We start from the raw sequence: 55,917 nt of genomic DNA, 5'->3' as shown, positions 1-55,917 counted from the left end.
GTTTTTGCGATCGCTTGTTTTTTCTCCGACTTCACAAAATCGCGTTGCTCCCAGTGCGATCGGTAGATTAAAAAATATATCATTCCACCAAGAAAGAGGAGAAAGCATATAGCCAATCCCAACGAGTAATCCTCCTCGCAATTTCTTAAACACTCACACACTCCTGCTAATTAAACTAAAACACATCTATTTTGCACCCATCAGATTTACTGAATATCTTGTGGGATGGGCATACTTCTCTACGAGATGCTACGCGAACGACAAGCTCAGTACAAGTCTTGCCCGTCCTCATGATGCAAGTTAAATGAAAAAAGAAATTTCCTCAAATTCAATATTCTGTTCTTACCCAATTTTCTAAATTAATACCTTGAACTCTTAACAAATCAGAATCATTAGAGACTAGAATTAAACCGCGTGTAATTGCAGTTGCTGCAATCAATATATCTTGCTCCTGAATAGTAAAACCTCGGCGTTGTAAGTCCAAATGAATTTCGCAGGCTCTTTCAATAATCTCTAAATCATCTATTAATAACACTTGATAAATTTGACAAAAGTTTTGGAATTCAGCTAACTGTCTGGTTGCGTTGATCGCTAAAAGGCCTCGTTTGACTTCATAGTAAGTTATACAACTAATAAATACATCTTGTCTCAGTCGGCGAACTTCCCTAAATCTCTGATCTACAGTTGCATTTTTCTTCAAAATGTAAGAGACAATATTTGAATCTAGTAAATAACTCACTTTATCGGTCTTCCTTCTACCACTGCATCAAAAATTTCTATCTGCTCAGGTGTTAAATCATTCAAAGTCCCAGAAACTGACTCTAACATTAAAAGACTATCAATTCTCTCTGTCAAATCATCCTCCTTAATTTCCCTCATCTCCTCTGGTGAAAACTGCCCAAATAACTCCACCAACATTTCGATCATTTCACGTTTGTTTAACTTAACCTGATATAAACTATTACCCTGAATTAGCTTCTCCACAATGGGCGATATCCGGTTGTGTAGCTCCTGACTGTAATTTAAAACTTCCTGCATAATTACCCCTCATATATAGATTCATTACCCTAATTATAATTAATTCCTCTCCGCGTTACCTCTGCGTTAACCTCAGCGCCCCTCTGCGTTAAAAAAAGGGCAGACCTTTCAGCCCACCCTGCAAAAACTTAAGAGAATATTCCGTTGCTAATTAACCCAACAAAGCCTTAGCCTTAGCCAAAACATTATCAACACTAAAGCCAAACTTCTCCATACAAACATTACCTGGAGCCGAAGCACCAAAAGTGTCGATACTAACAGTATCACCTTCGCTACCAACATACTTGTGCCAGCCGAAACTAGCAGCAGCTTCTACAGACAAACGCTTGGTAACAGCTTTAGGTAGAACAGACTCCTTATAAGCTGCATCTTGTGCGTCAAACAAATCACTGGAAGGCATAGAGACAACACGAACCTTCTTACCTTCGGCTGTCAATTTCTCCCCTGCTGTGACACAAAGGCTTAACTCTGAACCAGTACCAATCAAGATGATATCGGGAGTACCTTGGCAATCTACGACAGTATAAGCACCCTGAGCCACCTTCTCAATCGAAGTACCTGCTAAGTTGGGGACATTTTGACGAGTGAAAGCTAACAGAGAAGGAGCGTTTTCCTTGGCCTTGGTAATTGCGACTTTGTACGCACCAGAGCATTCGTTACCGTCTGCGGGACGAAATACAGTCAGGTTAGGAATAGCACGTAAAGATGCTAGAGTTTCTATTGGTTGGTGGGTAGGACCATCTTCACCTTGTCCGATGGAGTCGTGAGTCATCACCCAAATTGCGCCGACTTGAGACAAAGCAGATAAGCGGATAGCAGCCCGCATATAATCTGTGAAAATCAAGAAGGTCGCACCGTAGGGAATTAATCCCGAACCATGCAGCGCCATACCATTACAGATTGCGCCCATACCGTGTTCCCGGACACCAAAGTGAATGTTGGGATTTTGGTACGCTCCTTTCTGGAAGTCGCCCTTGCCCTTCAATTCAGTTAAGTTGGAGTGAGTCAAGTCAGCAGAACCACCGATTAACTCTGGTAAAACTGCTGCTAATTTATTCAGACAGTTTTCTGAGTGTTTACGGGTAGGTAATCCTTTGTCTTCGGGGGTGTAGCTAGGTAGTACCTTATCCCAACCGTCGGGCAGTTTAGCACTGACGTAACGTTCAAATTCCGCCGCTTCTTGGGGATATTTGGTTTTGTAGTCGGCAAATGTCTTGTTCCATTCAGCTTCGTAGCTTGCTCCACGTTCGACTGCTTTGCGTGTGTGGTCAAGAGCATCTTGAGGAACTACGAAAGGCTCGTGTTCCCAGTTGAGTTGTTTACGAGTTAAGGCAATTTCGTCTGCACCCAAAGCCGCACCGTGAATACCAGCAGTGTTTTGCTTATTGGGTGAACCATAACCGATGGTGGTAGTCACCTTAATCATGGTGGGCTTGTCGGTGACAGCTTTGGCTGCTTCAATTGCTTTGGCAATGGAATTTAAATCGGTGTTACCATTTGCAACGTGCAGGACGTGCCAGCCGTAAGCTTCAAAGCGCTTAGAAACATCTTCGGTGAATGCTACATCTGTAGAACCATCGATGGAGATGTGGTTGTCGTCGTACAGAGCAATGAGTTTGCCTAATCCCAAGTGACCTGCGAAGGAAGCCGCTTCACCAGAAATACCTTCCATGTTACAACCATCACCTAGAATTACATAGGTGTAATGGTCAACAATTTTGGCATCTGGTTTGTTATATTTGGCAGCTAGATGGGCTTCTGCCATTGCTAAACCAACTCCATTAGCAATACCTTGTCCCAAGGGGCCAGTTGTAACTTCTACACCAGGGGTTTCAAAGTTTTCTGGGTGTCCTGGGGTCTTAGACCCCCATTGACGGAATTGCTTGATATCTTCTATGGTGACGCTATCGTAACCTGTCAAATAAAGCAGGGCATACAGCAACATTGAGCCATGACCGGCAGACAAGACAAAGCGATCGCGGTTGAACCACTTGGGATTTTTGGGATTAAACCGCATAAAGCGATCCCAGAGGACAAAAGCCATAGGAGCTGCGCCCATTGGCAATCCTGGGTGTCCTGATTTAGCTTTTTCTACGGCATCAACTGCCAAAAAACGAATCGAGTTAATACAAAGTTCTTCGAGGGATTGGGTTGCAACAGCCATAATCTCTTATTCTTAACGACAGGTTAACACTCTTGGAGCTTTTTTTCTAACTGGGGTTGTTCTGCACAGTTAGCAGTTAACAGTTAAAGGTTATCAGTTTTCTTCACTCAACTTGGTAACTGAATCACTGATTGAATTTTCCCCATAGTATCTTTATCATCCCATTGCCCATTGTTGATGGACAAGCGGGATCTCCTGAGATTCTAGTGATCAATCAATCTGATTATTAGGTCAAGCGTTCAGCATGACCTAGTAATGAAAGGTATTTGTGATACTTTTGACAAAATAATCTCAGGAGAGCCGAAAACGGCAGAGTAGAGAATTTTAAGCGTACTTCTTAAAGGCTAGTGTGACATTGTGACCACCAAAGCCAAAGGAGTTGGATAAGGCGATCGCCACTTCTTGAGCGCGGCTGGTATGAGCTACGTAATCTAGATCACACTCTGGCTCAGGATTTTCTAAATTGATCGTGGGGGGTATTTGATCATGAGCGATCGCTAAAACTGTGGCGACTGCTTCAATACCTCCCGAACCACCCAACAGATGACCTGTCATCGATTTGGTGGAACTGACAGCGATTTTATAGGCGTGATCGCCCAAAGCTGTTTTCATCGCCGCCGTTTCCGTGGAATCATTGGCTGGGGTGCTAGTACCATGAGCATTAATGTAGCTCACCATTTCTGGAGTGATACCGCCATCTTTGAGTGCCAGTTGAATTGCTCTAGCAGCACCTGTACCACCTGGGACTGGGGAAGTCATGTGGTAAGCGTCACAGGTCATACCATAGCCAACCATTTCCGCATAAATGCGAGCGCCACGACTGAGGGCGTGTTCTAGCTCTTCTAGTACGAGAATGCCCCCACCTTCACCCATGACAAACCCATCGCGATCGCGGTCGAAAGGACGACAAGCATGAGCCGGATCATCATTGCGAGTGGAAAGCGCTCGTGCTGCGGCAAAACCAGCTAAACCCAGAGGTGTAATTGCTGCCTCACAGCCCCCGCAAATCATCGCCTGAGCATAACCATTTTGAATGATGCGAAAAGCATCCCCAATGGCGTTAGAACCTGCGGCGCAGGCTGTCACAGCACAGGAATTAGGCCCTTTAGCACCGATGTGAATTGCTGTTAATCCAGCCGCCATGTTAGCGATCATCATCGGAATCATGAACGGACTACAGCGATCAGGGCCACGGTTAAGATAAATGGTTTGTTGGTCTTCCATCACCTTCAGTCCACCCACGCCGGAGCCAATCATCACTCCCACCTGTTCGGCATTTAGTTCATTAATGACTAATTTTGCATCAGAAACAGCTTGTTTAGCAGCTGATACGCCAAATTGGGCAAACCGATCCATGCGCTTGGCTTCTTTGCGATCCATGTAAGCGAGGGGATCGAAGTTTTTGACTTCCCCAGCAATGCGACAATCATGGCTAGAGGCATCAAAATGTGTAATGTTGCCAATGCCATTGCGTCCGGTTAACAATCCTTCCCAATATTCATCTGGTGTATTACCAATTGGTGTAATCGCGCCAACACCAGTTACAACAACGCGTTTACGTTTATAGTCTGTCATCTCTTAGTTAAAATGGGCGAGAAAGCTGCAAATAAAGGGACTGGGGACTGGGAAACAGGTATGGTCAGAAACCCGATAATAGTTAATTAAGAAGATTTTTATCTATATTCAATTATTACCAGTACTTAATACCCAGTACCCAACTCCCATTGCCCCTTATCCCCATAGGAGTCCCGAGTTCCCTCATCCCTGTTTAGGCGGATGCGGCAACTTTGTCGTTGATGTAATCCACCGCTTCTTGAACCGTCGTAATTTTTTCGGCGGCTTCATCGGGAATTTCGATATCAAATTCTTCTTCTAATGCCATAACTAATTCCACGGTATCTAGGGAATCAGCCCCCAGATCATTGGCGAAATTAGCTTGTGGTGTAATTTTGTCAGTCTCAACACTGAGTTGATCGACAACAATTTTCTTGACTTTTTCAAAAATGTCTGCTTGACTCATACGATAAATATCCTTGACCAGTTGCTATTATGCGCTCTTGATGGGCGATGTGTTTTTGAGCATATACATCTTATCGGAAAGAGCGATCGCCCGTATACTACCAAGGGCTTTTCCTGAAGAAATATTTACTCTAAAGGACACACTTAGGCTCTGTTCTTAAGATAACAGTTTAACTACTCAAAAAGACTTCGGATACCAGGACACACCAGGCGATCGCATCAACCTGTAAGTGCTGATATTTAGCAGTTCTTAGCAATTTTTTGCAGATTGTCCAAAATTAACTCTGTACAGTGTTCCTGTCCAGGAATGCTAAAACGGTTATTATCAGGGCAACTGCCTTTAACCAAATATACTTTTATGCTAACTCAGACCCTAAAATACGCCTATTACCCTGGCTGTGTGGCTCAAGGAGCTTGTCGAGAACTGTATTTATCAACTCAAGCCCTAACTCAAGTATTGGGCATTGAACTGATTGAACTGAAAAAAGCTGCTTGCTGCGGTTCAGGTACATTTAAAGAAGATTCCCAATTATTAGAAGATACTGTCAACGCCCGCAATATTGCCTTAGCAGAAGAATTAAATTTACCCTTACTGACCCATTGCAGCACTTGTCAGGGTGTAATTGGTCATGTGAACGAAAACCTGAAACAATGCCAAACAGACAATCCTGGCTACGTTGAACAAGTAAATGGTTTGCTGCAAAAAGAAGGGTGTTCACCTTATCGTGGTAGTAGCGAAGTTAAACATATTCTCTATGCCCTGCTCACAGATTATGGTTTAGAGGAAATTACTAAACGTGTAACTCGTAAGTTAACGGGATTAAAATGTGCAGCTTTTTATGGCTGCTATCTCCTCCGCGCTCAAAAGTATATGCCCTATGATGACCCTTTCCACCCCGAAGGCATGGAAAATATGTTTCGGGCGGTAGGCGCAACCCCAATTTATTATCGTGGTCGAACTCAGTGTTGCGGCTGGCCTCTTTCTAGTTACGCTACTAACCAGTCTTTCCAGATGGCTGGGATGCACATTCAAGATGCTTTAGATAACGGTGCTGACTGTATAGTTACTCCTTGTCCTCTGTGCCATCTGAATTTAGATTCTCGTCAGCCAGAAGTAGAAAAGGTGATTGAGAAACGTTTGGGTTTACCAATTTTGCATTTACCGCAGTTGATTGCTTTGGCTTTAGGAGTTAGCCCCAAGGAACTCGGTTTAGATCGTCACATCGTTTCTACCCAGCCAGTTTTAGAAAAATTAGGGATTAGTTATTAGTCATTGGTCATTAGTCATTAGTTATTGGTGATTGATGCTTGGTGATTGGGAAAAGATTTCCTCTGAGTCCCCAATACGGGCGGGTTCATAGATATCATTAAATACCAATGAGGATATTACTCAACCCGCCCCTACAACCTTCCCAATACCCACTTACTTTTTCCCTAACTGGCGTTGTAATTGCCTGAAGGATTGATACATTTCTGGCAAACGATGATATATAGCAGATGCTTTAAGATATAGTTTGTGAGGCACTGCTGGCATCCCGGAGACAATTTCTCCTGGTGCGACATCATGATGAATTCCGGCTTGAGCAGAGGCGATCGCACCATCACCAATTTTTACTTGATTGGAAACTCCTGACTGTCCCGCCAAAATAACACGCTTCCCCACTTTCACGCCTCCAGCTAGTCCAGCTTGTCCAGCGATCGCACAACCTGCACCAATTTGGCAACCATGTCCTATTTGCACTAAGTTATCAATTATTGTATGACTACCTACGCGTGTTTCGCCCACGGCTGGGCGGTCAATGGCACTATTAGAACCAACTTCTACATGATCCTCTAAGACTGTATAGCCAGATTGTTCCATTTTTAGCCAACCAGTACGTGTAGGCACAAAACCAAAGCCTTCTGCACCGATTACAGTCCCACTGTGAATTACGCAATCGGTACCGATGCGGGTACGTTCATGGATAGTGCAGTTAGCGTGTAAGGTGGTGCGATCGCCTATCTTAGCATCGGGATAAATAACTACATTGGGATGAATAATTGCACCATTGCCAATTTCTACACCCTGCTGGACTACAACATGAGCGCCAATGTAAACATCTTGACCTAGTTTGGCTGTGGGATGAATCACCGCACTAGGATGAATTTCTGGGCTGGGGCGATATGGTTGGTAAAAAAGTGCGATCGCCTGTGCAAACAACAATCGCGGATCTGACGTGGCGATCCAAGCTATACCCCGTTCTTGTGCTTGTAACTGTAACGTTTTATCTGGGGGCAGAATTAAAGCACTAGCCTTCGTCTGGCTAACCAGAGACGCAAACTTTGCCCCTTCAACGTAACTAAGATGACCAGGTGCAGCTTCATCTAAGGCCGCTAAACCTGTAATTTCTGGGTCTCGGTTATTGCTGAGACTATTATCTGTCGCAGCTTCGGCAAGTTTACTGACAATTTCGTTAAATTTCATGGTGGTGTATTCAAGTCTAAAAAGATTGAAGCACAGAGAAGAACATTTCTGTGCAAGCATACATAAAAAATCTAGGATACGGGAAACTCAGTCACGTAGCCAAATTTTTTGACCTTGTGGTGTTTTTCAGTCGCCAGTTCCCATCGCGTTACCAGCTAAATATGAGGTCGTCCAAGCACTTTGGAAGTTAAAACCACCGGTAATACCATCAATATCTAAAATTTCTCCGGCAAAGTAAAGACCAGGAATTAACTTGCTTTCCATTGTCTTAAAGTTAACTTCTGTGAGATTGACACCGCCACAGGTGACAAATTCTTCTTTAAAAACTCCCTTGCCTTGAATTAAGTATTCTCCCTGAGTCAGTTCTTGGACTAGCTGATTTAATTTTTGTTTGGTTAATTCTGCCCAACGGTCTTCTGTGCTAATACCTGCACGGTCTACAATATATTGCCAGAGGCGATGGGGTAGATCAACTCCACGATGTAAGGCGATCGCCTTTTGTCCCCATTCTGCTTTCACTGCTAAGATTTTTTCACGTACTTGTTCTTGCTTGAAATCAGGCAACCAATTGACTAATAATGTAGCTCGATAGCGGTTTTCGTGCAGAAATCTTGCACCCCAAGCCGAAAGCTTGAGGACAGCCGGTCCACTCATCCCCCAGTGGGTAATTAATAATGGACCAGTTTGTTCTAGTAGGGGTTTTCCTGTTCCAGCTAACCGTAACTGCACAGGATTCATACTCACTCCAGCCAATGCTCTCAGCTTGGGATCGGGAATATTAAAGGTAAATAAAGAAGGTACAGGAGGTTCAATGTGATGACCAAACTCTCTGGCAATTTTATAACCCACAGGGTTGCTTCCTGTTGCCAATAGTAAGCGATCGCACTTTTTGGTTTCTCCCGATTTCAACAGAATTTCAAATCCTGCTTCTGGGTTAACTTTTTTCACAGCAACTACTGCTGATCCCAAGCGTAATTCTACCCCAAATTTGGCTGTAGCTTTAATCAGACATTCCACAATGGTTTCGGAATTATCTGTAATGGGAAACATTCGGCCATCGGCTTCGGTTTTCAGACGTACACCTTGTTCTGTAAACCAATCGACTGTATCTTGAGCTTGAAAGCGAGTGAAAGCACCCCTGAGCGCTTTTCCACCTCTGGGGTAACTTTGGACTAATCTGGCTGGTTCAAAGCAAGCATGAGTGACGTTACAACGTCCTCCACCGGATATCAGGACTTTCGCCAGTGGTTGACGACTAGCTTCGATTAAAGTGACATGGGCGTGAGGATTAACTTTAGCACAAGCGATCGCGCCGAAAAATCCGGCCGCCCCACCCCCAATAACTACAATGTTTAACGGCAGCAGTTGATTATTCAAGGACAAAAACGTTTATTATATAGCACCTACTACTAGGCTAGCGGTTATTTTCACGGTTCTAGCGGTTCAAATAAATCTTTGGTCGCGCCGCAAACTGGACACACCCAATCCTCTGGGATATCTTCAAAGGGTGTTCCTGGGGCTATCCCACTATCAGGATCGCCAATTTCGGGGTCATATTCGTAGCCGCAAACAGTACATAAATACTTTTCCATCGTTTTTTCCCTCTTTCAGATTATATTGAGACTACAACCGCCACCAAGTTCTCTGTACATAGCTAATAATCCCCACAGCGATCGCCCCTAGTAACAATAGCCCAATCACTCCACCTGGAATAAACGTCAAAATACCAAAACCTCTCAGTACCCAAACGGCTAGTCCAATGCCGAGAAGAACGCCAAAAATTTGGGTTAATGTCCGATTTAAAGAAGATTGATTCACTTCAGTTACCTTTTCTTTATATTTGCGTAAACCATGCAATTTACTGGAAAAACCATGTATTTGTGCTATTGTAGCGGTTGAAAATTCGATTTTTATCCATAAATAGTGCTGTTTTGATGGTCACTAAATTATAGTTTTGATGAAAAGTGACAAGAAATACGGTTTTTACAGTATTATTGCGGAATAATGTCCTGAAAATGATTTGTTTGGTAAGTATAGCACTGGAACTAGGATTTAGTGGCTGGGAGTTGATCCTATCTAATGGTTCACAGTTTCAGGGCTAACACAGGTGGAGAAGTGGAGGAGTGAATATGTCTGCGTTTCATATCTCAGACTCGATGATTAGAGGTTTGAATATGCCTTGGAGTCAGGAAAAGCAATCGTCGCTGATGCAGGGCGAAATTTTGCTGCAAACGCAATCCCATACAGCCTGCGGTGGATCTGTTACCGCCTGTATGTATTTACCAATATTGCGATCGCAGGTATGGCAGCAATTAACTGATTACCCTCGTTGGGTACAATATTTTCCAGACCTCACTCAAAGTGAAGTTTTGTCTAAAGGCGAAGTTAAGCGACTGTATCAAGTTGCACAAAAGACGTTTTTGTTTTTTACGGCTCAAGTTGAAATCTATCTTGATGTTGTAGAATTGTTAGGGCAACAAATTCAATTCCGGATGCATAAAGGGAATTTTGTTGACTTTACAGCCATTTTAGATTTAAAAGATTTTGGCAATGGCACTTTGTTGGCATATCAAGTCAAAGCTACGCCTAATATTCCCATCCCTGCAATTTTCATTCAACAAGCTATGAACTTTGAATTGCCTGCAAATATGCGTAAGATGCGACAAGTTTTATGTAAGGTTCAATAAAGGCAATGTTACAGGCAAAAACAATTTTGGAATTTTGGTTTGGTCATCCAGATGCACCAGATTACGGCAAACCCAAAGCTTATTGGTTTGGCGAGAAAGCCGAATTTGATCAGGAAATTCAAAATCAATTTCTCTCAGCTTACCAAAAAGCAGCAGACGGATATCTAGACGACTGGATTGATTCAGCCGAAACCTGTTTAGCACTGATTCTATTATTGGATCAGTTTCCCCGAAATATGTTTCGTGGTACGCCGGAAGCCTTTGCAACTGACTGGGAAGCACTTTCAGCCGCCCAATACGCAGTTGTACAAGGATATGACTGCCAACTTTTGCCTGTACAACGCTGGTTTATTTATTTACCTTTTGAACACAGTGAAAACCTCACTCATCAGCGTCAGTGTGTCAAGCTGTTTCAGCAACTGAGTCATGATCCTGATAGTGCGAAAGCAATTGAACACTCATTAAGTCATCAAGAAATAATTGCGCGTTTTGGGCGTTTTCCTCATCGCAATAGTATTTTAGGACGGACTTCAACTGCATCGGAAAAGGAATTTTTGCAGCAGCCAAGTTCATGGTTTTAGGCTAGTAACGCCATCTAGGGCGTGTTTTCAAACTTTAGAAGTAGGTTGGGTTAAGCGCAGCGCAACCCAACGAAGCAAACCAAATATTGGGTAAAGTTGGGTTTCCCAAAACCTCAACCCAACCTACATTTACGTCTAATTTTGGGTTTGAAAACAGTCCCTAGCACCTAGTTCACGTAGTCAAGACCTCCACAGGTAAGCGACTGAAGGAAAGGCGCTCATTCTGCACATCAACAAAAATGGTGTCGCCGTCGTTGAAGTCACCACGCAAGATAGATTTGGCAATTTGAGTTTCTAATTCTCTCTGAATGGCTCGTTTGAGTGGACGCGCTCCATATACAGGGTCATACCCTACTTCGGCTAAAAAGTCAAGGGCAGAATCTGAGAGTTTCAAGGACATCTTGCGTTGGCAAAGCCCACCGGAGGTATCGCTTAATCTTCCTCTTAACCTCTCTACTTGTAACAGCACAATTTGTCGTAGTTCTTTTTTATCCAAACCGTGGAAGATGATAATTTCATCAATGCGGTTGAGGAACTCTGGACGGAAGCTATTTCGCATTGCTTCCATAACTCGGCGGCGCATTTCATCGTAATGTTCGGCTTCACCGGCGACATCGAGAATATATTGAGAACCGATGTTACTTGTCATGATAATAATCGCGTTTTTGAAGTCCACTGTCCGACCTTGGGAATCAGTCACACGACCATCATCGAGAATTTGCAGTAAAATATTGAACACGTCAGCGTGTGCTTTTTCGATTTCGTCGAAGAGAATCACCGCATAAGGACGGCGACGAATTACTTCGGTTAATTGACCGCCTTCTTCATAACCGACATATCCTGGAGGCGCACCAATTAATCGGGAAACTGCGTGTTTCTCCATATATTCAGACATATCAATCCGCACTAAAGATTCTTCAGTGTCGAACATATATGCCGCTAAGGCTTTGGCTAGTTCGGTTTTACCTACACCTGTGGGACCGAGGAAAATAAAACTCGCAATGGGACGATTTGGATCAGCCAATCCCGCACGCGATCGCTGAATCGCATCGGCTACAGCTGTGACAGCTTCGGCTTGTCCAATGACTCGGTTATGCAGTTCATCTTCTAAATGCAGCAGTTTTTCCTTCTCCGATTCCACTAACTTGCTGATCGGGATTCTCGTCCACTTAGAAATAATTTCCGCAATGTCAGCTTCTGTAACTTCCTCACGCAATAGAGATTTGCCAGTTCTTTGAACATTGGCTAATTCACCTTCTGCTGTTTCTAATTGGCGGTGTAAATTAGTTAACTTGCCATATTTCAACTCAGCGGCGCGATTCAGGTCATAATTTCGTTCTGATTGCTGCACCTCTAAGTTAACTCGGTCAATTTCTTCTTTAATTGACTGAATTTTATTGATAATATCCTTTTCCGACTGCCATTGAGCTGTGAGAGTTCTTTGTTCTTCTTTGAGATCCGCCAGTTCCTTTTCAATTCTTTCTAAACGTTCTCGCGAAGCTGCATCAGTTTCTTTTTGCAAAGACAGCTTTTCCATTTCCAATTGCAAAATCTTCCGGTCGATTTCGTCTAATTCCTCTGGTTTAGAAGTAATTTCCATTTTCAAGCGGGCGGCGGCTTCGTCTACCAAGTCAATGGCTTTATCTGGGAGGAAGCGATCGCTAATATACCGACTGGACAATGTAGCGGCTGCAACTAAAGCACTATCGGAAATTCTCACCCCGTGGTGGACTTCATAGCGTTCTTTCAAACCGCGCAAAATCGAAATGGTATCTGTGACGCTGGGTTGGTCTACATAAACCTGCTGGAACCGTCTTTCTAGAGCCGCATCTTTTTCGATATACTTGCGATATTCATCTAAAGTGGTCGCCCCAATACACCGCAATTCACCCCGCGCCAACATCGGTTTTAACAAGTTACCGGCATCCATCGCCCCTTGAGTCGCACCCGCGCCGACCACAGTATGAATTTCATCAATAAATAGAACTATATTCCCACCAGATTCCGTAACTTCTTTTAATACTGCTTTCAGGCGTTCTTCAAATTCGCCCCGGAATTTAGCCCCGGCGATTAAAGCCCCCATATCTAAAGAGATCAACTTGCGGTCTTTGAGGGACTGGGGGACATCACCAGCAATAATGCGTTGGGCTAGACCTTCCGCGATCGCAGTTTTACCAACACCCGGTTCACCAATTAACACAGGGTTATTCTTAGTCCGCCGGGAGAGAATCTGCACAGTGCGGCGAATTTCATCATCCCGCCCAATGACTGGATCAAGTTGACCTTTCCGTGCTGCTTCTGTGAGGTCACGTCCATATTTTTCCAGTGCTTCATATTTGCCTTCTGGATTTTGGTCGGTCACTTTTTGACTCCCACGAATTTGTTTAATGATTTTCTTGAGCTTGCTTTCGTCTAAACCGAATTCTTGAAATAAACTTTTACCAAAGCGGTCATCTTTGGCATAAGCGAGCAATAAATGCTCAATTGAGATATATTCGTCCTTGAAATCCTGACGATAGACATCGGCTCTATCTAATAGTGTATCTAAACTTCGTCCCAAAAATACGGAGGTGCTGCTACCAGATACCTTTGGTTGACGTTGGAGGAATTGCTCGGTGCGGTCGCGGATTTTTTGCAAATCAACACCCGCCTTCGTTAAAATGCTGCTGGCTAGACCATCTTGTTCTAGCAGCGCTTTCATCAGGTGTTCACTTTCGATTTGCTGTTGCTGATATTGTTTAGCAATATCTGGGGTATGAGCGATCGCTTCCCAGGCTTTTTCGGTAAATTGATTAGGATTAGTGGGTTGCATAGGCTTTTCGATAAACCACTCCAAATATGAGGCGCACAGAGAACAAGAGCCTGTTTTGTTTATATATGGTCATTGTAGGGACACAGACAGAAATACCAGGATCGGTCTTCACGTCTTCATAGAGTAGTATTATCGCCCGTTTTTGTTGAGAGTAAGACAGCAGAGCTTTAGTTCCCCACCATCTAACAATATTTGTAGCTTTGTCGGAGAGGTAGGCTCACCAACCCACCTCCCCAAACCATTATTTCTTGGCAATTATCCACACTGCGTGAATGATTCCGGGGATATAACCCAAACACGTCAACAGGATATTAAGCCAAAAATCTAGACCAAAACCTACCTGTAAAAATACTCCCAGAGGCGGCAAGAAAACAGCACACAAAAGCCGAACTATATCCATAATGACCTCCTGTTCATATTCAAATCACTGTTCTGCCACTTCCTGAGCAGATTTGACCCCTTAACGATAACATTGGACTGCTGACTCAATAGTTCGTAGAGATGTGGGAACCCACACCCATCAACCACCACTAATTTTGGCTTTGTAACCTAACTTGGTCAAAATATCCAGAATTTTCTGTTTATGTTCGCCCTGAATTTCAATTTCATTATCCTTGACAGTCCCACCACTACCGCATTGACTTTTCAACTGTTTAACTAAATCAGTCAAAACTTCAGGTTTAGTCTGGAAACCGCTAATCACAGTCACAGTTTTACCCTTGCGTCCTTTGCGCGAAGCCTCCACCTTCAGGTTTTGTTGCTGCGGAGGTAATTCAGGAACCCCTCTTTGGGTAGCGGCCGAATTGTCGTTACCAAATTCACGGTAGGCAAAGCGTTTGTTAGAAGATTTATCAGAAGACATAAAACGTTTGATTAAGAAAAAATCGCAGGTACTTGGTGTCTTATTTTCTTTATACCTTTGCGCCTTTGCGCCTTTGCGCCTTTGCGTGAAATAAATTCATATTTGAAATCAGCAACGCCAAGAAGATCATCAGGATCTTGCAATCCCACAATGCTTTTATAATAATTAAATCCGACCTGTCATCAAAAACTTTCCGTGACTACTACACCCCTATCTCCCAGTTCCCTCTCAAACACTCAAGTTCCCGACATCCTTGGACGCTTTGGACGCTTTGGCGGTAAGTACGTCCCGGAAACACTGATGCCGGCTTTAGCTGAATTAGAAACAGCTTATCAGCAATACCGCCACGACCCAAGTTTTCAAGCAGAACTACAAGATTTACTGCGAGATTATGTCGGACGCGCCACACCTTTGTATTTTGCCGAACGCCTCACGGCTCATTATGCCCGCCCAGATGGGACAGGAGCGCAAATTTACTTAAAGCGTGAAGATTTAAATCATACAGGAGCGCATAAAATTAATAATGCCTTGGGTCAGGTGTTGTTGGCGCGGCGCATGGGTAAGAAAAGAGTAATTGCCGAAACAGGCGCAGGACAGCATGGCGTAGCAACGGCGACGGTTTGCGCTCGGTTTGGGCTGGAATGTGTGATTTACATGGGCGTTCACGATATGGAACGTCAAGCGTTGAATGTGTTCAGAATGCGCTTAATGGGTGCTGAAGTTCGTCCAGTGGAAGCGGGAACCGGAACCCTCAAGGATGCGACTTCTGAGGCTATCCGGGATTGGGTGACGAATGTGGAAACAACTCACTACATTTTGGGTTCAGTCGCTGGCCCCCATCCTTACCCAATGATGGTACGCGATTTTCATGCTGTAATTGGTGTAGAAACTCGCGTTCAAGCAATGGAAAAGTGGGGCGGTTTACCTGATATTCTCATTGCTTGTGTGGGTGGTGGTTCCAACGCGATGGGATTATTTCACGAGTTTGTGAATGAGTCTTCTATCCGATTAATTGGGGTGGAAGCAGCCGGCGAAGGTGTGAATACAGAAAAACACGCTGCTACCTTGACAAAAGGACAGATTGGTGTACTGCATGGAGCAATGAGCTATTTGTTGCAAGATGAAGAAGGGCAAATCATTGAGGCGCACTCCATTAGTGCAGGTTTAGATTATCCTGGGGTAGGGCCAGAACATAGCTATCTTAAGGATATGGGAAGGGCTGAATATTATAGTGTGACTGATGCAGAGGCTTTAGCAGCGTTCCAGCAACTATCTCGCCTAGAGGGAATTATACCAGCTTTGGAAACTGCTCATGCGATCGCTTATCTAGAAACCCTATGTCCTCAACTTAGCGGTAGTCCGCGCATTGTTCTCAATTGTTCTGGACGGGGTGATAAGGATGTACAAACGGTAGCCAAGTTTTTAATCCCAGAATAACTCTGATATAGCAAACTGCTGAGTAGGTAGGGACGGGTTTATTAAAATTATTATTAGTAATTGAGCATATCTGTAAACCCGCCCCTACATCAAAGCTTTGAGCTATTAACACTGTTCTCACATATCTGTTAACGGGAACCCTTGAAAGGTTTCTCCCAATGACAGCAAGCCCTAATTCTTGTTAGAAATCATTTCAGGAGTCGCCTTATTCAAGGTGGGATAAAATATCCCATGTTTAGCAAAGGCTTGTTTAGCTCGTCGCATTAAATCGGTTTGATAAATAAACTCATCCCTAGCATCCATTGGGTAAGACCTAAGTTTGAAATGAGTACACCAAGGTAATTCTGCCATGACTACAACAACAGACAATTTTAACTGGGTATATCGACTACTGTAAGCAGCTTGGTATAAAAGTCGGATTACCTTGTCACAATCAACATCATGATGTAAATAGAATTCTGTAACTACTTGGGCTTCTAATTCGCCACTATTAGCATTAGAGATAGCATCTGTCCAAGTTTTACTATGAGGAATAGTCACAGTATTATCATCAGGGGTTTGCATTCTGAGTCCACGTAAACCGTAACCGATCACCTCGCCGTAATGTTCGCCAATGCGAATGCGATCGCCGACTCGATAAGGTGCTTCAAATAAAGTCACAACCCCAGCAATAATAGAACTTACATAGTCTTTAAATGCAAATCCTAATCCTACCGCAATCGTACCAGTGAGTGCAAGGAGATTTCTTTGAGACAGATTCAGAAATAGGTTTAGTAGGTAAACTACGGTGACGATCAAAATCAGTCCTTTCCAAAAAGGTACTGATTGTTTAATTGTGAGTCGGAACCGACGCGCTACTCGCTCAGATAGCCAATTGACGAAAGATTGAATTGATACAGAAATTCCGTAGGCGACAAAAATGCTAATTAGAGCTTTGAGAATCTTGTTGACCGTAATCTCAGTTAGGAGTCTGTCAGCTATTCCATTATCATCTAACAATTGAGCAAATAAGGTAGTAGATATAGACAGAAGCATCATGATTCCTCTCCCAGCAAAAAGTTGTTATTAATTAACTCTGTTTTGAGTGAAGGATAGTAAGCAGGATAAATATTTAATTGGTCTTGCTGTTGGACTATTACACCTGCACGTTGCAGCATTTGCACACGCGATCGCACAAGTTGTTCACTTTCGCCTAAACTCAAAGCTAGATCAGTCCGAGTCATCTGGCCATGCAACAATAAAGAATGCAGCAGGTAGCGATCGGTAGCAGTCAAATCAGGTAAACTCGGCAAAATCGGCTTTGTTTGTTGGAGGTTTACAGGAATTTCTAAAGTTACACCTTGAGGCGTAAGTGCAGGCTTGGACTCAGAAACAGCATCAGGGATGTCCGCCGCCCGAATCCGTAAGGCTTGCAACCATAATTGAGCAGCCACGCTACTCACCCCAGAAGCCAGACTAGCAAGAGATTTACAATAAGCTAAATTTGTATCCGCGTCGCTGTCTTCAGCAGCTAATTCTTGGGTGACAGGTGCTAACCATTTTTGCAGTGCATCCCCTTTTAATTTAGGTAGGGGTTGAACCTGTTCTAAGTAAGCACTCACCTGACAAACCTGATCGAGAAATGTCCAAGCCGAATAATTGCAACCAATTAGCCAAAACCGAGATTTATCCTTGACAACCGCATTTTGCAGAAATTCGATACTTTCCCAGCCCTCAATACATCGCAGAAAGCACTGCGCCAGACAGGGAATCACAACTAAAGTTTGCCTTTGAGTCAGTTCTGCATTAGGATCACCACCATAATCTGCTGACTGAGACTGTGTTTCAGAAGAGAAAGCCTCACTGATTGCTGTTTTCAGAGATGAACAATCAGGTGAACGTTTACACAGCGCTAGAGGATGGATAATTTGCAAACTTTTGGATAACTCATCTGCTAAACTTTCCTGGATAATTTGAGCAATTGGTTCCACCGAACGACCGAGAATCACCAAACTATTGGCAGATGTAAGATTGCTTTGCCAATCTGCCAAAGCTGAAGTCAGTGTTTCTTGGATAGTAGTACGATATTCCAGTGGAGGGGATAGTTGATCTAGTTTCTGAGAAAACTCCTGAATAATCTCTTCAGGTGGTTTATTGAGAAGATTATCGGGATTAGTTGTTTTAGCCTGGGATAGCCAAGACTGAAACCAATGGATAGAAGATTGGATTTTTGCGTCTAACATTACTCATCCGTCAAAGTTTCAATTAACAGATTCGCCTGTTGCTGTCGCTGCTGCAAAAAACTTTCACACTGACGCAAAGACTCAACAGCAGTAGAAAACTGCTCAAAAACTTGCTCCAAATCCAACTCACCCGCCTCAATGCGAGCAATAATATTTTCTATCTCAACTACCTTCCCCTCATAATTCCAACCCGCCATCGAATCAGAACTCGAAGCATCCTTACGCTTAACCATTCAACTCTCCGTGTCCTCTGCGCCTCTGTGGTATTCGCTACGCGAACGTTAATCTTTTACTTCCATCACCTTAACTTTAACCTCCCCCTGCCCCAACTGAATCAACAAATCCTCACCCACAGCCAACTCAGCAGCCGAACGAGCTATTTCCCCATTTTCTCGCCTGACCACAGCATAACCACGCTGTAACACGGCTTTGGGGTCAAGACTAGCCAACTTTTCCCGTAACAATTCTAACCGTTGTTGGGCTTTATGCGATCGCCCCATTGTCACCTGTATCAATTGTTGTCTTTTCCAACTTAGTTGCTGCATCTCCTGCTGCACCTGTTTATCTAATCCTAAACGCCGCAAGCGATCGCGTAAACCTTGCAATTTATCCTCAGCCGTTTCCGCAAATTCCCCTACCGCCTCACGCAGCGCCACTATCCTTTGTCGATGCTGAAAATACAATTCTGCCAGAGATGGGACAACAGATTCCGCCGCCGCCGTCGGTGTATGTACACAAGCATCAGCAACTAAATCTACCAAAGATTCATCCCGTTGATGACCAATACCAGTAATTACCGGGATAGAACAAGTAGCAACAGCCCTCACCACCCGTTCATCATTAAAGCAAGCCAATTCCTCAACCGCACCACCACCCCGTGATAAAATTAGCACCTGGGCGCGACCATCACGATTGACGCGATTAATCGCCTTAACTATAGAATCAGGTGCTTGCTCACCCTGTACCGTAGCGGGAGAAAATAACACCTGTAAACCTGGATATCTTTGCTTGAGAGTTTTTTGAATATCACCCCAAGCCGCCGCAGTGGGTGAAGTGACAACTGCGATCGTTTGAGGATGCAGAGGTAAAGCACGTTTGCGTTCTGGATCAAATAAACCCTCAGCCAGCAATCGGTTTTTTAATTGTTGATAGCGTAGCGCTTGTAAACCAGCACCAGCAGGTATAGCTTGCCAAACCGATAATTGATACTCTCCCCGTTGCGGGTAAACTCTGATACTACCAAGGATAATTAACTGCTCACCTGCAATTGGCATTTGAGCCAATTTAGGAATTTGGCCTTTCCACACCACACACTTAATCCCGGCTGTCCCCTCTGGGTCTTGTAGGGTAAAAAATAAGCCACTGCGATGGTTGTTAGCACTGGAAACTTCCCCAGTTACCCAAACTTGGCGTAATTGATCATCTTGCTCTAACAGCAAGCGGATATAGTCAGTTAATCCAGCTACTGAAAGCGCTGTATCGGGAATCAGAGAGTTAAAAGTCATCTCGGTGTGTGAGCATTGGTGCTGGAGCGATTTTAGCATTCTTCATGAATACCCAAGTTTATCCCAACAAGCGCTTTAATCTTTTGTAGACATCATCATCATTACGCTTACCAACTAAAATCACTTCTACTAAATTTTGCTCAGGAAAATATATATATATAATTCGATATTCCCCACTATCAACTCGATAGAAACCTTCATAACCCGATAGCTTTTCACTATCAGCTGGTAAAGGCTCAATATTTAAAGCTAAAACCTTTTTTGCAATTTGCGCTGCTATTTTAGGTTGCAAACCATTCAAAAAATCAAGAACAGTTGCTAGACCATCAAGCCTAGCCATTAGCTAAATGCTCCAATGCAGACGTGAAAGCCTCTGTCCCCACCATTTGGGAATTATGCAAAGCAGCTTCAGCCGCCTGACCAAAAACCATATCCTCTAATTCTTGCAGCCGATGAATTAATTTTTGGTAACTCTGGGCTGAGATAATCACATGGCTGGGACGTGATTGTTTAGTTAGTAAAACTGGTTCGGTAGTAGCCTTGTCAAAAACCTCACCGTGTTTGTTCCGAGCATCTGTGAGAGTGTAGGTCTGCATGATGGTTTTGACTATTTTAGACATTTTGACTATATTTTAGCAGATTATTCTCATAGAAGAGACTGCAAATACCCAAATGCCTGAATAAACGTGAGGAACACGCAGCTAGAACTCAAAAAAATAGGTATCCAGTATAGAAAATAGGACTTACGCATTGATAATAAATACTAAATATGTATAAAACTAAAACGCACATATTTCGTAGGGGTTTAGCACTGCTAAACCCCTACCACACGGGTATATTTACGATCAATATAATCATTGTTTGAGCCGGAAGTTAGCTAGTTTGGTATCAGCATACCATGATTAATTTGTACAGTGCGTAAGTCCTAGAAAATATCTTCACTTTGATTCTAAGGAAAAAACACTAATAACGCATTCCAGGTTGCGTTACACTATAAACTAATCTATTGATTAATGTAGACGGGTAAAACCATTATGGAAAAAATAGAACTTGAAGTAGATAGACTTACCTTTGAACGAGCAAAAACTCTGGCGATCGTCAATCAATCAAGCCTATCAGAATTGATTACTCACGTAATTGAACGTTTAGCAGAAATTCAGGAGAAAAAAGATCCATTAATGGGATTATATGCTGATGTTCCTGAGATTGTAGATGAAATTGTTGCCGAAGCGATGGAAAAAAGAGGACATAGTTTATCGGATGAATAAAGTAGAAAAGTCCCTACTTGATACGGATATTCTTTCAGAAATTATTAAACGAGCAAATCCTGTTATTATTGCTAAGGCTAATATTTACTTAAATGAATTTGATAATTATACAATTTCTGTAATCACAGTTATGGAAATCGTAGAAGGTTGGCAAAAACGCAAGCAGGAAAAACGTCTTCAGCAGTTCTTAACTATCCTAAATTCACAGGAGATATTATCTTTTGAATTGAGAGAAGCTGTATTAGCCGGGAAAATCTATGCAGATTTAGAAGCAGTAGGAAAAAGAATTGGATATCCTGATTGTATGATTGCTGCTATTGCTATCCATCATAATCTGACTTTAGTTACTGGTAATTTATCTCATTATCAAAGAATTCAAAACTTAGGTTATTCACTCAGACTAGACAATTGGCGTTTATAGTATCGCTCGTGATACCTTATACTGTGATCTAAACTGGACAATCTAAGGTTTTGGGTAGGTAGTCAAATTCAAGCGATCGCCTAAATCTTGCAATTTATAACAACAATGAGTGAGGACTAAAGTCCTAACTACGGGCTAGGGTATTATACTTGCGTAAGTCCTGAAATAATCTCCTCCGATCACATATAATTTTTTTTACCAATAAAGAAAGACTGCCATTTAGTGTAGTTTTCTAACCACAGGGACTCTAAAACTGGATAGATGTCAGAGGCTGATGCTGTGTTTAAAGGTACAGATAACTGTGTCCATAAACAGCGATCATCTCGCAGCACATTTTGACCAAAAAGCCAAGGTAAAATGCGATCGCGACTGAAGTCATATTTATAGCGATTTTGCATAAATTGAGCAAAATCAATCGTCCCACTTCCACGGGGATTAATACACGATGTCAGGTAAGCTTTATTGCCATCATCATATAAGGTAAAATAACCCACTACAGGTGAGTAAATTTTCTGTAATTTATTCGAGTCTAATTTTTGATTTGTAGGTTCTAAGAATGGCTTGTCATCATAAGCTTTACCGTTGAGGATATAGCGTATTTGTAGTTCTATTTGTTGAGTTGTATTGATATAATTAAAAGTCTTAAAATTCTTGTCTGATTCAGAATCTCGCACAGAGGTGACTTGGGTTTGTTGCCACTGCTTTAACGGCAGTTGATCTGGCAAATTTATAGAGTTATGGATGCTGATATTACTCTGAGTAGTAATTAAATAGATGGCTGTGATGATAATTCCTAGCCAAGTAAATACTAAAAATAAGCGCCGTTTTGGGTGAATTTTTGGGTGGATTATTTGGGAAGCATCAGGTTGATTTTGAGATAAATATTCTAAGGGTAATAGCCAATTACATAAGAGGGCGTAAATAATAGTAGCAAAGGCTGTAAAAATACCGCCACCTGTAGCTCCGTGCCAATAATCAAATAACTCTTTGTTATGGACGACAACGGCTAATAAGGCTACACGAATACAGCCTGTTAAAAAGCCCACAACAATAGCAGATATTACTAAAGCCCATCTATGCCACCAAGTTAAGGCCAGAACAACTGATAACAGTGTTAGCCTGAGTAGCGAGATGATTACTGGACCTCCTGTGCATGGGTATGCAACACTGACTTGCCCTGTGGGTAGCTTGACAAAGATGCCGTAGTGAGTAGCTTGAAAGCCGATGTAATGAAGTAAAAAAGCAGAAACAGTGGCTGTTAATTCACTCAAGTGCAGCAGAGGTTCAAGGATTGTAGCTATTCGTCCGAAGGGAAACACCATTAAGCATAATAATAAAAATAACTGCCAATGTTGACGAAATCCTGAAAAGCCAAAGGAAAGTAAACCTAAGCCTAAACCTGCTAAAATCGGCGCAATCCGAAAAAGTATCAAGTCTAAATGCCACAGATGCAAAGGTCGGATTATTACAAAGAATAGTAAGAGCAACCCTAACCAGCTAGAAAACCAACTGGGGGTATTTTCTTGGGGACGCGGTGTTTGTTTGATGCCGTACCACAGTAAATATAAAATTCCTCCCCAAGAAACGGTATAGAGGGCGATTTCTCCACTTACCATTTCAGATGGATGAGTTCTAATAATATCTAAATGGCAAACTGCTAAAGTCGTAAAAATACCCAATAAGTAAAACCATTGATATTGCAGTAATGGCTGGATTTTTGGGAAAATTCCGGTTTTAGTAGCAAGAATTTTGGCTTTTTTGATTATTGTGTTACTCATATTTAAGTTTTTATGATGCTCTGTTTATCCTGCGTTAAGTCTAATGGCTTGATATTTAATATACCCATATACTGTGGGTATTGACTCAATTTGGCACAAAGCCCCCCGTATTTCCTTGGTTGACAATTCCAGGTTGGGGCTAAGGCTGGCTAATCGATTTTGTCCCAGTCTCTCTCCTGCTCCCTACGGTGTATACACAAGTCTTATCAAGTTGCCTCATCACGTTTTGATCCCCCCTAGCCCCCCTTGAGAAGGGGGGAAAATTTCTTAAAGTCCCCCTTAAAAATGGGGATTTAGGGGGATCAGATCACTTGTGCGTACTAGGCTGTAAACTGGAGCAAGTTGCAGATAAATAGCCAAGAAATCACTGTGCTGTGGCCTAAACTCAAAAATCTAAGCTTTTGGGGAGGTAGTCAAATTCAAGCGATCGCCTGATAATAGCATCAAGCCCTGTTTTATCTGCGTAGCTCTGTAGTTAAAAAATTGTCCTATAATTATGTAGTATTGCTAGCTTAATTTGCTAGCGATCGCGTTACGATTTGGTCACGTTTATTTTTTAAAGTCCTATTTGAGAATTTTCTGGTTAAAATAGTATATCTGTTCTACTCAGATTCCCAGCCCAAATTCCTTACTCCATATAATTCCTATATTTAGAGGTCCATAATGGCTATCAATACAGATACCTCCGGCAAAGAAAAAGCATTAAATATTGTACTCAACCAAATTGAGCGCAGCTTCGGTAAAGGAGCAATCATGCGCCTGGGTGATGCTACCCGGATGCGAGTAGAGACAATTTCCACAGGTGCGCTCACCTTAGATTTAGCATTGGGCGGAGGACTACCCAAAGGACGGGTAATTGAAATTTATGGACCAGAAAGTTCTGGTAAAACCACCGTAGCCCTACACGCCCTTGCAGAAGTCCAAAAAAATGGTGGTGTTGCAGCCTTCGTTGATGCTGAACACGCCCTAGATCCCACCTACGCTGCGGCTTTGGGTGTAGATATTGAAAATTTGCTAGTTTCCCAACCCGATACAGGCGAGTCTGCATTAGAAATTGTTGATCAGCTCGTTCGCTCCGCCGCAGTTGATATTGTCGTCATTGACTCAGTAGCAGCACTAGTACCTCGTGCGGAAATTGAAGGCGATATGGGTGACATCCACGTTGGTCTTCAAGCCCGGTTAATGAGCCAAGCTCTCCGTAAAATTACTGGGAATATAGGTAAATCTGGCTGTACAGTTATTTTCATCAACCAGTTGCGGCAAAAAATCGGTATTACTTACGGTAGCCCAGAAACTACAACTGGCGGTAACGCCTTGAAGTTTTACGCCTCAGTCCGCCTGGATATTCGCCGAATTCAAACCTTGAAAAAAGGTACAGAAGAATTTGGGAACCGTGTGAAAGTCAAAGTCGCTAAAAATAAAGTTGCACCACCCTTTAGAGTCGCCGAATTTGACATCATATTTGGTAAAGGAGTTTCAACCTTGGGTTGTCTGGTTGACTTAGCAGAAGAAACAGGCATAATTGTTCGTAAAGGAGCTTGGTACAGTTACAGCGGTGATAACATCTCCCAAGGTCGAGATAATGCTATCAAGTACCTAGAAGAAAAGCCAGATTTTGCTGCCGAAATTAAGGAATTAGTGCGACAAAAGCTAGATATGGGGGCTGTAGTTTCTGCTAACTCTGTGGCCAAAGCTAATCAAGAAGAAGATGTTGAAGAATTAGAAGAAGAAGAATAGCACTTATAGGCGTTCGGTATTACTGAGTGCTGAGTGGTCAGTATAAAGCCTGACTTTTCACGTTATGTGGAAAAGCTAACGCGGAACCTAACCCCCTAACCCCCTTCCCTACCAGGGAAGGGGGAAATTTTAAAGCCTCTCTCCTTGCAGGGGAGAGGAATGGAAGCGGGGTTTTCCAGATCCCGTGAAAAGTCAGGCCTACGCGGGTTACATCAGTTTTCATGTAAATACTCCCCACTCAGCACTCAGCACTCAGCACTCAGCACTCACAATAAGCCTCGTTTACCATTGGGGCGAATTGTCATCCAATTGGTTTTTGCTAACGCTAGCTGCTCATCAGAAACCTTAGCACCAGTGAGATTAGCACCACATAGATTAGCTCCTCGAAGATTGGCATTGCTGAGATATGCTTCGCTGAGGTCTGCGCCTCGTAGGTCTGCTCCTTCTAAATCAGCATGATTAAAGTAGGCTTTGCTCACATTAGCGTCTCTGAGATTTGCTCTAGTGAGGCTAGCTCTGCCAAAGTCGCTGTTGTGGAGATTAGCACCTTGGAGATTAGTACCTTGAAATTGAGCAGAATGAAAATTTGTTTCCGATAAGTCAGCTCCTGGCAATTTGAGAAAACTGAAATTGTGTAGAGCAAAATCGCGTCTTCCCTTGAGATAAGCTGTCAGCAAACTTTCGGGATTTAATTTACGTCCTTGAGAATTTTTCCGTTGGGAATTAATACTTGTGTTATTGGCAACAGTCGTTGATTTGCCAGATGAAGACCCCTGACGTATTCCCCTCGCTTCCGCATTTTTGGCTCGTCTAGCTCGAATTGCTGCCGCCATTTGTGCTTTACTGCCTCCTACACCAGTAAAATCACTTGAAGAATTGTTGTATAAAATAGCAGAATTTTCTACTCTGTTATGTGTTGGCTCTTTAACATTCGGATCAGATTTAACCAGCAAACCTTGGGCTAAACTTTCCAAGTAGGGTTCTATATCTAAGGCTCTAAGCACCTCTTCTGCTGACTGGTAGCGATTGCGTACTGACACATCTAACATTTTTCGCAAAACATTGGTGAGATGATCACTCACTTGCACTAGATCCTCCCACATCATCTCACCTGTTTTGGGATTGTAATCTAAATCTTTAGGAGTTTTACCACTCAGTAGATAAATAGAAGTTACACCCAGCGCGTAGATATCACTGGCGTAGACTGGACGCATAGCCATTTGCTCTGGAGGTGCGAAACCAGGAGTCCCAATGGCATAAGCCGTTAATGCGGTCTGTCCCGATTGATTTAGTGCAGCTTGGCTAACTTGATTTTTGACAGCACCAAAGTCAATTAGCACCATTCTGGCATCTTGAGTCCGGCGAATTAAATTGGCTGGCTTGATGTCACGGTGAATTACCTTTTGTTCGTGGATGTATTGCAATAACGGCAAAGTCTCGCTCAAAAACTGTTTGACTCCGGCTTCGCTGAAGCTCCCATTCAGTTTGACCTCTTGTTGTAGTGTCGAACCACTAATATATTCTTGGATTAAATAAAATTGTTCTTGCTCTTCAAAATAGTCAAGTAGCCTTGGTACTTGAGGATGATTGCCAATCCTACCCAGGGTTTTGGCTTCTCGCTCAAATAACTCTCGCGCCATTTGCAAGATGTGTGGCGCTGTTCCTGAAGGGCGTAATTGTTTAATTACACAACTCGGTTCTCCTGGTAAGGCTTGATCATGAGCTAAGAATGTTGCTCCAAAACCACCTTGGCCTAATGGTTTGACCACCCGATAGCGATCGCGCAATAATAGTCGCGAGCCACACGACCGGCATATCTGGCTATATGCCACATTTTCTGGATTGGGACAGATAGGATTTAAGCAATAGCTCATGCACTGTCAACTCGCTGCACGAATAATGACTGGAAGCGTTACACTCTTTTTTAATTATTAAAACTTATCATTAAATCTTGCTAGGTGATTTTTGCGGGAAATTGTTTGAAGAGTTTCTAAAGTTAACTCAGGATTACGTAAAAAAATTATCAAAACAAGATTATTCATTATACTTACAGCGTCAAATAGTGTCTAGGCTATTTTTTGTAAAAAATCTAATATCTCATCTTCAAATTCTCAATTTTATGCAGGTCTGTTAATAATTATACTTTATATCAGGAAATTAAATTACCTTTTTTCCCTTGATTTGTGTATTCAAAAATTTAAGTACCTACTCATATTTGAATATATGTTCAGATATTGTAAGATAAGAATAATTCAAAAAGTTCTGGAGAAAAATATGCCTACTGTAACCCAAATGAAATGCGCTTGTCCCAATTGCCTATGTATTATTTCACTTGAAGATGCCATCAATAAAGATGGTAAATACTACTGTTGTGAAGGCTGTGCTGAAGGTCATAAAACAATCAAAGGCTGTAATCATAATGGTTGTGAGTGCTGAGTGCTGAGTGCTGAGTGCTGAGTGCTGAGTGCTGAGTGGGTAGGGGTGGGTTTAAGCAGTCAGCTTGTGATTCATCAAAATCTTTAGTAAACCCGCCCGTACAGGAGAGTGCTGAGTGGGTAGGGGCGGGTTTAAGCAGTCAGCTTGTGGTTTGTCAAAATCCTTAGTAAACCCGCCCGTACAGGAGAGTGCTGAGTGCTGAGTAAAAATAGTACCTGCGGGGATAATGAGTTGAATGAATCTGAATTATCTCTCTACCCAGCACTCCGCACTTTATAGACTAGCTAAAACTTCTCTAGCCACGGCTAAAGTTTTTTCAATATCGGCTTCAGTGTGAGCCAAAGAGGTAAAACCAGCCTCAAACTGAGAAGGTGCTAAATAAACACCGCGCTCTAACATCCCGCGATGGAAGCGACCAAATTTAGCCATATCTGACTTTTTGGCATCTTCGTAGTTATGCACTGGCCCAGAGGTGAAGAATAAGCCAAACATAGCGCTAATATGACCACCACAAACTGAATGACCAGTTTCTTGGGCAATCTTTACTAAGCCATCTGCTAACTTCTGAGTAATTTGATCTAGATACTCATAAGTACCAGGTCTTTGTAACAATTCCAGGGTTTTAATCCCAGCCGTCATTGCTAAGGGATTACCCGAAAGAGTTCCCGCTTGATACACAGGGCCTGCGGGAGCAATCATTGACATAATATCCCGACGACCACCATAAGCTCCTACTGGCAAGCCACCACCAATTACCTTACCCAAGGTTGTTAGGTCTGGTGTCACCCCAAATTTTTCCTGAGCGCCACCATAAGCAATCCGAAAACCTGTCATTACTTCGTCAAAGACTAGCAAAGCCCCATGTTCATGGGTAAGTTCTCGTAAACCTTCGAGAAAACCAGCGTCGGGAGTAATAAATCCAGCATTGCCAACTACTGGCTCCAGAATCACCCCGGCTATTTCGTCGCGGTTTTGTTCCAACAAGACTTTAACTGCTTCCAAGTCATTGTAGGGAGCTGTGAGGGTAGTAATGGTTGATGATTTGGGAACGCCTGGCGAATCGGGTAAACCCAGTGTGGCTACACCAGAACCAGCCTTGACGAGGAATGTATCAGCGTGGCCGTGGTAGCAACCTTCAAACTTGATGATTTTTTCTCTGTTTGTGAAAGCCCGCATTAACCGCAGGACTGCCATACAAGCTTCAGTGCCGGAATTCACAAATCTGACCATTTCGATGCTAGGAACCGCATCAATTACCATTTCTGCCAGAACATTTTCTAGGAATGAAGGAGCGCCGAAGCTAGTGCCTTTTTCTAAGGCTTCATGGAGCGCTGCGATCACTTCTGGATGGGCATGACCACAAATAGCAGGCCCCCAAGTGCCAACGTAATCAATATATTGATTGCCATCTACATCCCAAATGTATGCGTCTTTGACTCGATCAAAAACGATGGGTTGCCCACCAACTGATTTGAAGGCGCGAACAGGAGAATTAACTCCTCCAGGCATGAGATTTTGGGCTGCGGCAAAGATTTCTTGTGATTTTGTGGTTTTAATTGTGGTATTTACCAAGGCTCTCTCCTAAATAGTGGAAAATAAAAAGCTCTGTCTTAGGATAGGGTTAAAAACTGTTTAGAAATTCTACCTTATAGAGTTATCCGAACCAGGAAAATAACAATCAGTTATACAAGTCCAATGAAGACTTGCTTTTACAGATTCGCACTCAATGATCACCAGGATTTTTACAGGTCTGCTTTTAGCTCGGTAATCCATTGGTGTGGTGAAGCTTCTAAAGTCCACCCAGTAGCCTTAAGCGCCGTAAAGATGCAGTCTGCTACAGCTAGGAATGCTTTTGTTGATCTGAATGAACAAGTCCAATTTTAAATAAGCATACCAGATGCTCTATTCAGAATGGTATCGTGAATCCATCAATAATGTTTAATGAGAACAAATTAGCTGGTATGTTTTCTACTGATCCGCATTCACTACCACAGTCGATTCCTGTTGATAAGATTTGCTACGATGAACGGGGTTTAGTGCCGGCAATTATCCAAGATTATTTGGATGGCACTGTCTTAATGATGGCGTGGATGAGTCAGGAATCATTAAAAAAGACTTTAGAAACTGGGGAAACTTGGTTTTGGAGTCGTTCCCGCCAGGAGTTATGGCATAAGGGAGCAACTTCTGGACACATTCAAAAAGTGCAAAGTGTTCGTTATGACTGTGATAGTGATGCGCTGCTGATTGGAGTGGAACAGCTAGGAGATATTGCCTGTCACACTGGGGAACGCAGTTGTTTTCATCAAGTAGAAGGAACAATTGTGGCCCCACCAGGGGATACATTATCTCAAGTGTTTCAGGTGATATGCGATCGCCGTGACCATCCCGTAGACACTTCTTATACCTGTAAGTTATTTGCAGGTGGCGATAACAAAATTTTAAAGAAAATCGGCGAGGAAAGCGCTGAGGTAGTAATGGCGTTTAAGGATGATGAGGAGGATGCGATCGCCGGTGAAGTTGCAGATTTACTCTATCACACGTTGGTCGCCTTAGCTCACCATCAGGTGGATTTAAAGTCAGTCTATCGCAAGTTACAAGAACGTCGCCGATAGAAGAGGCAGGGGGGAAGGGTGCAGGGGGCAGGGAGAAGACGGTAACTTCTCAATGACTAATGTTTTTGTAATTCTTATCATTACCTAAATTTTTCCTCACTCATTCCACAGGGTTTCCACAGGGATTTTAGTAGTTTTCCACAGATGTTGTACGAGTTAATAGGCAGTTGCCGTTTTACTGGGGATTGTTGATCTAGATTGACTAAGAACCTTTGCTACTGAGTTTTTATTAAGTTGGGTAACAAAAACTTGGTTTAAACCCTTATTATTGCGTCAGGTTTTGTTTTTTATACCATCGTATTTAACATTTCGCAGCATTGACAAACCCACCCCCTCTTGGCGCACAATGATGCGACTGGCTTTTATAGTCTGTTGAACCATTGACACCAAAAATCACCTGAGAGACTGGTGTAGATTGTCAGGTAAAGGCAGGACTATGTAAGGCAATTCCGCATCACTGCAAGCAACTTGTCTCTCTTGATTGACCTCAGAGAAGGAAAAACTCATGAACGCAACAGTTAGTATCTTTACAGAAATTCCCGAAACACTACATGAATCTCTTAAAAATTACTTAGAAGCACACCCTGATTGGGATCAGAATCGAGTGCTGACGGCTGCTTTGTCGCTGTTTTTACTCCAAAATGGCGAGAGCGATCGCCGCGCTGCCCGTGTATATTTAGAAACTTTGTTTCATAACTGTTAGATAGAAATGCCCTGCGCTAATTACCCAGAAACCCAAATTACTGGTAAGTCGCTGGGCAAAAATATTTTTAACTATTAATAGCCCTAAATTTATCTGTGGAGTCAATTTGGAATCCCCGTTAAATAAGAATCCTCATGCCTTTAGGCTGAGGAGTGTCAATTAGTTACTTCTTAATAAACTCAAGAATGAGCTTCTAACTCTGGGGAGTGAGTGGGACATTCAAACTTATACCCTACGCCACGTACAGTTTGAATTAGTGCTGGTTGGCTAGCATCGATTTCAATCTTCTTGCGAATTTGACCGATGTGTACATCTACAACCCGTTGGTCGCCAACATATTCATAATCCCAGACCTCTTGAATCAGTTCTGCACGTCGCCAGACTCTACCGGGATGGCTAGCTAAAAAATGCAACAAGTCAAATTCTAGAGCAGTTAAGGGTATTGCTTGGTTGTTTAGTGCGACTTCCCGTCGTGCTGGGTCAATCATTAACTTTTCAAATACCAGACGTTTTTGTTCAGCAGTAGTCACAATCCGCTGTCGTCTCAAAATTGCCGCTACTCTGACTTCTAACTCTCCGAGTCCAAATGGCTTGGTGAGATAGTCATCAGCACCTTTAGCAAAGCCTCGAATCTTGTCGGCTTCGTCGGCGCGGCTAGTCAGCATCAAAACAAAAACACCATTACGACTTTGCATTTCCTGGCAGAGGTTAAACCCAATGACATCTGGTAAATTTACATCTAAAATTACCAAATCTGGATTGAATTGCTCAAAAAGAGCTAAGGCTGTTTTACCATCCTCAGCAGCCTCTACCTGATAGGTTTGCTTAATCAAAAAGCGTTGGATTAAATTTCGGACCGCAGGGTCGTCATCAACTACAAGAATCTTGGCGGGAGCCATGACCATCACTTTGCACAAAAATTCGTAAGATTAACAGAAAAGAGGATTGCGTAAAAACACAGTTTCCACTTTGGGGGTTATTTAAGACTCTACAGGGGTAAGGAATGCATTTCCTGATTATCCAAAATAAATAATAGTGTAATCAGAATTGTGGAAAATGAAAGTAAGAATATTTTGTCTAGACACACATAGTCTTAAATACGGGTATTGTAATTAGCAAGGTTGATGTGTCCTGGACTGATATTCTTAACATTCGCCATAGCAGTTCGATCACCTAGTAGATTTTATTTTCCCAATTTATGTGGGGGGATTTAAAACCTTTTAATTTTAAATCGATATGTGGATACATACCACTAGCTATTTTGAGGCTAATTACTAAAAGTTACCTCAACATACTCTAAAATTGACAAATGTTAATTTTTTCGTAAAAAATGCGTTTTCGGCATCTCTAGTTAAGATTATAGAGTAAACAGCTCATTAACCATAGGCATGACGGTATACACGCTGCTATGGCAATATGTTAAAGTTGATGTAGTTTAAAATTCCCAGTCAATCCAACTAACCCATGCTACTATCCTTGTAGAGCATAAAAATGGGTTCATACCTTGGTTTGAATCGAGATAAAACCTAAAGTTGTTTTTCCAAAAAGTAAAAGACTGCTGCTGACTAAGGCTAAAGAAAGTATAAACTCCCATGAGCGATCAAAATCCCTACGAGAAACTTGGGGTATCAGAAGATGCTAGCTTCGATGAAATTCAGGATGCTCGTAATCGCCAATTGGAGCAATACAATGGCGATGCCAAGAGTCTAGAGCTGATTGAAGTAGCTTACGATGCGATCTTAATGGATCGCCTACGGATGCGCCAGGAAGGTAAAATTAAAGTACCTGAAAGAATCAGGTTTCCAGAATTGCGAGTGCAATTGCCTTCAAAAGAAAGTGCCACACCTCGCGAGCAGTCGCCTGCATGGCTGCAACGAATACTCGACCAGCCCGCGCCGAGAGATATACTGTTACCTGGAGCTTGGTATTTGGGTTTAAGTACCATTAGTGTATTTACCCAGTCCGCAGGCAATCAGGTTTTACAGTTGGCTTTAGTGGTAGGTGTAGGAATCAGTATTTACTTTCTCAAACGTAAGGAAGGCAAGTTCGGTAGAGCAGTGTTATTAACGCTGGTTGGTTTAATTGTTGGCTTAATTGTCGGGGGGCTACTTGCTAGCTGGCTATTACCGCAAATCAACTTTGGACAGCTAACGTCTGATCAGTTCTCTACAGTGCTGACATTTATATTGTTATGGCTGATTAGCAGTTTTCTACGTTAAACTGATGAATTTTTGGAATTCTGGATTGATCAATAGACATTTTTGCTCAAGAATGTAGGGACAATTCATGAATTGTCCCTAGACAAGGGGAGAAAAAATTATATTTAAATTCGGTCGCTGTCCACTGTTTAGCGATTATCTCTCTTAGCTGATTCTGACTGGTGAGGATTCGAGGATAAGTTTGACAGCTGTACTCAAATCCGGAACAATTAAGTCGGGTTGGTAGATTTCTAATTGAGTGCGATCGCGAATCCCAGACTCTACAGCCATCACCTTAATACCGTGTTTTTTCGCCGCCGCAATATCTGCTTCTGTATCCCCAACCATCCAAGTATCGGCTGCTTCGGGAAGTTCTGCTAATGCCCGTTCCATCAGCAAGGGCTTATCTTCAATGTCACTAGTTTTAACATAGTCGTTTTCCAGGCAATAACAGCGATTTTCTGGGAAAAAATTGTCTAAGTCGTATTTTTTCACAGCATAATCTAATTCCTTCACCCGACGCATTGTCATCACAGCCAAATCAATTCCAGCCTGTTGAATTTTTAACAGTGCCTCTACAGCACCTGGGATGAGGCTATCATGCTGAAAATAAGTGTCTGTGTGTACGGTTTTTCGTCGCAACTGGGCAAATTCTTGGGCTTGCGTGGCATCCAAACCAGAGTTTAAGGCAATTTGTCTTTCTGGGACACGCGATCGCTTGAATTGCCAAAATTCAGCTTTGTTAAGTTGTTGCACAGATTGTTCGGGATAGCGGATTTTCTCCAAACAAAATTGATAAACACGGTAATACCGTTCAGAGACATCCATAATCGGACCGTCGAAGTCCGTGATTAGTCTTAGCATCGGCGGAATTTGTGAACTTTTATGACAATTATCTCATTGGTTATTGCAAAGTGCCGCGTTTAATTTGCTCACTTTCAATGGCCTCAAATAAAGCCCGAAAATTACCTTCCCCAAAACCTTTAGCTTGATAACGGCGTTCAATAAACTCAAAGAAAAAAGTCGGTTGTCCAAAAATCGGCTGAGTAAAAATTTGTAGTAAGACTGCATCTTCGGCATTTTCTTTCCAGTCCACCAAAATTTCTTGTTGAGCGATCGCCTCAAGTTCCAGCGCTGAGAGAGGGAATCCGGGGCGCTGTTGAATCTGTGTGTAGTAGGTTTGGGGAACCGAGAGTAAAGATAAACCACTGGCGCGAAATTGCGCGATCGCACTAATTAAATTCGGAGTCCCCAAGGCGATGTGTTGAATTCCTGACCCCCGATTCACATCCAGAAATTCTTGAATTTGGGAATTACGGGAAGCTGGCTCATTAATCGGTAACTGTACGCCACCGTTACGGGAAACCATGACTTGGCTATATAAAGCAGAACGGTCGGTTTGAATTTTAAAACTTTGCTGGGGTTGAAAATCGAGAACTTTTTCATACCAAGCAACAGCCGACTCTAACTCACCCACTGCCACATTCAGCACTATGTGATCTATACCACTAAAAGTATGATCTGTTGTTTGTGGTGCATCATCCGTTGTCACTTCTGAACTTTCAATCAACGTATGAGACAACCCACCCCAAGCGGCAATTTTGCCACACTTGCGGCAGATATCACCAAACTGCTTTGACTGAATGGGTTGGATGACAGTAGCCCCGTGTAATTGAGCCAGTGCGATCGCACCTTCCACATCTTCCATCACAAAAGCCACATCTGCTACCCCAGGGGGATGTTGGCACAGAAACGCCGCTACCGGACTCGTAGGCAATAAAGCTGAAGACAGCAAAAAGCGAACGATACCGTTACTCACAACTTCCGTACAAGTGTGAACCGAACTGATACTACTATCTACTGCTGTAAACCCTAGGTGGTGTACAAACCAATCTCGCCAGACTTTGGCATCTTCGACATAGAAATGAACGTGATCGATTTTCATAAATCCTGAGAATCCAGCCCAACAGCTTAACTATCTGTAATTTTTGCTTTTTTTGCTAGATTATCAAGTTTTCCCATATTAATCATATATAGCATTTCCTCGTCTGTGGTAAATTAATTCTTGGTGTTTGTAGAGACTTAATTCATTGCGTCTGCTATACCAGTATGCAGAGAATGAGAATTTAACGTAAAGCGACTTGCCATGATTTCCCATTTTGCTTCAGGTTAAAAGATTTACACGACTGCAAAAATTTAATAAAATTACCGGTCAACTTTAAAGATTTGATTTGCTCATTTATCCGCTTACCATAGCGCTGACTAAATTCAACACCCAACGGGCTAATATCAATGTAGCTTGCTGGAGATTGTATCGTTAACTCTTGGAGAATAGCTTTGAGTGCTTTTTCCAAATCTGCGGCGGAATTAATACTAGCTAATAAGGGAGATTTGTTCGCACTACTTAAGGAAATATTTTCTTTGCTATTGAGCGCTAGTGACTGATTCACTTGAAATAGAGTTATGTATAATTCCGAAGTTGCATCAACTTGGTGAATTGCAAAATCAGCCGGATGGTTAATAAAAATCTCTCTAACTTTTTTCCCTGGTAAATGCTGAGAAACGACTTGAGCTATGGTTAAATTATATTTAGTTTTGAAAACTTTAGAAAGAGTGGAAAGTTGAACCCAAATAATCTGATTCTGTTCTTGTTCTGCTTTGATCAACTGTTTGATTTGCTGAATAAAAATTTCAATAGTCGGAATTTCAGGAGTAGCTTTAGGAAATTGTGTAATTTGTTTACCTGTAGAGCTATTCAATACTATCAGGACTTCTCCTTTTTTGCTCACCTGATAGACCATTAATCCATTTTGCTGAAGATGGTTGCACAGATTAGTCATCACCTTATCTGAGGAACAAACTATAACTTCTTTAGCATTAGCATAACGTTCATGTACTGACGAACCCAACGCAATCATTTTACCATCAGCATTATCTTTGCCGACAGGAACGTGAATTAATTCGTATCCACGCTGATGTAATTCTTCATCTCGTTTACCCATTTTAGACCAATTAGCAAAGGCAATCTTCACTTGCAGAGGATAGCTAGAAACTGTGGTTAAAAACTTCTCCATTTTAGCGTTGAGTTGTAGGTTTTCTGCATCTAGCAATAAAATAGCGATCGCTGGAGGAGAAAAAGAGCTTGTTAGAGGCTCAAACATATATCAATTATTTGATTCAATAAAATTTAACGCTGTGATTCACTCATTAATGATTACTTCTAGATTACAGAAGGCTGGCGAAGCAGAGAAACTCGGAACTAAAAAAAGTATTAAGTATTCTTTAATCATTGGTATCAGTGTAGCATTGTCTGCAAAATTGCTTATTTTTTTTGTTTGACTCAGCTATGAATGCAGATTTATATTGAGATTGTCTCCAGTTAGTACTTCGGTAAGCTACAAAAACTCACTCAGGATGCTGCTGTAAAGTCGGCATAATTTTCAATTAAGATGGGCAAAAACATAGTCGCGGGTACGAGAATCAAGAGGAGTACTAAATATTTTTTTTGTAGTCCCAAATTCAACTATTTCACCAATGCGATTTTCATTACCATGAAAGAAAGCTGTGAAATCAGATAAGCGAGTAACTTGTTGTAAGTTGTGACTAATAATTACCATTGTTAATTCTGAACGCAAGCGCAAACTTTGGATTAAACTCTCAATTTTCATGCTAGCATTAGGGTCAAGAGCAAAACAAGGCTCATCCATAAGGATAATTTGTGGTTTAACTGCCAAAGCACGAGCAATACAAAGTCGCTGTTGTTGACCTCCAGAAAGGTCTAAAGCCGACTTATATAATTTAGTTTTCACTTCTTCCCAGAGGTCAGCATCTTTAATGGCAGATTCTACAATCGCGTCTAATTCTGCCTTTGGATGCCACCCCAAAATTTTTACGCCATAAGCCACATTATCGTAAACGCTCATAGGAAAAAGATTCGGTTTGGGGAGTACCATACTTACTTGGCGGCGGAGCCGATTTAAGTTTACCCGACGCTCATAAATATTTTGATTGAAAAATTCTACCCTACCTTCAATCCGTACTTTTGGTTCTAATTCAATCATGCGATTGAGGCATTTAATAAAAGTAGATTTTCCACAACCACTTGGTCCAATAATTGCAGTTACTTTACTCTGATAAATATCCATTGAGATATTTTCAAATATTTTTTGTTGATTGTAATAAAAAGTGAGATTCTTGACTTTGATGGCTGGATTTAGTTTATTCATGCTAAAAAAGTTGTACAATAAATATTGACTAAACAAAGCAGCAAAAATAAATATTCCTGTTTCGTTTTTCGTGAAGTCAATATGGACTTGTCATAGTTAAGAATAAAGGCACAATAACGGAAGCTATTACTCATGCATTGATGACTACCCAGCGTTAAAATAAATGCTCGTTCTGGCATCGTTTAATTAAAGGCTGCTTTTTTCTAAGTTAATCAAATGTGTTATGCTTATTTAATACAGTTAAAATCAAGCAGATAACACTAGGTAATTTTCTGGACACCTAATGAGTTTTGGTTGAAATAGTAGATTTATTACCTTAAATTGTCATCTGATTATCCCATTCCTTGTGAGTCCTGTCAGGAATATAATAATTTTTGGTGTATTCAGTCCATAGATATAAGTGGATTTGCTGAAAATGTAGTCAGGATGCTAAACTAACATATCTCCATTTTTTAACGAGATGTGAGCAGATATAGGTTATGTTCCCAGAATAGCAGCTTGCTGTTAACTTATGTATTATTTGTATAAATTATATAATTACTATAAAACTGTATTGCACAAAAAAGTAACTATATATAAACGCATATAAGCATCAACGAATTTTTGAGTTAATTAAATATAAAAAAATCAAGTAATACCCGACTTCACCAAGAAATCGGGTATCTGGGTTTTGTACTATCTGCAACCGTCTATTTATTTATGAAGCTGATTTTGATAGTACACCAAGGCTAATCTTACCTTTACGCTTGAGAGTTACTGCGCCTATTCCTAAAGCTAGCAAGCCAAGGGTGGTAGTGGGTTCTGGTACTGTCTCTACCTTGATTACAAAATTATTAAAGCCTGCTTGACCACCATTACTTGAAAAGTTCAATTGGTAATTGCCTGGTTTGGTATAAAAGTTAGTAAGCTCTATGGATGCTGTCTCTCCTGTAGATGCAGATAAAAGTTCAAAAAAGGTAGTTTCATCTTCTGAGTCGTTAAAGAGACTTAATTTAAATTCGCTAGTCTCAGAACCTGTAACAAATGCATAATCGAAGTGTGCGAACACAGACTTGAATTTCTTAGGTTCAACGAAAGGAGAATTTACTGAAATAGCTGTTCCTACTCCCTCAAACAGAATGAAATCATCTTTGAAAAAATCATCAAACAGTAGGTTATTGGGAGCCGAAAAAGAGGTATCATCGCTAAGGGTATAGGTGTTTAAAGGTATATTAATATTGAAAGCTGCCGCGTGGGATGCTTTAACACTCAAAAGGCTGGATAAACCAACTATACCGACAAAACTTGCAGTTAAAGTTGCTTTTCTCATTAATTGATTATTAGACATTGATATCTACTTCTCCAAAGTTGACAATCGAAAGCAGACTTAAACACAAATCAAAGGGAATCTACTGACTCTGCTGGTTTGTTATTTAAAGCGTTAACCCGTGTATTAACTTAACAAATTGCATAAATCTACGGTTAAAGGCAACAAGCACATTCTTAATTTATACAAAAAATATATTGTCAGCAAAACAACACAAAGTCTAAAAGCTAATGGGGATAAGTTTTTTAATTATTATTTATTAGTAGAATAAAATTAAGTTTATAAAATTTTAGTGAAGAGAAAATCGTTATATTACTATTAGTAAAATTATTTAAATAATCTAATTGTGTAACAATTTGTTAAAAATTAATATTATAAATCAATACGGTTCAGTTAAGAAAATTGTAGGTTGGGTTTCACTTCGTTCTACCCAACATTTCCATGACTTTATTGGGTTGCGCTGCGCTTAACCCAACCTACGTAGACGTTGACTTTTAGGCTTAACTGAACTGTATTGTATTATAAATACCAATTAATATAGAGGAATCCTATTTAATTTTTGATAGCTTGCGTGGCGTAGCCATACAAAACTTTGTACACCTAAATTCCCTGAAACCCTTTTGCGTATTGCCTTTTGCTTTTTACCTGACTACGTAAACCTCGTCTAGGTTGAGACCCGTAGTTTTTAGTAAAGATGGTGAGATTGCTTCCTTACGTCGCAATGACAAAAACTCCACTTTTCATGATGGACAAGGTTTAAATAATTTCAGATATCAAACCGGATTGCTATATAAAAACGCTCTAACCAAAACGTCCGGAAACATAGTCATGGGTGCGGGAATCTAGGGGGTTGTTAAATATTTGATTGGTAGCACCAAATTCAACCATTTGACCAATACGACTTTCATCGGTGCTGAAAAAAGCTGTGAAATCTGACACACGAGTGGCTTGCTGCATATTGTGAGTCACAATGGCTATCGTCAATTCAGAACGCAAACCTTGGATTAGTTCCTCAATTTTCATAGTAGCAATGGGATCAAGAGCCGAACAAGGTTCATCCATTAGCAATACTTTTGGTTTGACGGCTAAAGCACGGGCAATGCATAGTCGCTGTTGTTGACCACCAGAAAGACTTAAAGCTGATTTATTTAATTTATCTTTGACTTCATTCCAAAGTGCAGCTCCTTTCAGCGCAGATTCTACTACTGCGTCTAATTCCATCTGTGAACATCTGCCAGCTATTCTGATACCATAAGCAACATTTTCGTAAATACTCATGGGGAAAGGATTTGGTTTTTGGAACACCATCCCAATTTGGCGGCGTAATCGATTTAAATTGATGCGAGGGTCATAAATATTCTGACCCAAAAATTCTACACGACCTTCTACTTTGATCGAACCTTCTAATTCACCAATCCGATTCAGACTCTTGATGAAGGTTGATTTGCCACAACCGCTAGGGCCAATTAGTGCAGTTACTTGATTCTGATAAATATCTAATGATACCTGATCAATTGCTTTAGTATTACTGTAGTAAAAGCAGAGGTTTTTGACTTGAATAGCTGGAGTTAATGTGTTCATTTCTTATATAAGTTTACTATCAAATTTGCAATATTTTTACTTAATCTTTCTTTTACGAGTAACTAAGCGAGAGATAATGCTAACAAATAAAATCAAGCCCAGTAGGACTATAGAAGTAGTCCAGACTAATTGATGTTTCTGCGGGTCGGGGTCGTTGTAAAGGTTATAAATTAAGACTGGTAAGGAAGCTGTCGGGCTGAGTAATCCTTCTGACCAATCTAGGCTAAACAAAGCTGTAAAAATTAGGGGTGCTGTTTCTCCGGATGCACGGGCGACGGCTAAAAGAATACCTGTAGTAATTGCAGGTAAGGCAGCAGTAACTACGATGCGAAAAGTGGTTTGCAAGCGATTACCCCCTAAAGCTGCGGAAGCTAGGCGTTGCTCTGTAGGAACTAGTTTTAAAGCTTCTTCGGTTGTCAGGACAATCACAGGTAGCATGATTGTAGCTAAAGCAACGCCACCAGCGATCGCACTAAATTTTTTAGTGATTAAAACGATGATACCGTAAGCAAATACACCCACAATAATGGAAGGGACACCAGTGAGAATATTCGTGATAAAACGCACAAACTTAGCTGTTGGGTTAGTCCGACCAAATTCGGATAAAAATATACCTGTTAATATGCCGACAGGAACACTTAATAGTGTCGCAATACTCACGATTACTGCTGTTCCTAGAATGGCATTACCAAAACCAAAATCAATCACAGGATTGACAAACATTTCTAGCTTGAGTCCAGATATTCCCCGTGTGATAATTTCCCAAAGAATGGATAATAAAGGAATTAAAGCTACAACTGTGAATCCTAAAGCGATCGCATTCATTAAATAAGTAAATAACTGCCTTGATTTTGGCAAAGGCTTAAATAATTCATTATCTAGATATGCTTCAATTTGGGACTTATGATAACCACTCATATTTATATAACTTCGTAATATTTAATATTTGATTCATCTCTTAGCGATTCTTTTTACCAACCCACTCTACCAGGAGGACAGCACCAATATTCACAAACAGAGTCACTCCAAACAAAACTAATCCTAGATAAGTTAAAGCCCCAATATGTAATCCTCGCTCGGCTTCGGCAAATTCATTGGCTATCACAGACGGTATTGTATAACCTGGATCTAATAAAGAAGCACTAATTTGAGAAGAGTTACCAATTACCATAGTCACAGCCATTGTTTCACCCAAAGCTCTGCCTAAAGCCAGCATTGCTGCGCTGACAATTCCCGAAAATCCAGCAGGTAGCAATACTCGAAAAATTGTTTCCCAACGGGTACTACCCAAAGCCATAGATGCACTACGTAATTCTTTAGGAATTGCCAATAATACATCACGGCTAATAGCTGCTATTGTGGGCAGAATCATAATTGCGAGGATAATTCCCGCAGTTAACATATTTGTGCCTACAGGATATTCTGAATTAAAGAGTGGTATCCATTTAAAATAATTGGCTAGCCACATTTGTAAAGGTTCTAAAACTGGAATAAAAATAAAAATTCCCCATAAACCAATAATTACGCTGGGAATTGCGGCAATTAATTGCACCACAAATGCCAGAGTTGTTTGTATAGAAACTGGCAAAAAATTTTCGCTAGTAACTAATGCAACTGCTAAACCTACAGGGAAAGCAAATAAAATGGCGATCGCACTGCTGACCAGCGTTCCATAAATATAAGGTAAAGCACCAAAAATCTCATTATTTACATCCCAATCTTGCCCCCATAAAAACCCTATACCAAACTTAGCAATAGCTGGTCGAGCTTCTTTAAAAATGATCCAACTCATCACAAACAGTATCGCCACAGTAATTGCAGCAAAAATATAGACGAGCCATCTAAAGCCTTGGTCAAACCAATCTTTTATGCCATCTTTCGCGATCAATTTAAGATTTTCATCATTTAGAGGTAATGAATTATTGTAGGGTGAATTAGATAAATTTTTCATGAAAAAATTCAACAAAATAGATGATTTTAGATTAATAGGGTGAACCAATAGCCCACCCTGACTAAATAAACAATTAAGATGGTTAATTATGGTTTAACAGTACTATTTACTGTCTGCAATACCCGATTTGCTACTGCGGGGGGAATTGATGTATAGTTCGCTTGAGCATTCAATTTTTGCCCATCAGTCAACACCCAATTAATCCATTTTCTCACAGCATCCGCTTTAGCAGCATTAGGATACTGTTTATAAACCATCATCCAAGTCAGACCCACAATGGGATAACCTTGTGCTGGATCTCCGGCAAAAGTACGGAAATTATCAGGAAAAGTCACAGATGCTAAAGCTGCGTTTGCAGACTGCAAAGAAGGAGCAACAAATTGTCCAGCTTTATTTTGCAGCACTGCTGATTTGAGTTTGTTTTGGGTAGCGTAGGAATATTCTACATAACCAATAGCACCAGGTGTACGAGCAACTAAAGCAGCTACACCAGGATTACCCTTACCTCTGAGGACATTGGGCAAATTCCATTTGGGAGCAGTACCAGTTCCAACTCTACCTTTAAAATAACTGTTGATTGAACTTAAGTGGTTGGTAAAAATAAAAGTTGTACCGCTACCATCAGCGCGCACAGCAAATCTAATTGGTTGGTTTGGGAGATTTACGCCAGGATTATCAGCTTTAATTTTGGCATCACTCCAGTTAGTAATTTGACCAGAAAAAATAGCAGGTAAAGTAGTACGAGATAATCTGAGGTTGTTAACACCAGGCAGATTATAAACGACGGAGACAGCACCACCTGCTGTCGGTACTAAAATCACACCATTCTTGACTTTAGCCATGTCACTGTCGGTCATAGCAGCATCACTACCGCCAAAGTCAACGGTTCCAGCAATTGTTTGCCGAATACCACCACCACTACCAATTGCTTGATAGTTAATTCTCATATTTGGAAATTTCTTTCTTACTTCACGAGCGTATCTTTCATACAAAGGTGCGGGAAAAGTTGCGCCTGCACCATTAAGAGTTTGAGCTTGAGCAGGTGCTGCACAAATAGAACCAAGGGCAACAGCAGTGGTGATTACTGAAGTAGTAAATGCTCGCTGCAAAATGGTGGTGGGAAAATTCATGTTACCTCTGATTTTAAGGTTTGATTTATAACATCAGATTAATTTGTTCAATATTAAGTTTAGTTTAAGCATATATTAATAAAGATTTAAACTATTATTAAAAAATGGTTTATAGGAACAAATATCAATCAAACATAAGGTTAAAATTCTCGATTTTTTTAGTAATGTCATTAAAAAATGGCATGAATAAAATTTATTTTTGTGCCAACACCTGATGGTTATAAGACAAAAACAAAACCAACAGGGGTAACATGACAAGACCACCTGCCGCCTCGGTATGTATATCATCGCCATGTTTGCAGAGGGTAGTGCTTACTTGTCACAAATAACACCTATCCTTAATGGTGAGTTTAGAGCGGTGAGAGTTTTTCGGGTTGCCAAATTTTGTTATGCTCTGCAAGGTGCTTTGAGCCGACAGCCTAGTGTTGGTTGATAATGAATAATAATAAGAGAAGGCTTTACATTTCTTAAATATTCACCTTTATTAGCGCAATGGCAAGAGACTTACGGGGATTCATCAAAATTCTAGAAGAAAGAGGACAATTAAAGAGAATTTCGGCTTTAGTTGACCCAGAATTTGAAATTGCAGAAATTTGCAACCGGATGCTGCAACAAGGTGGACCAGGGTTGATATTTGAGAACGTCAAAGGGGCATCCTTCCCGGTGGCCATAAATTTGATGGGAACGGTGGAAAGGATATGCTGGGCAATGAATATGGAGCATCCAGAGGAGTTGGAAACTCTGGGGAAAAAGCTGGGGATGCTGCAACAACCAAAGCCACCCAAAAAGATTTCCCAAGCGATTGATTTTGGGAAGGTGCTGTTTGATGTGGTGAAGGCTAAACCAGGACGAGACTTTTTCCCAGCTTGTCAGCAAGTGGTAATTCAAGGCGATGATTTAGATTTAAATAAATTACCGTTGATTCGTCCTTATATAAATGATGCTGGTAAGATTATCACTCTGGGGTTGGTAATTACTAAGGATTGTGAGACAGGTACGCCAAATGTGGGTGTGTATCGCTTGCAACTGCAATCTCAAAATACGATGACTGTTCACTGGTTATCTGTGCGCGGTGGGGCGAGACATTTACGCAAAGCTGCTGAACGTGGTAAAAAGTTAGAAGTGGCGATCGCACTGGGTGTAGATCCTTTAATTATCATGGCAGCTGCAACACCCATTCCTGTAGATTTATCAGAATGGTTATTTGCTGGACTTTATGGTGGTTCCGGTGTGAACTTAGCCAAGTGTAAAACCGTAGATTTAGAAGTTCCCGCAGATTCAGAGTTTGTTTTAGAAGGGACAATTACGCCAGGGGAAGTTTTACCAGATGGTCCGTTTGGTGATCACATGGGTTATTACGGTGGGGTAGAAGATTCGCCATTGGTGCGGTTTGGGTGTATGACTCACCGCAAAGATCCCATTTATTTAACCACATTTAGCGGTCGTCCACCTAAAGAAGAAGCGATGATGGCGATCGCACTCAATCGGATATACACTCCTATTCTGCGGCAACAAGTCTCTGAAATTGTCGATTTCTTCTTACCAATGGAAGCTTTAAGTTACAAAGCGGCAATTATTTCCATTGATAAAGCATATCCAGGACAAGCACGACGGGCTGCTTTAGCCTTTTGGAGTGCCTTACCCCAATTTACCTACACCAAATTCGTGATTGTTGTGGATAAAGATATAAATATTCGTGATCCGCGTCAAGTCGTCTGGGCGATTAGTTCCAAAGTTGACCCCACGAGGGATGTGTTTATTTTACCGAATACACCCTTTGATACCTTAGATTTTGCTAGTGAGAAAATTGGTTTAGGTGGACGCATGGGAATTGATGCGACGACCAAGATTCCACCGGAAACAGATCATGAATGGGGTTCGCCCTTAGAATCAGATCCAGATATTGCAGCGATGGTAGACAAAAGATGGGCTGAATATGGTTTAGCAGATTTAAAGTTAGGAGAAGTCGATCCGAATTTATTCGGTTACGATATGCGGTAAAAAATATTCCATTCTTAGCCCCCTCCCCGCAAGCGAGGCTACCGTGTACACACAAGTGATCTGATCCCCCTAAATCCCCCTAAACCCCTTCGGGGATGCGCCTTCGGCGTAGAAAAAGGGGGACTTCAAGAAATTCCCCCCCCCTTTTCAAGGGGGGCTAGGGGGGATCGAAACGCTGTTAGGCAACTTGATAAGACTTGTGTGTACACTATAGGCAAGCGAGGAGGGGGAATTAGAATTTTCTTGGTGATTCATTTTGGTGATCAGAACTACCAACTGTGGGCTGTTCCTCGTTTATAACGTTCGCCAGTAAATGGCTGTACACCAATCATCGGATAAGCATCATCTGTGGGGCTAAAAATTCGCATTACAGCTTCTGAAATATACTGCATGATGCTCATAAATATTTTTGAAATAGCCATGATGAGACTCCTTTTTTGAGTCGCGTTAATTGTTATGTATCTACTTTATTTCTGATATTCTTAACTAAGTGAAAATCGCAATATATTGCAAATATCTGCAATAATTCTTCCAGTATCTTTGCAATACTTTAGCTAATAGGTAAGTTGAACTTTGACTTTCAATTCTTAAGTATGCATCATACTCTAATTTTAGCAAAATTTTGTCCAAAAATATTGTTGAAATTCACTATTACAATATATTAAATAATTGTATGTTTTAGGATTAAAATCTTCTATTTAGCCCAGTGACGGCAATATAGGACTTTATGGGTTTTAGAGTTGACATTATTTATAGTAAAATCTACCATAATAAAAGTAGCATTCTTCTAAGGACGCTCTTGCATGGCAACTTTTCCAGACTGGGACGGCGAACTTAATCTCTGTGCGGCTGATTACAGCCTGTTAACTGACCTTTACCAGCTCACAATGGCAGCTTGTTATACAGGCGAAGGTGTAGAACAACGACGGGCTAGCTTTGAATTGGTTGTCAGACGCTTGCCAGAAAATTTTGGCTATTTAATAGCTATGGGGCTAGAGCAGGTTTTGCAATATTTGGCAAACTTTCGCTTTAGCCCTCAGCAAATACAGGCTTTACAGGGAACGGGGATTTTTGCTCATGCAACCGAAAGCTTTTGGTCACTCTTAGCAAAGGGGTGTTTCACTGGTGATGTCTGGGCAGTATCAGAAGGAACAGCCGTATTTGCTAATCAGCCATTATTGCGGGTGGAAGCACCTCTTTGGCAAGCACAAGTAGTAGAAACTTATTTACTGAATACGATTAATTATCAAACCTTGATTGCTACCAGGGCGGCACGCCTCCGTGATGTTGCGGGGGCAGAAGCCACACTTTTGGAATTTGGCACGCGCAGGGCATTTAGTCCCCAAGCCTCTTTATGGGCGGCGCGGGCTGGATTGGCTGGGGGCTTAAATTCTACTTCTAATGTGTTAGCAGCGCTACAACTGGGAGAACAGCCAAGTGGTACGATGGCTCACGCTTTAGTTATGGCACTGTCAGCAATGGCAGGTAGTGAAGAACAGGCTTTTACTGCCTTTCATCGCTATTTTCCCGGTGCGCCATTATTAATTGATACTTATGATACTATTGCTGCGGCACAGCAGTTAGCGGCGAAAGTCAATGCTGGCGAAATGGAATTAACTGGGGTGAGGTTGGATTCTGGAGATTTAGTTACTTTGTCAAAACAAGTGCGATCGCTTCTCCCTCATGTATCAATTTTTGCCAGTGGCGATTTAGATGAATGGGAAATTGCCAGACTCAAAGCTGCTGATGCCCAAATTGATGGCTATGGGCTGGGAACGCGATTAGTTACGGGTGCGCCTGTCAATGGCGTTTATAAACTCGTGGAAATCGATGGTATCCCGGTGATGAAAAAGTCTAGTGGTAAGGTGACTTATCCCGGACGCAAGCAAATTTTTCGCTCGTTTGAGGGAGGTAAGGTAAAGGCTGATCAGTTGGCGTTAGTAGATGAAAGCAATGTCTTGGGATCACCTTTGTTGCAGTTGGTAGTCAAGAATGGTGAACGCTTGCTTCCACCGGAAAGTTTACAGGAAATTCGTCAACGCACTGCGGCTACTGTGGCTAGTTTACCCCTAGAAACTCGGCGTTTGGATGATCCTGTGGGGGTAGAGGTGGAGATTTCTGCCCAGTTGCAGGAGTTGATTTGTAATTCGTAGTTTGTAATTCGTAATTCGTAATTCGTAATTCGGACGGATTTTGTTTTTAAAATTGGGATAAATTATGAGAATTGCTTTGTTTGGTACTAGTGCTGACCCGCCGACGGCTGGACATCAAAAGATTCTGAGGTGGTTATCTGAGCGTTATGATTGGGTAGCAGTTTGGGCGGCTGATAATCCTTTTAAGTCTCATCAAACACCTTTGGAACATCGGGCTACAATGCTGCGATTGTTAATTACGGATATTGATACTTCGACTCCGCTCAGTAACCAGACTCCACGGCAAAATATTGCTTTGGAACAGGATTTGAGTAGCTTCAGAACTCTGGAAACTTTGGAAAAAGCCAAGTCTCGCTGGGGTGACGATGCTGAGTTTACTTTGGTGATTGGTTCTGATTTATTGCATCAGTTACCGCGCTGGTATCACATTGAAGATTTGTTACAGCAAGTGCAACTGCTAATTGTTCCCCGACCAGGATATGCCATAGATGAGTATAGCTTGGAAGCAGTGCAAAATCTGGGCGGTCAAATTGCGATCGCTAGCTTAACTGGTATAGATGTCTCTTCCACAGCCTACCGTGAACATGGAGATACTCAAGCCCTAACTCCCCCAATTGTCGCTTATATTCATCAAGAGCATTTGTACAAATGCCAGGACGCAACCACAAAAAGTTACCAATTCAATTAAATCAACAACCTTTGGCCGATTTTAAGGTTGGTGTTGATAATGTCATTTTTTCTGTAGATACTGCCCAAAATCGGCTGTTAGTTCTGTTAATCATGCGACAGCAGGAACCATATTTAAATTCTTGGAGTCTTCCCGGTACTTTAGTTCGTCAAGGAGAATCTTTAGAAGATGCGGCCTATCGCATTATGTCCGAGAAAATTAGAGTCAATAATCTCTACTTAGAACAGTTATACACCTTTGGCGGTCCCCATCGTGACCCCAGAGAAGCTACTGGTAGTTATGGTGTTCGTTATCTATCTGTTAGTTATTTTGCCCTGGTAAGATTTGAAGAAGCAGAATTAATTGCTGATAAAGCCACGGGAATTGCTTGGTATCCAGTTAAAAATGTCCCAAAATTAGCTTTTGATCACAATGAAGTGTTGGCTTATGGACACAGACGTTTACGAAATAAGTTAGAGTATAGCCCGGTGGCTTTTGATGTTTTGCCAGCTAGCTTTACATTAAATGATTTGTATCAGTTATACACCACAGTTTTAGGTGATAATTTCGCCGATTATTCTAACTTTCGGGCGCGATTACTCAAGTTAGGTTTTTTGTCCGATACAGGAATCAAGGTATCACGGGGTGCTGGTCGTCCGGCTAGTTTATATAAGTTTGATGCTGATGCTTTTGCACCTCTGAAAGATAAACCTTTAGTTTTTATTTGACTACCAAAATTTCAGGAAATAAATTTATGAAAGCAGCCCAAGAATGTGCAAATATTCAGGAAATTCGGACTGAAATCGATACAATTGATCATGAGATTATCAAGGCTTTTGCTCAACGCTTTGAATATGTGAAAGCAGCAGCCAAGTTCAAAACTAATGAAACAAGTGTGAAAGCCCCAGAAAGGTTTAATGCGATGTTACAGCAAAGAAGAGTTTGGGCGGAAGCAGCAGGTCTAAATCCCGACGTAATTGAAAACTTATATCGAGATTTGGTTAGTTATTTTATTGATGAAGAGTTGAAAAATTGGCATTCTAATTAAGTAAAATAGAAACCAAATAGAAACAGGGAAATCGTTAATTTCATCAGTTATCGGTAAATTGATTGACTGCTGACGGCTGAAAGCTCAATTAATCTCTTTTGTACAATCCAAAATCGAAAATTTAAAATGAAGATTGCCATCGCTCAATTAAATCCCATAATTGGTGATTTGCCCGGTAATGCTCAAAAAATTCTGTCAGCAGCGCAAGAAGCAGCCGCTAAAGGTGCGCGTTTGTTATTAACACCAGAACTTTCTTTGTGTGGCTATCCTCCCAGGGATTTATTACTAAATCCTAGTTTTGTCGCAGCGATGGGGATGACATTAAAACAACTAGCGGCAGATTTACCACCTGATTTAGCTGTATTGGTCGGAACTGTTTGCCCAAATTTAAAAGCGCATACCACTGGCGGTAAAAGTTTATTTAATAGCATCGCTTTGTTAGCAGATGGCAAGGTAAAGCAAATCTTTCATAAGCGGCTTTTACCTACTTATGATGTATTTGATGAAAATCGTTATTTTGAACCAGGGTTAGAAGCTAGTTATTTCACCCTAGATAATCTTGATATTGGTGTAACTATTTGCGAAGATTTATGGAACGATGAAGACTTTTTAGGTAAACGTAGTTATGCAGTAAATCCTATTGCTGATTTAGCAATTTTGCGTGTTGATATAATTGTAAATTTATCTGCTTCACCCTACAGTGTTGGTAAGCAGCAGTATCGAGAATCTATGCTCAAACATAGTGCGGTACGTTTTGCCCAACCGATGATTTATACTAATCAAGTCGGGGGAAATGACGATTTAATTTTTGATGGTCGCAGTTTTGCGTTGAATCGTCAAGGTGAAATTGTCTGTCGTGCTAATGGTTTTGCCACTGATTTAGTAATAGTTGAATTTGATGAAGGACAGAAAGATTTACAGTTGGCTTCTGTCATACCTGCATATCAATCAGAATCAGAAGAAATTTGGCAGGCTTTGGTGTTGGGAGTCCGAGACTATGCCCAGAAATGCCGTTTTTCTAAAGTGGTACTGGGTTTAAGTGGGGGAATTGATTCGGCGTTAGTAGCAGCGATCGCATCCGTAGCCCTTGGTAAAGAAAATGTCCTCGGTGTCCTGATGCCTTCTCCCTACAGTTCATCACATTCTGTCAGTGATGCTTTGGCATTAGCAGAAAATTTGGGTATTGAAACCACTACCTTAAAGATAGGGGAATTAATGCAAGGGTTTGATCACACCTTAGCTGATTTGTTTGCGGGGACTGAATTTGGCATTGCTGAAGAAAATATCCAGTCCCGGATTCGCGGTAACTTATTGATGGCGATCGCTAACAAATTCGGTTATCTGCTATTATCCACTGGTAACAAGTCAGAAATGGCAGTAGGTTACTGCACCCTTTACGGCGATATGAATGGCGGGTTGGCTGTAATTGCTGATGTTCCCAAAACCCGTGTTTATTCACTTTGCCATTGGTTAAATCGTCAAAACGAAATCATTCCCCAAAATATTCTCACCAAACCACCAAGCGCTGAACTCAAACCCGGCCAAATAGACCAAGACTCTCTACCCGACTACGAGATTTTAGACGACATCTTGGAACATCTGATCCACAACCACCAATCAGCAGCCCAAATTGTCGCCGCAGGACATGATCCGGTAATTGTCAACCGAGTCATTCAGATGGTAGCGCGGGCTGAATTCAAACGCCGACAAGCACCCCCAGGATTAAAAATTACTGACCGCGCCTTTGGTACTGGTTGGCGAATGCCAATAGCCAGTAATTGGGCAGCTGTGAAAAATGCTTATCAGACTCAAACCACCCCTAGCCCTACATGATGCAGCTGGCGAACAAGATACCCAACCACAAATCAAATAAAGGTGATTAGTGGTAGGTGTAGCTGGCGAGTCTAAATCTCCCAACCGCCTTGATAACTGATAACTGATAACTGTTCACTGATTCAACCTCCTAGCTCCCGCAACATCCCATTTACCCGGTTCACTCCCGCCGAGTCATTTCGCCGTTGATACAAGTCGCGTGCTTTCCGCAGCACATTGTTGGCTTGTGCGGTTTGTCGTCGCTGTTTATACATGAGAGCCATAAACTCATAAGTTTGGGCGTTATTGGGATTCAGTTTAATGGCTTCTTCATAAGCCCATGTAGCGGCAGTAAAGTCTCCCAAACGGGCTTGAGTGATACCTAATCCCAAATAAGCATTCAAATTGTTACGGTTTAGCTGGATAGCACGACGATAAGATTCTTTCGCTCCCTTCGTGTCACCCAAATTAGCTTTAATGTAACCCACAGCGTAATGATAATCACCATTATTAGCATTAATGGCGATCGCGCGACGATAAGAGGCTAGAGCTGGTTGAAAATTTCCTTGTTGGGCATAGAGGTAGCCGATACCAGAATGGATTTTAGCGTTCCTTGGCTCGATTTTAGCGGCCTGTTGATAAATGGCGATCGCTCCATTATAGTCTCTAGCTGCCACCAGCCTCTGTCCTTCCTCAAAGAGTCTCTTTACTTGGGGGTTTTTGGTTTGCGCTATGAGTACCTGTGCTTGAGCCACCGAGGGGATGCTAACGGCACTAAATCCTAAGCACAGAACACCAACTACAAGTGATATGCGTTTGTACACAGTAAAATTCCTGAATTTTTAGAGGACTTTTTTTTTGTACATTAAAACAAAAATTTCGAGATTTGAAAACTGTATTGGTTTACTTTCACCAAATTGAAATAAATTGTCTATTCAGATACTTTTTCACAGCACAAAATCTCCTGCGTTTATAGTAAAGCACAGATTGATTATTATAAAGTATTCAGTATATCTCGCTAATCGATTTCTGTTTGGACAAAATGCCTTTTATTGAGAGTCATTTTATTACTGCCTTGCCCGCGAGACAAATATAGCAACCGCCAAGGTGGTTAGGACAGAGAGCAGAGAGATTTGGCACTCATCTGATAAAAGGGTTCTGAGCAACTACATTGATGTATGGGATCAATCTAAAATCTAAAATCCAAAATTGAGTAAAGGGGCTAACTTATGATTGTAACTACGACTGATGTGATTCAAGGTGCTATTATTGATTCATACTTGGGTATTGTGACGGCAGAAGTCGTTTACGGCAGTAATTTTATCCGCGATTTTTTTGCCAGCATTCGAGATGTTATCGGTGGTCGAACTGCTAGCTATGAGCGTTTATTTGAGCAGGGACAGCGCAAAGCTATCGAAGAATTAGAACAACGCGCCCAGCGTTTAGGCGCAGATGCTGTGATTGGAATTGAATTTGATACTGGCACAATCAATATTGATCAAAGCGGAGTTTTGTTACTGATTACAGCCACAGGTACTGCTGTAAAAATGCGTTAGTTTTGTTAATGGGATTTTCTTCCTAGCTAATGGGCAATGTCTTAGAGGTATTTTCAGGTAAATAGACAACGCGGTAGGGGCGCAAGGCCTTGCGCCCCTACGACTTCTTCAAAAAGAGTCTCAGATCCCTGACGAGAGTAGAAACCTAGGACTTACGCACTGTACAAATTAATCATGGTATGCTGTTACCCAAATAGCCAATTTCCGGCTTTGAACAATGATTATGTTGATAGTAAATATATCCGTGTGGTAGGGGTTTAGCAATGCTAAACCCCTACGAAATATGTACTTTTTAGCTTTATACATATTTCGTATTTATTGTCAATGCGTAACTCCTAAAGCAAGTAAAATTTGGATTCAAACAAGCTAAGAGTTATCCTGAGATTCTCTATGATGGTCATTTCTGTCACGTTTGAGATTTTCTTCTAAAGCCTGAATCTGTTCTCGACGGGCTTCCAATTCTAGAGAACGACGTGCTAAATCTTGATTTTGTAAAGTTAGGGATTGTCGCCAACCTTCAGCGCGTTCTGCTTCTTCTTGTAATTCAGCCGATGTCATACCAACACTAAGGAAAGTTTGTACTAAATTTAGTACCCAGTTGCTAGCATCTTCTAAACTTTCAATATCACCTGTAGGGGAAAGCGTCACTAAAACCAGCAAGTTCTCACTCATGGTAGTTCCTTTGTCCAACAAAATAAAACTTTCTTCTGGGATAACTACCCAAAGGTTTTGAGTTTCTTGACGTGCTAACAAGCGTAATTGATACTTGTCTAAAAATTCATTTTTATTTACTTGAGCTAGATATAGCATGGCGTTAGATTCAGATGTGAATTGCCAAAATATTTTGTAAGTTTAGACATTGACCGAATTTAAATATGCCGATTCTAGAATCCTGATAGAGACGTTTCATGGAACGTCTCTACATTATATTTTTGAGATGTCTATTGCACCTATAGTAAACTACTCAAGCGATCGCGCAAAATTTCGGCTTGTTTTTCAGCTTCTGCTAAAGACTCTCTTACCCCCTGAACCACATCGGCGGGGGCTTTATCCACAAACTTCGGATTGCTTAATCTTGCACTCAAAGACTTAGCCTCTGCTTCAGCTTTGTTGAGGGTTTTTTCCAGTTTGGCACGCAACGTAGCAATATCTACCACATCACCACTCAAAGGAATTACCACTTGTACAGTACCCACAACTCCAGAGATGGCATTTTCTGGTGCTGGGGATTGTTCTAATTTTGTTTGTGATATTTCTTTCTGAGACGTTGGGGGGAAAAACTTAGCCAAGAACTGTTGTCTAGCCTGCTGTTTGAGAACAATTTGGGCAACAAACCAAGACGCATAACCCAAACCAACTATTTCAAAGAATGTGCCAATAAAGGGAACTTCATACACTGCATTTCCCGTAACCAAACCGATCCGCACAAAGACCAGCACCGCGATAATTAAGCCAATTGTCTTCAAACCCCTCTGAGGTTTTTTCTCAGTAGATTGAGGGCTGTTAAACTCTGTTTCTGGCGTTTTTTGAACACCAGCACTTCGGCTGCGCTCAGTACAAGCAATAGTTAAAGTCTCCACCTTAGCTAAATCTTGAATATAATCCTGTCCAGCAGTGAGAATTTGCTGTTCTTGGGGATTCTCAGTTTGTAAATTAGCGGTAATTTTTGCCCCTGGCTTAATATCCGCCTCGGCGCGTAAATTCCGAATTGTGCGGATTGTGCCAATTAGTAATTCAAACTGTGCTTCTAATTCTGGATTAATCAGATTATTATCGACTTCAGGATAGGGTTGTAAAGCTAAAGTCTCTAAAGAATCGGCTGGTTGTTGGGTGAGAGTTTGCCAAATTTCCTCAGTAATGTGAGGCATTAAAGGATGCAGTAACTTTAAAATCCCTTCCAATACATAGCCCAGAATTTGTTGTGCTACCTGGCGCGATGCTGGGTCTGCATCTTTTTGTAACCGGGATTTAGCTAATTCAATATACCAGTCACAGAAATCACCCCAGATAAATTCATACAGACCTTTTGCGGCTTCTCCTAAACCGTAGTTGTCAATGTAATTACTCGTTTGGTTGATAACTTGATGATAACGGGAAAGAATCCAGCGATCGCTTAATTCTGTAGCAATTGGTTGACCGAGTTGTGCTGGGGTCTGTCCATCCAAATTCATCATCACAAACCGGGCTGCATTCCACAACTTATTGGCAAAGTTGCGCGAAGCTTCCACCGATGCAGACTCATCCTTTTTGCGGTCATATTCCAAGCGAATATTTTGACCCGCACCCGCAACTTCTTTAATTAAGGTATAGCGCAGTGCATCAGTTCCATATTTGTCAATTAATAACAGTGGGTCAATACCATTACCTTTAGTCTTCGACATTTTCTGACCATTTTCATCCAGCACTAACCCGTGGATGTAAACATCATTAAATGGCATTTTCCCAGTAAAGTGTCCGGCCATCATGGTCATTCTGGCAACCCAGAAAAAGATAATATCAAAGCCAGTGACTAAAGTACTATTAGGGTAATAAGTCGCTAAATCTGGAGTTTGTTCTGGCCAGCCCAAAGTAGAAAACGGCCAGAGTCCAGAAGAGAACCAAGTATCTAATACATCTGGGTCTTGTTCTAACTTGACATCTGCACCAAATCGTGATTTAGCTTTTTCCCAAGCGGACTCGGCGGATTTGGCAACTATAAACGGGGTATTGTCGGTAATTTGACCACCAGTTTCACTGACAGCATACCAAGCCGGAATTTGATGACCCCACCATAGTTGACGAGAGATACACCAATCTTTCAACTTGACTAACCAATCACGATAAACCTTAGTCCAGCGTTGGGGGACAAACTCCGGCGTATTTTGATTGTCGAGAAATTTTAAGGCTTTATCAGCCATCGGGCGAATTTTGACAAACCACTGAGTAGATAATAATGGTTCAACTGGGACTTTACCGCGATCGCTATAAGGAACGGTATGCTTATAATCCTCCACCTTCACCAGCACACCATCGGCTTCTAAACGAGAAACCACATTTTTTCGAGCTACAAAGCGGTCTTGTCCTTGGAACTCCCCAGCTTTATCATTGAGAGTCCCGTCCTTATTCATAATATTGATGGACGGCAAATTGTGACGCTTACCCATTTCAAAATCATTGGGATCATGGGCTGGAGTCACCTTTACACAACCAGTCCCAAATTTCGGGTCAACAAACTCATCACCAATAATGGGAATTTCCCGATTCATAATTGGCAGAGTTAGCGTTTTACCAATCAAATGTTTATATCTGTCATCATTGGGATTAACCGCCACACCCGTATCACCCAGCATAGTTTCTGGTCGAGTTGTCGCCACTTCTACAAACCCAGAATTATCACTGAGGGGATAGCGGAAATGCCAAAGATTCCCATCAACTTCTTGATTATCCACTTCCACATCAGACACTGCCGATTGAGAAGCGGGACACCAATTTACCAAATATTCGCCCCGATAAATTAATCCTGATTCATAGAGACTGACAAAAGCTTCCAGAACAGCTTGCGA

At 41.6% G+C, this 55,917-nt stretch carries 54 protein-coding genes (1 of these 54 cut by a window edge); 18 read left to right on the top strand and 36 right to left on the bottom strand.

Annotated elements, in window-relative coordinates:
- Positions 1-328 precede the first annotated feature (328 nt).
- The 5 genes from ACM0OW_RS07910 to acpP all read right to left on the bottom strand — a co-directional run bounded on the left by ACM0OW_RS07910 (position 329) and on the right by acpP (position 5,222).
- Positions 329-739, bottom strand: coding sequence for a type II toxin-antitoxin system VapC family toxin (locus tag ACM0OW_RS07910; RefSeq protein ID WP_414549474.1), 411 nt, complete (start codon positions 737-739; stop codon positions 329-331).
- Positions 736-1,038 carry a hypothetical protein gene (locus ACM0OW_RS07905; RefSeq protein WP_414549473.1) on the bottom strand — a complete coding sequence of 101 codons (303 nt, stop codon included), beginning with the start codon at positions 1,036-1,038 and terminating at the stop codon, positions 736-738. Before ACM0OW_RS07905 ends, ACM0OW_RS07910 begins: the two co-directional genes overlap by 4 nt.
- A gap of 151 nt (positions 1,039-1,189) precedes the next feature.
- The gene (gene tkt / locus ACM0OW_RS07900) at positions 1,190-3,202 is read right to left on the bottom strand and encodes a transketolase (RefSeq protein ID WP_414549472.1); all 2,013 of its coding nucleotides are present in this window, start codon (positions 3,200-3,202) and stop codon (positions 1,190-1,192) included.
- Positions 3,203-3,526: 324 nt separating this feature from the next.
- Complete coding sequence (gene fabF, locus ACM0OW_RS07895) at positions 3,527-4,777, bottom strand: beta-ketoacyl-ACP synthase II (RefSeq protein ID WP_414549471.1); 1,251 nt, start codon at positions 4,775-4,777, stop codon at positions 3,527-3,529.
- Between the two features lie 193 nt (positions 4,778-4,970).
- Positions 4,971-5,222, bottom strand: coding sequence for an acyl carrier protein (gene acpP / locus ACM0OW_RS07890; protein ID WP_414549470.1), 252 nt, complete (start codon positions 5,220-5,222; stop codon positions 4,971-4,973).
- A gap of 357 nt (positions 5,223-5,579) precedes the next feature.
- On the opposite strand from acpP, the gene ACM0OW_RS07885 reads away from it, so the two are divergent.
- Positions 5,580-6,491: a CoB--CoM heterodisulfide reductase iron-sulfur subunit B family protein gene (locus ACM0OW_RS07885; protein WP_414549469.1), complete on the top strand. Its 912-nt coding sequence runs from the start codon at positions 5,580-5,582 to the stop codon at positions 6,489-6,491.
- Between the two features lie 153 nt (positions 6,492-6,644).
- On the opposite strand, the gene lpxD is transcribed toward ACM0OW_RS07885, so the two are convergent.
- From lpxD to ACM0OW_RS07865, 4 genes are all read right to left on the bottom strand, one after another.
- Positions 6,645-7,685, bottom strand: a complete 1,041-nt coding sequence (gene lpxD / locus ACM0OW_RS07880) for a UDP-3-O-(3-hydroxymyristoyl)glucosamine N-acyltransferase (RefSeq protein ID WP_414549468.1) — start codon at positions 7,683-7,685, stop codon at positions 6,645-6,647.
- Between the two features lie 126 nt (positions 7,686-7,811).
- A complete protein-coding gene (locus ACM0OW_RS07875; RefSeq protein WP_414549490.1) occupies positions 7,812-9,050 on the bottom strand; it encodes an NAD(P)/FAD-dependent oxidoreductase in 1,239 nt (412 codons plus the stop codon).
- Positions 9,051-9,112: 62 nt separating this feature from the next.
- Positions 9,113-9,277, bottom strand: coding sequence for a rubredoxin (gene rd, locus ACM0OW_RS07870; RefSeq protein ID WP_414549467.1), 165 nt, complete (start codon positions 9,275-9,277; stop codon positions 9,113-9,115).
- A gap of 31 nt (positions 9,278-9,308) precedes the next feature.
- On the bottom strand, positions 9,309-9,503 hold the full coding sequence (locus ACM0OW_RS07865) for a hypothetical protein (RefSeq protein ID WP_414549466.1): 195 nt from the start codon (positions 9,501-9,503) through the stop codon (positions 9,309-9,311).
- A gap of 311 nt (positions 9,504-9,814) precedes the next feature.
- Here ACM0OW_RS07865 and ACM0OW_RS07860 point away from each other — a divergent pair, with 311 nt between their 5' ends.
- Positions 9,815-10,372: an SRPBCC family protein gene (locus ACM0OW_RS07860; RefSeq protein WP_414549465.1), complete on the top strand. Its 558-nt coding sequence runs from the start codon at positions 9,815-9,817 to the stop codon at positions 10,370-10,372.
- Positions 10,373-10,377: 5 nt separating this feature from the next.
- Positions 10,378-10,953, top strand: a complete 576-nt coding sequence (locus ACM0OW_RS07855) for a DUF924 family protein (RefSeq protein WP_414549464.1) — start codon at positions 10,378-10,380, stop codon at positions 10,951-10,953.
- A 172-nt stretch (positions 10,954-11,125) separates the two neighbouring features.
- On the opposite strand, the gene clpB is transcribed toward ACM0OW_RS07855, so the two are convergent.
- The 4 genes from clpB to ACM0OW_RS07835 all read right to left on the bottom strand — a co-directional run bounded on the left by clpB (position 11,126) and on the right by ACM0OW_RS07835 (position 14,776).
- Positions 11,126-13,765 carry an ATP-dependent chaperone ClpB gene (gene clpB / locus ACM0OW_RS07850; protein WP_414549463.1) on the bottom strand — a complete coding sequence of 880 codons (2,640 nt, stop codon included), beginning with the start codon at positions 13,763-13,765 and terminating at the stop codon, positions 11,126-11,128.
- A 241-nt stretch (positions 13,766-14,006) separates the two neighbouring features.
- Positions 14,007-14,165 (bottom strand): YqaE/Pmp3 family membrane protein, encoded by a 159-nt coding sequence (locus ACM0OW_RS07845; protein WP_414549462.1) that lies wholly within the window; start codon positions 14,163-14,165, stop codon positions 14,007-14,009.
- Between the two features lie 120 nt (positions 14,166-14,285).
- Entirely contained in the window at positions 14,286-14,627 is a 342-nt protein-coding gene (locus ACM0OW_RS07840; protein WP_414549461.1) for a translation initiation factor, read from the bottom strand.
- Between the two features lie 11 nt (positions 14,628-14,638).
- Positions 14,639-14,776 carry a hypothetical protein gene (locus ACM0OW_RS07835; protein ID WP_414549460.1) on the bottom strand — a complete coding sequence of 46 codons (138 nt, stop codon included), beginning with the start codon at positions 14,774-14,776 and terminating at the stop codon, positions 14,639-14,641.
- 46 nt (positions 14,777-14,822) lie between these two features.
- Here ACM0OW_RS07835 and trpB point away from each other — a divergent pair, with 46 nt between their 5' ends.
- Positions 14,823-16,064 (top strand): tryptophan synthase subunit beta, encoded by a 1,242-nt coding sequence (gene trpB / locus ACM0OW_RS07830; RefSeq protein WP_339459433.1) that lies wholly within the window; start codon positions 14,823-14,825, stop codon positions 16,062-16,064.
- A 171-nt stretch (positions 16,065-16,235) separates the two neighbouring features.
- Here trpB and ACM0OW_RS07825 read toward each other — a convergent pair whose 3' ends face one another.
- The 6 genes from ACM0OW_RS07825 to ACM0OW_RS07800 are packed head-to-tail and all read right to left on the bottom strand — an operon-like array spanning position 16,236 to position 20,411.
- On the bottom strand, positions 16,236-17,102 hold the full coding sequence (locus ACM0OW_RS07825) for a mechanosensitive ion channel family protein (protein WP_414549459.1): 867 nt from the start codon (positions 17,100-17,102) through the stop codon (positions 16,236-16,238).
- Positions 17,099-18,286: a hypothetical protein gene (locus ACM0OW_RS07820; RefSeq protein ID WP_414549458.1), complete on the bottom strand. Its 1,188-nt coding sequence runs from the start codon at positions 18,284-18,286 to the stop codon at positions 17,099-17,101. Before ACM0OW_RS07820 ends, ACM0OW_RS07825 begins: the two co-directional genes overlap by 4 nt.
- On the bottom strand, positions 18,286-18,519 hold the full coding sequence (xseB, locus tag ACM0OW_RS07815) for an exodeoxyribonuclease VII small subunit (RefSeq protein ID WP_414549457.1): 234 nt from the start codon (positions 18,517-18,519) through the stop codon (positions 18,286-18,288). The genes ACM0OW_RS07820 and xseB overlap by 1 nt, the downstream gene beginning before the upstream one ends.
- A 48-nt stretch (positions 18,520-18,567) precedes the next feature.
- On the bottom strand, positions 18,568-19,791 hold the full coding sequence (gene xseA / locus ACM0OW_RS07810) for an exodeoxyribonuclease VII large subunit (protein ID WP_414549456.1): 1,224 nt from the start codon (positions 19,789-19,791) through the stop codon (positions 18,568-18,570).
- Positions 19,792-19,849: 58 nt separating this feature from the next.
- Complete coding sequence (locus ACM0OW_RS07805; RefSeq protein WP_414549455.1) at positions 19,850-20,131, bottom strand: type II toxin-antitoxin system RelE family toxin; 282 nt, start codon at positions 20,129-20,131, stop codon at positions 19,850-19,852.
- Entirely contained in the window at positions 20,124-20,411 is a 288-nt protein-coding gene (locus tag ACM0OW_RS07800) for a type II toxin-antitoxin system Phd/YefM family antitoxin (RefSeq protein WP_414549454.1), read from the bottom strand. The genes ACM0OW_RS07805 and ACM0OW_RS07800 overlap by 8 nt, the downstream gene beginning before the upstream one ends.
- Positions 20,412-20,825: 414 nt before the next feature.
- On the opposite strand from ACM0OW_RS07800, the gene ACM0OW_RS07795 reads away from it, so the two are divergent.
- Both ACM0OW_RS07795 and ACM0OW_RS07790 read left to right on the top strand, forming a co-directional pair.
- Positions 20,826-21,059, top strand: coding sequence for a hypothetical protein (locus ACM0OW_RS07795; protein WP_414549453.1), 234 nt, complete (start codon positions 20,826-20,828; stop codon positions 21,057-21,059).
- Positions 21,052-21,480 carry a type II toxin-antitoxin system VapC family toxin gene (locus ACM0OW_RS07790; RefSeq protein ID WP_414549452.1) on the top strand — a complete coding sequence of 143 codons (429 nt, stop codon included), beginning with the start codon at positions 21,052-21,054 and terminating at the stop codon, positions 21,478-21,480. Before ACM0OW_RS07795 ends, ACM0OW_RS07790 begins: the two co-directional genes overlap by 8 nt.
- 179 nt (positions 21,481-21,659) lie before the next feature.
- Here the strand turns inward: ACM0OW_RS07790 and ACM0OW_RS07785 are convergent, their stop codons facing one another.
- The gene (locus ACM0OW_RS07785) at positions 21,660-23,258 is read right to left on the bottom strand and encodes a cyanoexosortase A system-associated protein (protein WP_414549451.1); all 1,599 of its coding nucleotides are present in this window, start codon (positions 23,256-23,258) and stop codon (positions 21,660-21,662) included.
- A 663-nt stretch (positions 23,259-23,921) separates the two neighbouring features.
- Between ACM0OW_RS07785 and recA the strand changes: the two genes are divergently transcribed.
- A complete protein-coding gene (recA, locus tag ACM0OW_RS07780; protein ID WP_414549450.1) occupies positions 23,922-24,995 on the top strand; it encodes a recombinase RecA in 1,074 nt (357 codons plus the stop codon).
- Positions 24,996-25,261: 266 nt separating this feature from the next.
- Here the strand turns inward: recA and ACM0OW_RS07775 are convergent, their stop codons facing one another.
- Positions 25,262-26,869, bottom strand: a complete 1,608-nt coding sequence (locus ACM0OW_RS07775) for a protein kinase domain-containing protein (protein WP_414549449.1) — start codon at positions 26,867-26,869, stop codon at positions 25,262-25,264.
- A 400-nt stretch (positions 26,870-27,269) separates the two neighbouring features.
- On the opposite strand from ACM0OW_RS07775, the gene ACM0OW_RS07770 reads away from it, so the two are divergent.
- The gene (locus ACM0OW_RS07770) at positions 27,270-27,431 is read left to right on the top strand and encodes a metallothionein (protein ID WP_414549448.1); all 162 of its coding nucleotides are present in this window, start codon (positions 27,270-27,272) and stop codon (positions 27,429-27,431) included.
- Positions 27,432-27,704: 273 nt separating this feature from the next.
- On the opposite strand, the gene hemL is transcribed toward ACM0OW_RS07770, so the two are convergent.
- Positions 27,705-29,003: a glutamate-1-semialdehyde 2,1-aminomutase gene (gene hemL / locus ACM0OW_RS07765; protein WP_414549447.1), complete on the bottom strand. Its 1,299-nt coding sequence runs from the start codon at positions 29,001-29,003 to the stop codon at positions 27,705-27,707.
- 389 nt (positions 29,004-29,392) lie between these two features.
- Between hemL and hisIE the strand changes: the two genes are divergently transcribed.
- Both hisIE and ACM0OW_RS07755 read left to right on the top strand, forming a co-directional pair.
- A complete protein-coding gene (hisIE, locus tag ACM0OW_RS07760) occupies positions 29,393-30,043 on the top strand; it encodes a bifunctional phosphoribosyl-AMP cyclohydrolase/phosphoribosyl-ATP diphosphatase HisIE (RefSeq protein WP_414549446.1) in 651 nt (216 codons plus the stop codon).
- A 505-nt stretch (positions 30,044-30,548) separates the two neighbouring features.
- Positions 30,549-30,746: a DUF2811 domain-containing protein gene (locus ACM0OW_RS07755; protein WP_089092473.1), complete on the top strand. Its 198-nt coding sequence runs from the start codon at positions 30,549-30,551 to the stop codon at positions 30,744-30,746.
- A 179-nt stretch (positions 30,747-30,925) separates the two neighbouring features.
- On the opposite strand, the gene ACM0OW_RS07750 is transcribed toward ACM0OW_RS07755, so the two are convergent.
- Positions 30,926-31,645 (bottom strand): response regulator transcription factor, encoded by a 720-nt coding sequence (locus tag ACM0OW_RS07750; protein ID WP_414549445.1) that lies wholly within the window; start codon positions 31,643-31,645, stop codon positions 30,926-30,928.
- Positions 31,646-32,338: 693 nt separating this feature from the next.
- Between ACM0OW_RS07750 and ACM0OW_RS07745 the strand changes: the two genes are divergently transcribed.
- Complete coding sequence (locus ACM0OW_RS07745) at positions 32,339-32,965, top strand: CPP1-like family protein (RefSeq protein ID WP_414549444.1); 627 nt, start codon at positions 32,339-32,341, stop codon at positions 32,963-32,965.
- A gap of 144 nt (positions 32,966-33,109) precedes the next feature.
- On the opposite strand, the gene ACM0OW_RS07740 is transcribed toward ACM0OW_RS07745, so the two are convergent.
- The 9 genes from ACM0OW_RS07740 to pstS form a co-directional block, all read right to left on the bottom strand.
- Positions 33,110-33,808, bottom strand: coding sequence for an HAD family hydrolase (locus ACM0OW_RS07740; RefSeq protein WP_414549443.1), 699 nt, complete (start codon positions 33,806-33,808; stop codon positions 33,110-33,112).
- Between the two features lie 40 nt (positions 33,809-33,848).
- The gene (gene hppD, locus ACM0OW_RS07735) at positions 33,849-34,889 is read right to left on the bottom strand and encodes a 4-hydroxyphenylpyruvate dioxygenase (protein ID WP_414549442.1); all 1,041 of its coding nucleotides are present in this window, start codon (positions 34,887-34,889) and stop codon (positions 33,849-33,851) included.
- Positions 34,890-35,070: 181 nt separating this feature from the next.
- The gene (locus ACM0OW_RS07730; RefSeq protein WP_414549441.1) at positions 35,071-36,105 is read right to left on the bottom strand and encodes an NYN domain-containing protein; all 1,035 of its coding nucleotides are present in this window, start codon (positions 36,103-36,105) and stop codon (positions 35,071-35,073) included.
- Between the two features lie 279 nt (positions 36,106-36,384).
- On the bottom strand, positions 36,385-37,170 hold the full coding sequence (locus ACM0OW_RS07725; protein WP_414549440.1) for a phosphate ABC transporter ATP-binding protein: 786 nt from the start codon (positions 37,168-37,170) through the stop codon (positions 36,385-36,387).
- Positions 37,171-37,867: 697 nt separating this feature from the next.
- The gene (locus tag ACM0OW_RS07720) at positions 37,868-38,497 is read right to left on the bottom strand and encodes a PEP-CTERM sorting domain-containing protein (protein ID WP_414549439.1); all 630 of its coding nucleotides are present in this window, start codon (positions 38,495-38,497) and stop codon (positions 37,868-37,870) included.
- A 780-nt stretch (positions 38,498-39,277) separates the two neighbouring features.
- A complete protein-coding gene (gene pstB, locus ACM0OW_RS07715; RefSeq protein ID WP_414549438.1) occupies positions 39,278-40,057 on the bottom strand; it encodes a phosphate ABC transporter ATP-binding protein PstB in 780 nt (259 codons plus the stop codon).
- A gap of 36 nt (positions 40,058-40,093) precedes the next feature.
- Positions 40,094-40,975 carry a phosphate ABC transporter permease PstA gene (gene pstA, locus ACM0OW_RS07710; protein ID WP_414549437.1) on the bottom strand — a complete coding sequence of 294 codons (882 nt, stop codon included), beginning with the start codon at positions 40,973-40,975 and terminating at the stop codon, positions 40,094-40,096.
- A gap of 40 nt (positions 40,976-41,015) precedes the next feature.
- Positions 41,016-42,008 (bottom strand): phosphate ABC transporter permease subunit PstC, encoded by a 993-nt coding sequence (gene pstC / locus ACM0OW_RS07705; protein ID WP_414549436.1) that lies wholly within the window; start codon positions 42,006-42,008, stop codon positions 41,016-41,018.
- Between the two features lie 86 nt (positions 42,009-42,094).
- Positions 42,095-43,138, bottom strand: coding sequence for a phosphate ABC transporter substrate-binding protein PstS (gene pstS, locus ACM0OW_RS07700; RefSeq protein ID WP_414549435.1), 1,044 nt, complete (start codon positions 43,136-43,138; stop codon positions 42,095-42,097).
- Between the two features lie 492 nt (positions 43,139-43,630).
- On the opposite strand from pstS, the gene ACM0OW_RS07695 reads away from it, so the two are divergent.
- A complete protein-coding gene (locus ACM0OW_RS07695; RefSeq protein ID WP_414549434.1) occupies positions 43,631-45,139 on the top strand; it encodes a UbiD family decarboxylase in 1,509 nt (502 codons plus the stop codon).
- Between the two features lie 269 nt (positions 45,140-45,408).
- Here the strand turns inward: ACM0OW_RS07695 and ACM0OW_RS07690 are convergent, their stop codons facing one another.
- Positions 45,409-45,561, bottom strand: coding sequence for a nicotinate phosphoribosyltransferase (locus tag ACM0OW_RS07690; protein WP_414549433.1), 153 nt, complete (start codon positions 45,559-45,561; stop codon positions 45,409-45,411).
- Between the two features lie 381 nt (positions 45,562-45,942).
- Between ACM0OW_RS07690 and ACM0OW_RS07685 the strand changes: the two genes are divergently transcribed.
- From ACM0OW_RS07685 to ACM0OW_RS07665, 5 genes are all read left to right on the top strand, one after another.
- Entirely contained in the window at positions 45,943-47,292 is a 1,350-nt protein-coding gene (locus ACM0OW_RS07685; RefSeq protein WP_414549432.1) for a nicotinate phosphoribosyltransferase, read from the top strand.
- A gap of 64 nt (positions 47,293-47,356) precedes the next feature.
- Positions 47,357-47,980: a nicotinate-nucleotide adenylyltransferase gene (locus tag ACM0OW_RS07680; protein ID WP_414549431.1), complete on the top strand. Its 624-nt coding sequence runs from the start codon at positions 47,357-47,359 to the stop codon at positions 47,978-47,980.
- Positions 47,941-48,687: an NUDIX hydrolase gene (locus ACM0OW_RS07675; protein ID WP_414549430.1), complete on the top strand. Its 747-nt coding sequence runs from the start codon at positions 47,941-47,943 to the stop codon at positions 48,685-48,687. The genes ACM0OW_RS07680 and ACM0OW_RS07675 overlap by 40 nt, the downstream gene beginning before the upstream one ends.
- Positions 48,688-48,713: 26 nt before the next feature.
- The gene (locus tag ACM0OW_RS07670) at positions 48,714-49,007 is read left to right on the top strand and encodes an isochorismate lyase (RefSeq protein ID WP_414549429.1); all 294 of its coding nucleotides are present in this window, start codon (positions 48,714-48,716) and stop codon (positions 49,005-49,007) included.
- Positions 49,008-49,133: 126 nt separating this feature from the next.
- Positions 49,134-50,840 (top strand): NAD+ synthase, encoded by a 1,707-nt coding sequence (locus ACM0OW_RS07665; protein WP_414549428.1) that lies wholly within the window; start codon positions 49,134-49,136, stop codon positions 50,838-50,840.
- A 122-nt stretch (positions 50,841-50,962) separates the two neighbouring features.
- On the opposite strand, the gene ACM0OW_RS07660 is transcribed toward ACM0OW_RS07665, so the two are convergent.
- Positions 50,963-51,643: a tetratricopeptide repeat protein gene (locus tag ACM0OW_RS07660; RefSeq protein WP_414549427.1), complete on the bottom strand. Its 681-nt coding sequence runs from the start codon at positions 51,641-51,643 to the stop codon at positions 50,963-50,965.
- 405 nt (positions 51,644-52,048) lie between these two features.
- Between ACM0OW_RS07660 and ACM0OW_RS07655 the strand changes: the two genes are divergently transcribed.
- Positions 52,049-52,375, top strand: coding sequence for a YbjQ family protein (locus ACM0OW_RS07655; RefSeq protein ID WP_414549426.1), 327 nt, complete (start codon positions 52,049-52,051; stop codon positions 52,373-52,375).
- 366 nt (positions 52,376-52,741) lie between these two features.
- Here the strand turns inward: ACM0OW_RS07655 and ACM0OW_RS07650 are convergent, their stop codons facing one another.
- Together ACM0OW_RS07650 and ACM0OW_RS07645 are read right to left on the bottom strand one after the other, a co-directional pair.
- Positions 52,742-53,185 carry a hypothetical protein gene (locus ACM0OW_RS07650; protein ID WP_414549425.1) on the bottom strand — a complete coding sequence of 148 codons (444 nt, stop codon included), beginning with the start codon at positions 53,183-53,185 and terminating at the stop codon, positions 52,742-52,744.
- Positions 53,186-53,325: 140 nt separating this feature from the next.
- Positions 53,326-55,917, bottom strand: the 3' portion of a protein-coding gene (locus ACM0OW_RS07645; RefSeq protein ID WP_414549424.1) for a valine--tRNA ligase. It continues 465 nt past the right edge of the window; 2,592 of the gene's 3,057 nt are visible here — the last part of the coding sequence; its start codon lies beyond the right edge, outside the window; it ends in the stop codon at positions 53,326-53,328.

It is taken from the genome of Anabaena sp. CCY 0017, assembly GCF_963920885.1.
In the GTDB taxonomy this organism is placed as follows: Bacteria; Cyanobacteriota; Cyanobacteriia; order Cyanobacteriales; family Nostocaceae; genus Nodularia.
Note: the sequence above shows the minus strand (reverse complement) of the source record. Positions and strands in the feature narration are given on the sequence as shown.

Excerpts from the sequence above, each read along its gene's own strand:
- pstS (WP_414549435.1), bottom strand. The coding sequence starts at position 43,138 with ATGAATTTTCCCACCACCATTTTGCAGCGAGCATTTACTACTTCAGTA.
- ACM0OW_RS07820 (WP_414549458.1), bottom strand. The coding sequence starts at position 18,286 with ATGTTAGACGCAAAAATCCAATCTTCTATCCATTGGTTTCAGTCTTGG.
- acpP (WP_414549470.1), bottom strand. The coding sequence starts at position 5,222 with ATGAGTCAAGCAGACATTTTTGAAAAAGTCAAGAAAATTGTTGTCGAT.
- tkt (WP_414549472.1), bottom strand. The coding sequence starts at position 3,202 with ATGGCTGTTGCAACCCAATCCCTCGAAGAACTTTGTATTAACTCGATT.
- ACM0OW_RS07730 (WP_414549441.1), bottom strand. The coding sequence starts at position 36,105 with ATGTTTGAGCCTCTAACAAGCTCTTTTTCTCCTCCAGCGATCGCTATT.
- ACM0OW_RS07725 (WP_414549440.1), bottom strand. The coding sequence starts at position 37,170 with ATGAATAAACTAAATCCAGCCATCAAAGTCAAGAATCTCACTTTTTAT.
- ACM0OW_RS07800 (WP_414549454.1), bottom strand. The coding sequence starts at position 20,411 with ATGTCTAAAATAGTCAAAACCATCATGCAGACCTACACTCTCACAGAT.
- ACM0OW_RS07775 (WP_414549449.1), bottom strand. The coding sequence starts at position 26,869 with ATGAGCTATTGCTTAAATCCTATCTGTCCCAATCCAGAAAATGTGGCA.
- ACM0OW_RS07755 (WP_089092473.1), top strand. The coding sequence starts at position 30,549 with ATGAACGCAACAGTTAGTATCTTTACAGAAATTCCCGAAACACTACAT.
- ACM0OW_RS07740 (WP_414549443.1), bottom strand. The coding sequence starts at position 33,808 with ATGCTAAGACTAATCACGGACTTCGACGGTCCGATTATGGATGTCTCT.
- ACM0OW_RS07905 (WP_414549473.1), bottom strand. The coding sequence starts at position 1,038 with ATGCAGGAAGTTTTAAATTACAGTCAGGAGCTACACAACCGGATATCG.
- lpxD (WP_414549468.1), bottom strand. The coding sequence starts at position 7,685 with ATGAAATTTAACGAAATTGTCAGTAAACTTGCCGAAGCTGCGACAGAT.
- ACM0OW_RS07855 (WP_414549464.1), top strand. The coding sequence starts at position 10,378 with ATGTTACAGGCAAAAACAATTTTGGAATTTTGGTTTGGTCATCCAGAT.
- hppD (WP_414549442.1), bottom strand. The coding sequence starts at position 34,889 with ATGAAAATCGATCACGTTCATTTCTATGTCGAAGATGCCAAAGTCTGG.
- ACM0OW_RS07770 (WP_414549448.1), top strand. The coding sequence starts at position 27,270 with ATGCCTACTGTAACCCAAATGAAATGCGCTTGTCCCAATTGCCTATGT.
- ACM0OW_RS07675 (WP_414549430.1), top strand. The coding sequence starts at position 47,941 with ATGCCAGGACGCAACCACAAAAAGTTACCAATTCAATTAAATCAACAA.
- pstC (WP_414549436.1), bottom strand. The coding sequence starts at position 42,008 with ATGAAAAATTTATCTAATTCACCCTACAATAATTCATTACCTCTAAAT.
- ACM0OW_RS07840 (WP_414549461.1), bottom strand. The coding sequence starts at position 14,627 with ATGTCTTCTGATAAATCTTCTAACAAACGCTTTGCCTACCGTGAATTT.
- xseB (WP_414549457.1), bottom strand. The coding sequence starts at position 18,519 with ATGGTTAAGCGTAAGGATGCTTCGAGTTCTGATTCGATGGCGGGTTGG.
- ACM0OW_RS07670 (WP_414549429.1), top strand. The coding sequence starts at position 48,714 with ATGAAAGCAGCCCAAGAATGTGCAAATATTCAGGAAATTCGGACTGAA.
- hisIE (WP_414549446.1), top strand. The coding sequence starts at position 29,393 with ATGTTTTCTACTGATCCGCATTCACTACCACAGTCGATTCCTGTTGAT.
- xseA (WP_414549456.1), bottom strand. The coding sequence starts at position 19,791 with ATGACTTTTAACTCTCTGATTCCCGATACAGCGCTTTCAGTAGCTGGA.
- ACM0OW_RS07690 (WP_414549433.1), bottom strand. The coding sequence starts at position 45,561 with ATGGCTATTTCAAAAATATTTATGAGCATCATGCAGTATATTTCAGAA.
- ACM0OW_RS07745 (WP_414549444.1), top strand. The coding sequence starts at position 32,339 with ATGAGCGATCAAAATCCCTACGAGAAACTTGGGGTATCAGAAGATGCT.
- ACM0OW_RS07720 (WP_414549439.1), bottom strand. The coding sequence starts at position 38,497 with ATGTCTAATAATCAATTAATGAGAAAAGCAACTTTAACTGCAAGTTTT.
- pstB (WP_414549438.1), bottom strand. The coding sequence starts at position 40,057 with ATGAACACATTAACTCCAGCTATTCAAGTCAAAAACCTCTGCTTTTAC.
- ACM0OW_RS07805 (WP_414549455.1), bottom strand. The coding sequence starts at position 20,131 with ATGGCTAGGCTTGATGGTCTAGCAACTGTTCTTGATTTTTTGAATGGT.
- ACM0OW_RS07650 (WP_414549425.1), bottom strand. The coding sequence starts at position 53,185 with ATGCTATATCTAGCTCAAGTAAATAAAAATGAATTTTTAGACAAGTAT.
- ACM0OW_RS07750 (WP_414549445.1), bottom strand. The coding sequence starts at position 31,645 with ATGGCTCCCGCCAAGATTCTTGTAGTTGATGACGACCCTGCGGTCCGA.
- ACM0OW_RS07680 (WP_414549431.1), top strand. The coding sequence starts at position 47,357 with ATGAGAATTGCTTTGTTTGGTACTAGTGCTGACCCGCCGACGGCTGGA.
- recA (WP_414549450.1), top strand. The coding sequence starts at position 23,922 with ATGGCTATCAATACAGATACCTCCGGCAAAGAAAAAGCATTAAATATT.
- ACM0OW_RS07860 (WP_414549465.1), top strand. The coding sequence starts at position 9,815 with ATGTCTGCGTTTCATATCTCAGACTCGATGATTAGAGGTTTGAATATG.
- rd (WP_414549467.1), bottom strand. The coding sequence starts at position 9,277 with ATGGAAAAGTATTTATGTACTGTTTGCGGCTACGAATATGACCCCGAA.
- ACM0OW_RS07885 (WP_414549469.1), top strand. The coding sequence starts at position 5,580 with ATGCTAACTCAGACCCTAAAATACGCCTATTACCCTGGCTGTGTGGCT.
- ACM0OW_RS07825 (WP_414549459.1), bottom strand. The coding sequence starts at position 17,102 with ATGATGCTTCTGTCTATATCTACTACCTTATTTGCTCAATTGTTAGAT.
- ACM0OW_RS07795 (WP_414549453.1), top strand. The coding sequence starts at position 20,826 with ATGGAAAAAATAGAACTTGAAGTAGATAGACTTACCTTTGAACGAGCA.
- fabF (WP_414549471.1), bottom strand. The coding sequence starts at position 4,777 with ATGACAGACTATAAACGTAAACGCGTTGTTGTAACTGGTGTTGGCGCG.
- ACM0OW_RS07790 (WP_414549452.1), top strand. The coding sequence starts at position 21,052 with ATGAATAAAGTAGAAAAGTCCCTACTTGATACGGATATTCTTTCAGAA.
- ACM0OW_RS07685 (WP_414549432.1), top strand. The coding sequence starts at position 45,943 with ATGGCAACTTTTCCAGACTGGGACGGCGAACTTAATCTCTGTGCGGCT.
- ACM0OW_RS07845 (WP_414549462.1), bottom strand. The coding sequence starts at position 14,165 with ATGGATATAGTTCGGCTTTTGTGTGCTGTTTTCTTGCCGCCTCTGGGA.
- clpB (WP_414549463.1), bottom strand. The coding sequence starts at position 13,765 with ATGCAACCCACTAATCCTAATCAATTTACCGAAAAAGCCTGGGAAGCG.
- ACM0OW_RS07665 (WP_414549428.1), top strand. The coding sequence starts at position 49,134 with ATGAAGATTGCCATCGCTCAATTAAATCCCATAATTGGTGATTTGCCC.
- ACM0OW_RS07695 (WP_414549434.1), top strand. The coding sequence starts at position 43,631 with ATGGCAAGAGACTTACGGGGATTCATCAAAATTCTAGAAGAAAGAGGA.
- ACM0OW_RS07655 (WP_414549426.1), top strand. The coding sequence starts at position 52,049 with ATGATTGTAACTACGACTGATGTGATTCAAGGTGCTATTATTGATTCA.
- pstA (WP_414549437.1), bottom strand. The coding sequence starts at position 40,975 with ATGAGTGGTTATCATAAGTCCCAAATTGAAGCATATCTAGATAATGAA.
- ACM0OW_RS07785 (WP_414549451.1), bottom strand. The coding sequence starts at position 23,258 with ATGAGTAACACAATAATCAAAAAAGCCAAAATTCTTGCTACTAAAACC.